General features: G+C 38.3%; 43 protein-coding genes, 1 tRNA gene, 1 pseudogene and 1 riboswitch (2 of these 46 cut by a window edge). Of the genes and pseudogenes, 6 read left to right on the plus strand and 39 right to left on the minus strand.

Going from position 1 to position 57,671, the window contains the following annotated elements; translation table 11 throughout:
• The 16 genes from M3175_RS04770 to M3175_RS04845 form a co-directional block, all read right to left on the minus strand.
• Positions 1–772: the start of a M14 family metallopeptidase gene (locus M3175_RS04770; protein WP_251515458.1), read on the minus strand. Its footprint begins 2,036 nt before the window's first position; 772 of the gene's 2,808 nt are visible here — the first part of the coding sequence; it begins with the start codon at positions 770–772; its stop codon lies off the left edge, out of view.
• Positions 773–1,030: 258 nt separating this feature from the next.
• Positions 1,031–1,738 carry a response regulator gene (locus tag M3175_RS04775; protein ID WP_251515459.1) on the minus strand — a complete coding sequence of 236 codons (708 nt, stop codon included), beginning with the start codon at positions 1,736–1,738 and terminating at the stop codon, positions 1,031–1,033.
• Positions 1,735–3,327: an ATP-binding protein gene (locus M3175_RS04780; RefSeq protein ID WP_251515461.1), complete on the minus strand. Its 1,593-nt coding sequence runs from the start codon at positions 3,325–3,327 to the stop codon at positions 1,735–1,737. Before M3175_RS04780 ends, M3175_RS04775 begins: the two co-directional genes overlap by 4 nt.
• Positions 3,328–3,398: 71 nt before the next feature.
• Positions 3,399–4,925 carry a tripartite tricarboxylate transporter permease gene (locus M3175_RS04785; protein ID WP_251515463.1) on the minus strand — a complete coding sequence of 509 codons (1,527 nt, stop codon included), beginning with the start codon at positions 4,923–4,925 and terminating at the stop codon, positions 3,399–3,401.
• A 32-nt stretch (positions 4,926–4,957) separates the two neighbouring features.
• Entirely contained in the window at positions 4,958–5,410 is a 453-nt protein-coding gene (locus M3175_RS04790; protein ID WP_251515465.1) for a tripartite tricarboxylate transporter TctB family protein, read from the minus strand.
• Positions 5,411–5,468: 58 nt separating this feature from the next.
• On the minus strand, positions 5,469–6,500 hold the full coding sequence (locus tag M3175_RS04795) for a Bug family tripartite tricarboxylate transporter substrate binding protein (RefSeq protein WP_251515469.1): 1,032 nt from the start codon (positions 6,498–6,500) through the stop codon (positions 5,469–5,471).
• Positions 6,501–6,669: 169 nt separating this feature from the next.
• Positions 6,670–6,924: a hypothetical protein gene (locus M3175_RS04800; RefSeq protein WP_251515471.1), complete on the minus strand. Its 255-nt coding sequence runs from the start codon at positions 6,922–6,924 to the stop codon at positions 6,670–6,672.
• Positions 6,925–6,951: 27 nt separating this feature from the next.
• Entirely contained in the window at positions 6,952–7,842 is an 891-nt protein-coding gene (locus M3175_RS04805; RefSeq protein ID WP_251515473.1) for an acyl-ACP desaturase, read from the minus strand.
• A gap of 128 nt (positions 7,843–7,970) precedes the next feature.
• Positions 7,971–8,984, minus strand: coding sequence for an SIS domain-containing protein (locus tag M3175_RS04810; protein ID WP_251515475.1), 1,014 nt, complete (start codon positions 8,982–8,984; stop codon positions 7,971–7,973).
• Positions 8,985–8,993: 9 nt separating this feature from the next.
• Positions 8,994–10,007, minus strand: a complete 1,014-nt coding sequence (locus M3175_RS04815) for an SIS domain-containing protein (protein ID WP_251515477.1) — start codon at positions 10,005–10,007, stop codon at positions 8,994–8,996.
• 157 nt (positions 10,008–10,164) lie between these two features.
• Positions 10,165–10,995 carry a carbohydrate ABC transporter permease gene (locus M3175_RS04820; protein ID WP_251515479.1) on the minus strand — a complete coding sequence of 277 codons (831 nt, stop codon included), beginning with the start codon at positions 10,993–10,995 and terminating at the stop codon, positions 10,165–10,167.
• 4 nt (positions 10,996–10,999) lie between these two features.
• Positions 11,000–11,890: a carbohydrate ABC transporter permease gene (locus M3175_RS04825; protein WP_251515481.1), complete on the minus strand. Its 891-nt coding sequence runs from the start codon at positions 11,888–11,890 to the stop codon at positions 11,000–11,002.
• A 57-nt stretch (positions 11,891–11,947) separates the two neighbouring features.
• A complete protein-coding gene (locus M3175_RS04830; protein WP_251515483.1) occupies positions 11,948–13,237 on the minus strand; it encodes an ABC transporter substrate-binding protein in 1,290 nt (429 codons plus the stop codon).
• A 116-nt stretch (positions 13,238–13,353) separates the two neighbouring features.
• Complete coding sequence (locus M3175_RS04835) at positions 13,354–14,190, minus strand: PfkB family carbohydrate kinase (protein WP_251515485.1); 837 nt, start codon at positions 14,188–14,190, stop codon at positions 13,354–13,356.
• A gap of 60 nt (positions 14,191–14,250) precedes the next feature.
• Positions 14,251–14,979, minus strand: coding sequence for a GntR family transcriptional regulator (locus tag M3175_RS04840; RefSeq protein WP_251515487.1), 729 nt, complete (start codon positions 14,977–14,979; stop codon positions 14,251–14,253).
• 392 nt (positions 14,980–15,371) lie between these two features.
• Positions 15,372–15,800 (minus strand): RrF2 family transcriptional regulator, encoded by a 429-nt coding sequence (locus M3175_RS04845; RefSeq protein ID WP_251516250.1) that lies wholly within the window; start codon positions 15,798–15,800, stop codon positions 15,372–15,374.
• A 192-nt stretch (positions 15,801–15,992) separates the two neighbouring features.
• Here M3175_RS04845 and hmpA point away from each other — a divergent pair, with 192 nt between their 5' ends.
• Positions 15,993–17,231 (plus strand): NO-inducible flavohemoprotein, encoded by a 1,239-nt coding sequence (gene hmpA / locus M3175_RS04850; protein WP_251515489.1) that lies wholly within the window; start codon positions 15,993–15,995, stop codon positions 17,229–17,231.
• Between the two features lie 57 nt (positions 17,232–17,288).
• Here the strand turns inward: hmpA and M3175_RS04855 are convergent, their stop codons facing one another.
• Positions 17,289–18,356: an NAD(P)H-dependent flavin oxidoreductase gene (locus M3175_RS04855; protein ID WP_251516252.1), complete on the minus strand. Its 1,068-nt coding sequence runs from the start codon at positions 18,354–18,356 to the stop codon at positions 17,289–17,291.
• A gap of 214 nt (positions 18,357–18,570) precedes the next feature.
• On the opposite strand from M3175_RS04855, the gene brnQ reads away from it, so the two are divergent.
• Positions 18,571–19,908, plus strand: a complete 1,338-nt coding sequence (gene brnQ, locus M3175_RS04860) for a branched-chain amino acid transport system II carrier protein (RefSeq protein WP_251515496.1) — start codon at positions 18,571–18,573, stop codon at positions 19,906–19,908.
• A gap of 96 nt (positions 19,909–20,004) precedes the next feature.
• On the opposite strand, the gene M3175_RS04865 is transcribed toward brnQ, so the two are convergent.
• The 13 genes and pseudogenes from M3175_RS04865 to M3175_RS04925 all read right to left on the minus strand — a co-directional run bounded on the left by M3175_RS04865 (position 20,005) and on the right by M3175_RS04925 (position 39,470).
• On the minus strand, positions 20,005–25,353 hold the full coding sequence (locus tag M3175_RS04865) for a GH32 C-terminal domain-containing protein (RefSeq protein WP_251515498.1): 5,349 nt from the start codon (positions 25,351–25,353) through the stop codon (positions 20,005–20,007).
• Between the two features lie 175 nt (positions 25,354–25,528).
• Entirely contained in the window at positions 25,529–27,022 is a 1,494-nt protein-coding gene (locus M3175_RS04870; RefSeq protein ID WP_251515500.1) for a glycoside hydrolase family 32 protein, read from the minus strand.
• Positions 27,023–27,114: 92 nt separating this feature from the next.
• The gene (locus M3175_RS04875) at positions 27,115–28,722 is read right to left on the minus strand and encodes an ABC transporter substrate-binding protein (protein ID WP_251516254.1); all 1,608 of its coding nucleotides are present in this window, start codon (positions 28,720–28,722) and stop codon (positions 27,115–27,117) included.
• Positions 28,723–28,781: 59 nt separating this feature from the next.
• Positions 28,782–29,696, minus strand: a complete 915-nt coding sequence (locus M3175_RS04880; RefSeq protein WP_251515501.1) for a carbohydrate ABC transporter permease — start codon at positions 29,694–29,696, stop codon at positions 28,782–28,784.
• A 12-nt stretch (positions 29,697–29,708) separates the two neighbouring features.
• Entirely contained in the window at positions 29,709–30,665 is a 957-nt protein-coding gene (locus M3175_RS04885; RefSeq protein ID WP_251515503.1) for an ABC transporter permease, read from the minus strand.
• A gap of 211 nt (positions 30,666–30,876) precedes the next feature.
• On the minus strand, positions 30,877–31,851 hold the full coding sequence (locus M3175_RS04890; RefSeq protein WP_251515505.1) for a LacI family DNA-binding transcriptional regulator: 975 nt from the start codon (positions 31,849–31,851) through the stop codon (positions 30,877–30,879).
• Positions 31,852–31,992: 141 nt separating this feature from the next.
• Entirely contained in the window at positions 31,993–33,849 is a 1,857-nt protein-coding gene (locus tag M3175_RS04895) for a sigma-54-dependent Fis family transcriptional regulator (RefSeq protein WP_251515507.1), read from the minus strand.
• Positions 33,850–34,015: 166 nt separating this feature from the next.
• Positions 34,016–34,123: pseudogene (locus M3175_RS04900) on the minus strand (butanediol dehydrogenase); the annotation flags it as partial.
• A gap of 45 nt (positions 34,124–34,168) precedes the next feature.
• On the minus strand, positions 34,169–35,548 hold the full coding sequence (lpdA, locus tag M3175_RS04905; RefSeq protein ID WP_251515509.1) for a dihydrolipoyl dehydrogenase: 1,380 nt from the start codon (positions 35,546–35,548) through the stop codon (positions 34,169–34,171).
• A 16-nt stretch (positions 35,549–35,564) separates the two neighbouring features.
• The gene (locus M3175_RS04910) at positions 35,565–36,800 is read right to left on the minus strand and encodes a dihydrolipoamide acetyltransferase family protein (RefSeq protein ID WP_251515511.1); all 1,236 of its coding nucleotides are present in this window, start codon (positions 36,798–36,800) and stop codon (positions 35,565–35,567) included.
• A 26-nt stretch (positions 36,801–36,826) separates the two neighbouring features.
• On the minus strand, positions 36,827–37,855 hold the full coding sequence (locus M3175_RS04915; protein ID WP_251515513.1) for an alpha-ketoacid dehydrogenase subunit beta: 1,029 nt from the start codon (positions 37,853–37,855) through the stop codon (positions 36,827–36,829).
• Positions 37,856–37,888: 33 nt separating this feature from the next.
• The gene (locus tag M3175_RS04920; protein WP_251515514.1) at positions 37,889–38,881 is read right to left on the minus strand and encodes a thiamine pyrophosphate-dependent dehydrogenase E1 component subunit alpha; all 993 of its coding nucleotides are present in this window, start codon (positions 38,879–38,881) and stop codon (positions 37,889–37,891) included.
• 247 nt (positions 38,882–39,128) lie between these two features.
• Positions 39,129–39,470, minus strand: coding sequence for a hypothetical protein (locus M3175_RS04925; protein ID WP_251515516.1), 342 nt, complete (start codon positions 39,468–39,470; stop codon positions 39,129–39,131).
• A 294-nt stretch (positions 39,471–39,764) separates the two neighbouring features.
• On the opposite strand from M3175_RS04925, the gene sstT reads away from it, so the two are divergent.
• Entirely contained in the window at positions 39,765–40,997 is a 1,233-nt protein-coding gene (gene sstT / locus M3175_RS04930) for a serine/threonine transporter SstT (protein ID WP_251515517.1), read from the plus strand.
• A gap of 498 nt (positions 40,998–41,495) precedes the next feature.
• On the opposite strand, the gene M3175_RS04935 is transcribed toward sstT, so the two are convergent.
• From M3175_RS04935 to M3175_RS04945, 3 genes are all read right to left on the minus strand, one after another.
• Positions 41,496–42,473 carry an ABC transporter permease gene (locus tag M3175_RS04935; protein WP_251515518.1) on the minus strand — a complete coding sequence of 326 codons (978 nt, stop codon included), beginning with the start codon at positions 42,471–42,473 and terminating at the stop codon, positions 41,496–41,498.
• Positions 42,473–44,029, minus strand: a complete 1,557-nt coding sequence (locus M3175_RS04940) for a sugar ABC transporter ATP-binding protein (RefSeq protein ID WP_251515519.1) — start codon at positions 44,027–44,029, stop codon at positions 42,473–42,475. The genes M3175_RS04935 and M3175_RS04940 overlap by 1 nt, the downstream gene beginning before the upstream one ends.
• Positions 44,030–44,117: 88 nt before the next feature.
• Positions 44,118–45,089 (minus strand): ABC transporter substrate-binding protein, encoded by a 972-nt coding sequence (locus M3175_RS04945; RefSeq protein WP_251515520.1) that lies wholly within the window; start codon positions 45,087–45,089, stop codon positions 44,118–44,120.
• A gap of 517 nt (positions 45,090–45,606) precedes the next feature.
• A riboswitch (glycine riboswitch) is annotated at positions 45,607–45,684 on the plus strand.
• Positions 45,685–45,775: 91 nt separating this feature from the next.
• Here M3175_RS04945 and M3175_RS04950 point away from each other — a divergent pair.
• Positions 45,776–46,051, plus strand: coding sequence for an ACT domain-containing protein (locus tag M3175_RS04950; protein ID WP_251515521.1), 276 nt, complete (start codon positions 45,776–45,778; stop codon positions 46,049–46,051).
• Between the two features lie 17 nt (positions 46,052–46,068).
• Positions 46,069–47,430 carry a PFL family protein gene (locus M3175_RS04955; protein ID WP_251515522.1) on the plus strand — a complete coding sequence of 454 codons (1,362 nt, stop codon included), beginning with the start codon at positions 46,069–46,071 and terminating at the stop codon, positions 47,428–47,430.
• Between the two features lie 104 nt (positions 47,431–47,534).
• Here the strand turns inward: M3175_RS04955 and M3175_RS04960 are convergent, their stop codons facing one another.
• From M3175_RS04960 to M3175_RS04985, 6 genes are all read right to left on the minus strand, one after another.
• The gene (locus M3175_RS04960) at positions 47,535–52,007 is read right to left on the minus strand and encodes a hypothetical protein (RefSeq protein ID WP_251515523.1); all 4,473 of its coding nucleotides are present in this window, start codon (positions 52,005–52,007) and stop codon (positions 47,535–47,537) included.
• Positions 51,985–52,731 (minus strand): DUF6063 family protein, encoded by a 747-nt coding sequence (locus M3175_RS04965; protein WP_251515525.1) that lies wholly within the window; start codon positions 52,729–52,731, stop codon positions 51,985–51,987. The genes M3175_RS04960 and M3175_RS04965 overlap by 23 nt, the downstream gene beginning before the upstream one ends.
• The gene (locus M3175_RS04970) at positions 52,728–54,242 is read right to left on the minus strand and encodes a hypothetical protein (protein WP_251516255.1); all 1,515 of its coding nucleotides are present in this window, start codon (positions 54,240–54,242) and stop codon (positions 52,728–52,730) included. The genes M3175_RS04965 and M3175_RS04970 overlap by 4 nt, the downstream gene beginning before the upstream one ends.
• Positions 54,233–55,306, minus strand: a complete 1,074-nt coding sequence (locus tag M3175_RS25045) for a Wadjet anti-phage system protein JetD domain-containing protein (protein WP_251515527.1) — start codon at positions 55,304–55,306, stop codon at positions 54,233–54,235. Before M3175_RS25045 ends, M3175_RS04970 begins: the two co-directional genes overlap by 10 nt.
• Positions 55,307–56,163: 857 nt before the next feature.
• Positions 56,164–56,260, minus strand: a tRNA-Sec gene (locus M3175_RS04980).
• A gap of 124 nt (positions 56,261–56,384) precedes the next feature.
• Positions 56,385–57,185 (minus strand): P-loop NTPase family protein, encoded by an 801-nt coding sequence (locus M3175_RS04985; protein WP_251515529.1) that lies wholly within the window; start codon positions 57,183–57,185, stop codon positions 56,385–56,387.
• 109 nt (positions 57,186–57,294) lie between these two features.
• Here M3175_RS04985 and M3175_RS04990 point away from each other — a divergent pair, with 109 nt between their 5' ends.
• A protein-coding gene (locus M3175_RS04990; protein ID WP_119707641.1) for a DUF2621 domain-containing protein crosses the window boundary here: on the plus strand, positions 57,295–57,671 show its 5' portion. Its footprint extends 49 nt past the window's final position; the window shows 377 of its 426 coding nt (coding positions 1–377); the start codon lies at positions 57,295–57,297; its stop codon lies beyond the right edge, outside the window.

Consider the following 57,671-nt stretch of genomic DNA (forward strand, 5'->3'; position numbering starts at 1 on the left):
GAATATTATTAATCCATACGGGAACTTGATAATCTCCCATTGTTCCATTATCAAGCTTTTCTAATAATGAATCAGGATTTTCTAATGCGGTAGGTAAAGTTTCGTTCAAATACTTATCAACTGCGTCTTGATCTCTTGCTAGAATAACAAAATGCAGGTCGCGACCTTGTACGGTTTTCCCAAGACTTTGGTACTCGAGATAACGGTCATTTGCCGCATTTGCTTCCTCGAAAACTTGATCGATGGTTGGCTTTAATTCCTCATAGAAATGAAATTGATCATATACATTAAGTTTGACCGTTTTTGCTGCCTTCGTTTGAATTTCAGGATTAATTAATGCTAGCTCATAGTCTCCAATAAATTGTTGATATTGCGTACGAATCGTACGGTTCGAGAGATTGTCTCTATTATAAAGAAGACCAAACTCTAATGTTGCCTTGATGGTTGTTGTTCCATCAACAAAATGCGGCTCTTCGATCACCTTAATAAAAGGGGCACCAGTATAATTTGTCCCACTTGTCCACTTTTTCCATTCAGAGAGGCTCTTCCCTCCAAATTGAAATTCTAGTTGACCTAATTCAACATTCTCTCCAAAATCCGCTTGAACTTCAACTGTCCTAACCTCTGTTAGTGAGAATAAAGACCTACTAGTCTCTAACTCTATCACATCGTAGGCTTCGACTGTTTCAGTAGCTAGAACAGGAAATGCAGCCTGTGTGAATAGGGCTAGAACTAATAAGAATCCTAGTAAAGCCGTAAATCGTTTCTTCAAAAAAATCATCCCTTCTATGTATATAATAGACTACCAAGTTAACGTAACAGAATATTCGGATAACAAACAGGGAATTTAGTTCGATATACGAAGGGATTTTATCGACAAATTCCGCCATTCACCTTGGATATATTGTTAATTATTAGTTCATAAGGCTCAAAGTACTATCGGATTTTTCGAATACTTTGCTTGTTCACTCTTTACAAAATTCGCCATAAAAAAAACCTCTTCTCATATTTGGAAGAGGTTTATATCAACTTATCTTTCTACAATATACACACGTTCAGGACGGCCAACTGTCCCATAGGCTAAATCAGCTTCAATTTTTTCTACGGATACTAGATGCTCTAAATAACGGCGGGCCGTTGTTCTACTAATGCCAATTTCTTTTGCCACGCTTTCTGCCGTTAGTCCTACTCCTACTTTCCCTAGTACTTCTAGTACTTTTTCAAGGGTTAATGGGTCAATTCCCTTTGGTAAATATGATCGATCATTGTTACTAGTTATTTCTACTTCTTTCCGTAAAAGACTGTCAACCTCTTGTTGTGTAATAAGTGTGTTTTCTTTTCCTAATAATTGTAATTTATTATGAAAATCTTGATATCGTTGCAATGCTTGCTTAAAACGATCGAAGACGACAGGTTTAATCATATAATCGAATACACCGATACTAATGGCTTCTTGAACTTTATCTAACTCTTTTGTAGCGGTGATCATGATCACATCTGTATGCTTTTCAAGCTGTTTTGTTTCTTTTAGCAAGTCCAATCCATTCATATCCGGAAAGTAAACATCTAACAGGAGCAAATCTGGCTTCAAGATATCAATCAATGTTCTCGCCTCTAGATAGCTTGCGGCAATCCCAACGACTTGAAACCCTTGTATTTGCTCTATATACCGCTTTTGTATCTCAGCAATTCTAAGATCATCTTCGACAATTAGCACTTCGATCTCCCGATTCCTCATTGCATACTCCCCCTATTTTTCGGTATCGCTACTGTGAATATGGTTCCCTCCCCTGAATGGGATGAAAAAGTAATTGATCCACCTAGAGTTTCAATTTCCCTATGAACGAGACTAAGACCAATACCCGCATTGCTCTTTTTGTTCTTGGTTGAATACCCTTCACGAAAAATCAAATCACCTCTGCTACTTTCAATACCCATACCGTTGTCTTCAACTTCGATAATTAGATCCTTCCCAAGATCGGTTAGAAACAGGGTTACATTTTTTTCTTCTTTCTGGTTGTCCCTTACTGCTTCAAAAGCATTGTTAATCAAGTTTCCAATTATCGTAACTAGCGAGTCTCGATTCATATCATGAGGAACCTCTTTAAAACTACTCTCTCTATCTACAAGGAAATTCACCTTCCATTCACTCGCCAAGCTTGTCTTACCTAGGATAAATCCAGCAATAATAGGATCTGGAATTTCTTTCATCAGAAATTGAACGAACCCTTGAGCAACATCTACCTCATGAGAAATTAAATCAATTGCTTCTCTATATGACCCTAATTGAATTAATCCTAATAAAGTATAAAGTCGATTGGAGTACTCATGTGTTTGTGCTCGTAATCCCTCTGCATAAGCCTTTACATGGGATAATTCCTGTAGTAAATGTGCTAACTCGGATTTATTCCTTAAACTGGCAACCGCTCCAATAACATTCCCTTTTTTATTATGAATAGGAATACGATTGGCCAAATAAACAGAACCAAAAATCATCATTTCTTGGTCATATTCCGCCATTCCTGTCCGAACCACACTTAGGAGCTTTGTGTTCTCTAACACCTCTTCAATTCTTTTCCCCCGGAGTAAGACCTCATTGGGTACTCGTAAAATTTTATGAGCTGTTTCATTAACAACTGTGATCTTGCCATCTGTATCTATTGCAATAATTCCCTCATGTATCGATTCTAAAATGGCATGTTTCTCCTGATACATCCAAGCAATTTCCTTTGGCTCTAATCCAAACATGGCTTTTTTAATATTTAAGGAGATTAATAGAGCCGCTAGTAGGCCCCCGATTAAAATCATAAAGGTTACCACGAATATCTTTTTTTGTATTTTTGCCACCTTCAACTCTATATCCGTCTGTAGATACCCAACAGATACCACACCAATGACTTCCCCATGGTGAAAAATTGGTGTTTTCCCCCTGAGTGAAGGTCCTAATGTCCCTGTTGACTCTGAGATAATTGATTCCCCTTTAAAAACTCGACTATTATCTCCCCCAACCATCTTCTGCCCCAAACGTATAGGATTCGGATGGGAATATCTGACCTCTTCTAAGTTCCCGATAACAATAAATTCCGCGCCAACTTGCTTTCGGATTTTTTCTGCAATGGGTTGAATAATGGCAGCCGGATCTTCTGTCTGAAAAGCTTCTTGTATTTCCGGTATATTTGCGACAGATTGGGCCACGGATAACGCTTTTGAACCCATTTCATTTTTTAGATTTGATTCCATAATTTCTTTAAAGGTGTACTCAAATAAACTCCCAATCACAACAATAACAATAAAAATTCCGAGCATTAACTTTGTATGTAAACGCATCCAAACACCTCTATTCCATTATAGTAAAAAAACTCCTTATTAAAAGGAGTTTTCGAACTATTTCAAATAATTTATCCTTCCACATTAATTATGACTTCTTTCCCTCTTCTTTTCATCAGGAAAGGAATAATTAGCCAAAGAAGTGTAATAAGTAGAAAAGCTAGAGAAATCGGTCTGGTCAAAAACACGCTGAAATCTCCATTCGAAATGGTTAGTGCTCTTCGCAGGTTATTTTCAACCATCGGTCCTAATACCAAGCCTAGTACGATTGGTGCGATTGGATAATCATGCTTGCTTAAAAAGTACCCTAGAATCCCACATCCTAACAAAAGCAATAGATCATATGTGGAAACTTGAACAGCGTACACACCAAAGATGGAGATAGCGATAATAATAGGAATCAAAAATTGCTTTGGTGTTTGAATAATTTTCGCAAACACTTTTACCAATGGAAGATTTAAAATTAATAGCATGATATTTCCGATAAACATACTAGCAATCAGTCCCCAGGCTACTTGTGGGTGGTCTTCAAATAACAACGGCCCTGGTTGGACATTATACATCATTAACGCCCCCATTAAAATGGCAGTGGTACCTGAACCTGGAATACCAAGTGTTAATAACGGGATCATTGCACCACCCGATGCTGCATTATTTGCAGACTCCGGCGCTGCAACCCCTGCAATGGATCCCGTACCAAACTTAGAAGGGTTCTTAGAAATCTTTTTTTCCAGAATATAAGAAAAGAAGGAAGCGAGTGTCGCACCAGCACCAGGTAATATTCCTACAAAAAAGCCTAGTATTGAACCTCTAGCAATTGGTCCAGCTGATTCCTTGAATTCATCCTTGGAAGGAAGTAAATTATTGATTTTTGCAACATGAACCTCTTCTTCTTCTTTTTCTAAAATGGTCTTGAAAACTTCACCTAGTGCAAATAATCCAACAGCTATCGTTAAAAATTCAATTCCCTGAAAGAGCCATGGAACATCAAATGTAAATCTAGCAATTCCTGAGACACTATCAATACCAATCGTCCCAAGAAGTAACCCACAAATGGTCATAATCAATGCCTTTGTAACCGATTTTCCTGCTAAACCACTAACAGCACCTAGACCTAATAACATAAGAGAAAAGTACTCTGCGGGTCCAAATTTGAGTGCCACTGCTGACAGTGGTTTGGCCAATGCAATAAGTGCAATAAGAGTCACGATCCCAGCCACAAATGAACCAATTGCTGCTATCGATAACGCACTTCCTGCTCTCCCTTTTTTCGCCATTTGATATCCATCCAACGTCGTAACAACCGATGAAGATTCCCCCGGTGTATTTAATAGAATGGATGTGGTCGAACCACCATACATTGCTCCATAATACACCCCAGCAAGTAGAATAATTGCACTCGTAGCTGCTTGCTCGGGAGGAAGTCCCCCCGTAATGGATGCCGTAACTGGAATCAGTAGGGCTACCCCACTCATCGGGCCAATACCAGGCAGCACACCTACAGCTGTACCTATTAACACTCCAACAAATGCAAATACAAGATTATACCAGATTAGTGCCGTACCGAAACCTTGAAATAAATAGTCAAGTGTGTCCATGCTTCCTTCTCCTCTCTACACCCCTGTCAAAGCTAAAACCAAATTGGCCAGCCAGCAAGAGTTCCTTTTAACAATTGTACATATAGAAAATACACAATTCCTGAAAAACAAGCAGATATGATGAGCGACTTTACCCAGTTTGTACGTTCCATTGTCTGAAAACAGACAAATAAAAAGATAAAAGTGGTAATGACGTACCCAACTGTTTCTAATGTCAAAATATAAAAAAGCGTAGCAAGAAAGATGATCAGAAATGGCTTACACTGCAACTTCTCTCTTTCACCTTGATGGCCTCTCGTTACAAAAGTTTCGTAAAACAAACGAATACTTAAAAGGACAAGTAAGGCACCGAGAATGGAAGGAAAAATATCAGGCCCTACAGAACTTCCATATGAAGTGCTAGCGAGATTTCGACTCCCGATAATAAACAGAACTCCTATTGCTAAAAACAGTACAGAAGCGATACGATCGAACTTAATATCCATTGGTACTCCCCTTTCAAAAAGGCATAAGGGGAGAAGGAAGCCTCCTCCCCCAAACTATCTATTTCTCCATGCCTAACGCTGTTAATAATTGCTGTACCTGTGTTTCCTGCTCCTCTAAGAACTTTGTGAAATCGGAGCTGTTTTTGTATTCCATTTCCCAACCTTGAGTTTCAACTTCCTTCTTCCATTCTGGAGAATTCACAAGCTTTTCTAAGGACGACTCCCAGTACTTTTTCGCTTCCTCTGACATTTTTTCAGGGCCAAAAACCCCACGCCAAATGGTAAACTCAGCTTCGACTCCTTGTTCAATCGCTGTTGGCACATCCTTGAAGTCACCACCAATACGCTCGGTGGAGGTTACCGCTAACACTCTTACATCACCTGATTTAATAAATTCCTTTACACTAGAAGCATCCGTTCCAATAACATCTGCATTTCCACCAAGTAATGCCGTGATCGCTTCACCTCCGCCATCATAGGACACGTACTTTACTTTTGTCGGATCCACACCATATTTATAAGCTGGTAGAATAGAAATTAAGTGATCCATTGATCCTGGTGCAGAACCTCCTGCAAATGTTAGTTTACTAGGATCCTTCTTTACTTCTTCCAAAACAGACTTTAAGTCTGTAAACTTTGAATCTGCTTTTACAACAATGGCTCCATAATCCTTTGTTAACTGTGCGAGAGGAGTTGTGTTTTTGTACCCAAATGGACTATTTCCTTCTTTTTTCAAATTATTAATGATAATCGGTGGGGAATTAACAAATAGCATGTCATTATTCTCTACTTGTTGGGTCGCATATTCAGCCATAAAAACAGCTCCGCCACCACCCGGTTTATTTTCTACCGTTAACGGTTGTTCCACAATCTTTGTCTCTGCTAATACCTTTGTCAACGAGCGGGCCGTTAAGTCCCAACCACCACCTGCTCCTGAGGGTGCTACTACTGAAATAGCTTTTGTTGGGTAACCTGTACTTTTTTCCTTCTTGTCAGATCCTGCTGTTTGCTCACCACTACTGCATGCACCTAGGCTGAGCGCCAATACTCCTGCACAAAAACAAGCTGAAATTTTTTTAATAGAAAACATTTTGAATCCCCCTTTGTAAGCGTTTTCTTAATTTTACAAAACTTTTGAACATTTTTTGAATTATACATTTAAACAACATTAAAAACTTATAAATCATTTTGTTCATTTTGTTCACGAAAAAAAACAACACAAAAAAACCAGTTTCATTATAGAAACTGGTTACGGCTAATTACACTTCTACAGTAAGAATTTCTTCTATTTCGTCTTGAATTTCTTTACTTACGGATAACAAACGTTTTTTCCTTAATTCAAGATCCGTTTCTTTGTCTATAAATTGATTGGTATGTTTGTCAAAGCAAGAGAAACAGATAGAATAGAAATTCTTTTTCTCCTTCTTTAAAAAATCAAACTCCCATGTTTCTAACTCTAAGTAACTTACTCTTTCTTTCGTTTCTTTTTTACATAACTCGCAATGTGTTGTCATGACAAAATCCTTCCTTGCTTCTTGCTATTATTTTTTAGCCAACTGACGTTCTTTGATTCGCTTTAAGCGTCCATGATATTTCATAATATTTGCTTGTGATTGTTTTGCTTCTTCAGTAGTAGGTTGAAGATTTTCAATATCCCAGTACGTTACTACTACGTCTAATACTTGATCAAAATACTGTAATGGACCATAATTCGCATCGATAGCTATCGTTTTCATTCTCTCATTAAAGTCAGGCATAACCGCGCCTGGCATAGAGAAATTGATAATCACGTCCTCAAAAAATACAAGGAAATTAGGATCAAGTTCCAAATGAGCTTTCACCGTATCTCGATAGAAAGCATAATGAAGTGCTTCGTCTTTTGCTAACCTTCTAAGTAAGGTTGCCAAATCTTTGTCATGTGGACTTGCAATTTTCGCGACATTATTATAAAAGACTAAAGTGGCTAATTCTTGTAAGGAAGTATATGCCATGGTTGCTAGTGGGTTCGTGAAATCAGGGAACCAGCCACTTTCAACCACTCGCTTTCTTAGTGCATGTAACCGCTTGGGATCTACGTTACGTGTTACCAATAAATAGGTTTCTAGTAAACTAGAGTGTTGATCTTCTTCTGCCGTCCATGTGCGAACAAAATCATTGATTACTTCCATAGAATTTTTAAAAGTATAATCCAAATGTGAGGTATACCAAGGCAAATTAACTTCAGTTAGCAGTGCTGTCTCAATCGCTACAATAACCCCTTCTGGAAGAGTCACTTGACTTTCATCCCAAGGAACTCTCTTAAAGGACATGGCTTTATCCCATGGAATAAATTCATGGTAACTCCAATCAATATTAGCCGACCGTTCCTTATGTAACTGATATAGTTCCTTAATTTTTGGTTCTAAGCGTGTATCCAAATCTGAATTTAACATTGATTAACCCCTTACATTTTTTACTTTCTAGCTTTAGTAGATGATTTTAACAGAATTTTTCGATAAGATAAAGAAATTTGAATAATAAAAAACCGTAGACACAAGGAAAGTCTACAGTTTTAGATAATTTAGAATGGAACTTTTTTATAGTATCTTCTTGTCGTGAGAGGATGGTTTCTAACTTCTTCCAAATGACAGCTTATTCTTTCTAATAGAGTCGCAAATACGATTGGAGATAAAAACGGTCTAAATGGCTCTGAAATTCCCTCGAGTGGATAATCTTTCGTATCAAACACGGTTAATTCTTTAGAAAAGTGGTATGCAAAGCGTTCTACTCTTTCCGTTAGAGAACGTAGCCTTCCTTCTCCTTTTAGCAATAAGATACTGGTATCTTCTTCAACCAACTCAAGTGTTCCATGGAAGAAATCGGAGGCATGAACGGGCCGAGTCTTAATCCACTGCATTTCTTCTAAAATACACATACCATAATAATAGGTTTGCCCCCAATCAATTCCCGCTCCCGAAAGGATATGATACGAAGTGTCTTTATGTTTTTGTGCAAACTCTTTTGCCCGATTTTCCGTAGCTTCCTTTACCTTCAGTAGTGCTTCTGGTAACATCTTCAGTTCTTCCATCAATTGATGGTACGCAGGAAACTCCTGTCTTTTATACATTAATCGAAAGGTGATAAGAAACGTTTGAAGATAGAATGATTCACAAGATGTGTCATCTTCTGCAAAATTAACAAAAGAATACTCTGTCGCTTCAGTAAGCGGTGTATTCGCATGACCAACTAACCCAATTGTAGTGGCACCCTTCTCTTTACAGTATTTCGCAGCTTCTACTGTTTCTTTTGTCGTTCCTGACAAAGATGGCAGAATAACTAGGGAATGCTCATCCAAATGCTGATGATCCATAAGCATTAGTTCAGAAGATATTTCTGTATAAACAGGTAAAGTTGAGTGAGTCTTCAAGATGTATTCTGCAGCATACATTAAGATGACTGCTCCACCTGTACCAACAAAGAAAACATTTTTTATTCCTTTTGTGGCTAACTCATCTATTACTTCGTCTAATTCGTCCTTTAAACTGATGGCACCATTTTGAATACGTAAAAATCTATCTCTGTCAAAGTTAAACATAGCTCCCCCTTAGTACTCCATTTTGCGATAATATCTTCTTAGCTCTAGTGGATGATTTCTTTCCCTTTCCAGATACACACTAATCTGACCAGTTAATGCCCAGTTTACATTTACAGCAAAGAACTTTCGAAACTTTTCACTAATACCTTCTAACGGATACTCCTTTGTATCAATAATAAATAACTCTTTAGTTATTTTTTCAGTAAATTTTTCTACTCGATCAACCATCGGTCTTGTTTCATCTTCCCCCTTAAACAAGATCACACTTGTATCATCCTCCACCAGCTCTAATGTTCCATGGAAAAATTCTGCCGCATGAATCGACTTTGATTTAATCCATTGCATTTCTTCTAAGATACACATGGCATAAGAGTAAGTATTGCCCCATAGATTCCCTGCTCCAACTACCATATGGTATCCTGTATCTTTATGTTTAATGGCAAATTGCTCGGCACGAGGGTCAAACGCCTCAACAGCGTGAACAATCCCTTGTGGTAGAAGAGCTAATTCTTTTGAAAATTGTTCATAGTCGGGGAATTCCCCATGATTATGCATGAACCGAGCAGTAAGTAGTTGCAGGTGAACAAAGAACGTGTCGAATGAATGCTTTTCCCTGCCTGTCGAAATGCAATAATCTACAGCATTAGCTAGAGGAGTATCCGGGATGGCTACTAAACCGATGGTAGTCGCACCTTTTTCTTTACAGAACTCTGCTGCCGCAACGGTTTCTTTCGTTGTGCCAGTTACAGAAGCAAATATGCAAACAGATTCCTTTGTTAAATGACGATTGTTCATGACAATTAGTTCGGCTGCAATTTCTGCATGAACATCCAAACTCGAGTTCGATTTAAATATATACTCATAAGGATACATCATCGCAACCGTTCCACCTGATCCAATCAAAAAGATGTTTTTAAAACCCTTATTAGAAATTTCATCTACTATTCTTTCGATTTCATCTTTCTTTGCCATTCCTTCTTCTCCAACTAACTGTAAAAATAAATCTGAATCAAATTTTAACATGACAATCCCTCCACATTTTTTATTGGCAATTTTATTAAAGGAACTAACGTTAGGAATCTTTCATTAGGGATACCTGGCGAGATCCCTTTATATTGGTATATACCATTTGTATTCGCCTATATTAGTAAAAAATACCAATATAGGCACTAATATCTTTTTATCCTTTCACACCACCTGCCGAAATCCCACGGACAAATTGTTTTTGAAAGATAATATAAGCAATAATCATCGGTAGTGCTGAAATAGCTAAACCCGCCAATTGAATTCCAAAATTGGTATTTAATTGACTTCTTAAATTCATCAATCCTACCGGAATGGTTCTAAGACTTGAATCCTCAATGAAAACCAATGCGAACATGAACTCATTCCAAACATTCATAGCAGTTAAAAGAGCACAAGAAGCAATAATTGGCCTTCCCATCGGAATAACGATATTCCAGTACACTTTCCATCGATTACACCCATCAATAATTGCTGCCTCTTCAAGCTCTCTGGGAATGGATAAAAAGTACGATCTCATTAAAAAAATAGCAAATGGCAGTTGGAAAGCAACATATGGAATGATTAACGCTCCATACGTATTATAAAGTCCAACTCCTTGAAGCAGCTTGTATAGAGGAATCAGGCTGACTTGGGGAGCAAGCATTAAGCCACTTAAAATAATGATTAATAAAATGTTCTGTCCTTTAAAGCGAAATCGACTTAAGCCATAAGCTGCCATTGACCCAAACAGTAATACCGTAACGACGGAAACCACGGTTATAAACACACTATTAAAAAAGTACTTTCCGATACCCGCATCCCATGCCGCTTTATAATTTTCCCATACCCATTCTTCTGGAAGTGACCAGGTATTTAAAAAGAAATCACTATTTGTTTTTAACCCGCTTAAGGCAAGCCAAATAATCGGATAAATAATTACTAAGGAAAACAAACTAAACCACAACAAGATGATCACTTGAAAGATTCTATTTTTTAGAATTGTCATCCGCTTATTCTACCTCCTGTCCCGATTTTCCCAACTTCATTTGGATGAGGGATAGGATCAGGGTGATGATAAAAATAATCGTCCCAATTGTGGATGCATAACCCATTTCATCGTTTCGAAAAGCTGAACGGTACAACATCGTTCCTAGTACCTCTGTTGATCTTCCCGGTCCACCAAACGTCATCACATATACCTCATCAAAAACCTTGAAAGCTCCAATTACGGTAATGACACTACCGACCAAAATCATTTCCTTAATTTGTGGTAGTGTGATATGAAAAAACGAGTTAATCTTTGAAGCACCATCAATCATTGCTGCCTCATAATATTCCATCGGGATTTTCTGCATGGCAATTAGAAAAAGCATGGTCATATATCCTGTATATTGCCACTGTGACACGGCAACCACTGCATATATAGCTGTTTTACTATCTCCTAGCCACGAATGAGCCCACTCTGATTGTCCAATGGCGTTCAACACACCATTCACCAATCCGATTTCCGGATTATAGATCAGCTGCCACATTAAGCCGACCACCGCAATGGATATAACAGAAGGAATAAAAAACACCGTTCTAAAAAAAGGTTGGAATCTTCTAATCAGCTTATCTTCTAAAATAGCAGCTATTATCATTCCCCCACCAACCTGACAAATCAATGAAATAATCGCGTAAAGGGAATTATTTTTCAATGCGGTAAAAAACACTGGATCTTTGAAAAGCCTTACATAATACTCGAAGCCGACAAACGTTTTTCCTGCCTCAAAGGAATTCCACCTAAAAAAACTATTGTATAAATTTAGGACAATCGGCAGAAACACAATAAACAGGATTAGAAGGAGTGCTGGCAAAATAAAAAGGAATGCCGTTCGGCCGTTTTGATATGTTTCTTTCATCCTTCTCCCTCCTATGAGGGGGCAAGTAATCAGAAGGGACTACCCACCCTGTTCTATTTATTCCACTTCATTCTGCACTTGTTTGGCCACAGCTTGAACTTCTTTAATAATTTCTTCAGGAGATTTGGAGCCATCGAGTAGTAGTTGAATATTTGATAGATACACGTCTGCCACTTTCGCATGAACATCCGTATCTAGCCACTCAGCCATTCCTTCTGCTTCCTTCATATAATCCACACCTTCTGCCACTTGCTTGAGAGCAGTGTCTGGATTCGTCGCTCCTTCAATTGGACTTGGCCAACCAATATCTTTCACGAGCTTCAATGAATTTTCTTTACTTGTTAAAAACTTTAAAAACTCCACAGCTTCTTTTGGATGTTTCGTTTTCGAAGATACAATAAATCCATCGGGAGCACCCGTAATATATTTTTGACTTCCATTTCCATCAGCTATGGACGGCATCGGGAAGAATCCCCAGTTCCCTTTCAAGGCGTTTTCAACATCTTGAAATTCTTCCAATTCCACGTAGAAAATAGCCCCTTTTCCTGCAAAGAACATCTGTTTTACCATATCGTGGGAGCTGGAGTTTACATTATCCATAAAATAGCCTTTTTCGTTTAATTCTGCTAGCATTTCCATTGCCTTTACGTATCCTGAATCTGTGAACTCTCCTGAACGAGGATTATAATCGTTCATTCGAACTTCTTGATTCACCATCTTTTGGTTCAGTCCCGTTAAGTAGTGAATCGCTGCCCATGGACTTTCATTCCCGAGCATGAGTGGTGTTTCGCCTTCTTCTTTTAAAGTGTCGAGAACAACTAAAAATTCATCCCATGTTTTAGGTGCTTGTAGACCATGCTTATCAAAAATCTCCTTATTATAGACAAAGAACTTTCCATTGAATCTCAAAGGAATTCCGTAATTTTTTCCATCAGAAGAAAATGGCTGAAGGGAAGCAGGAATAAAACTGTTCTTCCAGGCAGCGTCTTCTTCTAGATACGGAGTGAGATCTAAGGCTGCATCGGCACGAACAAATTTCCTTGCAAATTCACCTGACCAAGAGAACATAATGTCTGGAACCTCGCTTCCCCCAAGAATAACGCGAAGTTTATCTTTGATCGGTTCGTCAGCGATCGCTTCCATTTTGATTTTTATACCTGGATTTTGACTCTCAAATTCTTTTACAACTTCTTCAAAATATGGGGCGTATTGTGGTTGTGGCCATTTATGCAAAAATTTTAAGACAATCTTATCCGAATCATCTTGATTTGATGAGGTAGAACTGGAACAACCCGTAATGACTAATGCTAGCATAAGCAATAATACAACTAATATTTTTGTTCTCATTCATTGACCCTCCTTATAGTTTTGAGCATAAAAATCTTTAAGGTGTTAGCTTTCCAAACCCCCATCACCCCCGTAATCTTATCTATCTATGATTCTTAAATTCTTTTAAAAAGAATTTAGAATGTAATACCAAACCCAAATGCCCCATCTACTAAGCATGTTTGAGCAGCAAATTTCGCTCCTACTTCAAGGCTTTGTTTGATCAACTGATCCTCATCCATCTGTATCTTTTTTCCTTTTAAGTACTCTAGGATAAATGCCGTGAAAAAAGAATCTCCTGCGCCAAGAGTATCTACTGGTTTTACAAAATGTGGCTTTTGTTCAAAAAAGTTTAATCCGTTAAACACCATTGCTCCTCTAGATCCCATCGTCCCAATAGCCATAGAACTTCCTAACGAACACACGAAAGTTAACAGGTCTTTTACTTCATCTGTTTGTAATTGACCACACGATAGAAGGCTGATATCAACATCAGGACAGACCTTCTTTAAAACGCTTTCATTATAATCGGTTGAAAAATCGAAGGAAACGAGAATTCCAGTTTCCTTTAACTTGTGTAGTTCTCCTTCCATTCCGCTATAAATGCTGCTATGTGCTATTTCAAATGTTTGAATATAATCCAAATCTTCTGGTGTGAGAATGATAGGATGAGTATTTTGCACACCTCCATCATTCCCTCCGATAAATACTCTGTCACCATCCACAAGATCGACCGCTGCAAAGCCATTTTCACCAGGATTCTGTCGACAATGAGAAACATCAATCCTCAATTTATTTAGCGTTTCAATAATATGATTTGCGGCTTTATCATCTCCAAAAACACCTAAATAAGCTGCCTCAATTCCTAGTTGCTTAGCATACACACTAAAGTTAAGTGCATTTCCTCCTGGATACATGATTCTCTTGTACATATACTTATCCACCACATTATCTCCAACCCCAATGACTCTCATTATTTTCCCCCTCCCGGCATTCCCAATGGTATATACCATTTTACAAACCTGAAATGAACGTCATTTCAGATGTAACTCAGAATAAAATCTAACAATGTCACTTCTTGTAAGTGATGTTGAAAATTCTATTGATTGCCCCTGGTCATCGTAGGCAACCGCTTCACGCAATACACATGGACTCTCGGATCGAATTCTAAGTAATTTACTGTCACTTTCTTCTGCTAGTTTCACCTTCATATATTCTTTGGCCTTTACTAATGTAATTCCATATTCGCTTTCTAACATTTGATAAAGCGAATGATTGTTTGTAATTAGGTGATCAATGTCTGGACAGTATTTATAAGGAATAAAGGATTCCTCAATAGAAACTGGGATTCCATTTACATTTCGCAAACGCTTAATGATGACCAATTCTTCACCAACTGGGATATGTAGCTTATTAGCAATACTTGGTTTTGCTGGACTCTTTTTAATAGAAAGCACTTGTGTACTTGGTGTTAACCCCTTGCCCAACATCGTCCTTGTAAAGCTATTAAAGGTAATAAAATCCATTTCAATTTTATAATTAGAAATAAAGGTTCCTGCACCAACTCTTCTTTCTACTACTCCTTCTCTTTCTAATATGGAAAGAGTATGTCTTGCTGTCATCCGACTGATTCCATATTGTTCCGCTAATTCCCTCTCAGATGGGAGCTTATCTCCATGCTTTAGTTTCCCGCTTTCAATATCATCAATGATTTTGTCTTTTAACTGTTGATAAAAAGGTGTTTCTTCTTCCCCTTTATACATTTCCTCACCTGCTTCAAATGGTTAAATACTTTGCTAGTTCTATTTACATTATATAGTAAAATTCAATTTTCTGTCCTTTGCTTTTCGAAAGTTCATTTGGTATATACCATTTTAAACAGGTGGGAAATTCAGCTTTAGTGAAGGAATACGTATTATTGTTTTTATTTCAGATATTTATGAAAGCGATTACAACTTTATTTAATTTAGAATAGTTTAAATATTCAGTGTTGTCAACGAAACTATCGAATCTTTTTCAATTTTTCCATCAACAATTTCCTACATAATTTTTAAGCAAACAAAAAAATAGGAAGTATTTTAATTACTTAATACCAGAAAATGCCTTTTCTAGATTTTATTAATAAAAGGTTGCCATAGCAACCTTTTTACTATCATTAAAATAGTGTTTTTAATTCTTCTCTATTTTGAAGTAAATCTTCTAGTGTATATCCGTCTAAGACTTTCAAATAAGAGTTCAACGCCTCATTTAATACATGTTTTAATTTACAAGCGGGACTGATTCTACAAGTGTTGCTCGCTTGGTCAAAACATTCAACCATATTTATAGGACTTTCTGTCAGGCGAACAATTGATCCAATATTTATTTGAGCCGGCTCCTTCGCTAACCGTATTCCACCGTTTCGTCCTCTAACGGTTTCAATCAACCCAAGCTTCCCTAATTCATAGACTACTTTACTTAAATGGTTGTTCGATATGTTATAAAAGCTGGAAATTTCCTTAATATTCGATTTCCCACTGCTTGTCTGCATTCCCAAGTAGATAAGAACACGTAACGTATAGTCTGTATATGCGGTTAATTGCATCGTAATCACCTTAACTCCTATGTCATTCAATAATTCAACTATACCATAAACCAAACTTTTTCATCATAAATGTGAACATTCTGTTAAACATGTATTTAAAATATTGCTTTAAGTAATCATCAATGCCTAAAATAAACATGTATTTAAAATATATCTTTAACACTGTGAGAATATTATTAAGGGGAGATTAACATGACAACAGCCACAAGCCCATTAGATTCAAAAACAATTGAGATTATTAAGTCTACTGTTCCTGTCTTAGCACAACATGGGGAAGCCATTACCAAGAGATTCTACGAGATGATGTTTACAAATCATCCGGAGTTGTTAAATATCTTTAACCATGCTAATCAAAAACAAGGAAGACAGCCTAAAGCACTCGCGAATACTGTCTATGCTGCCGCTGCATATATTGATAATTTAGAAGCCATTCTACCAGTTGTTAGACAAATTGCCCATAAACATAGAAGTTTACAAGTTAAAGCTGAGCATTATCCTATCGTCGGAAAACATTTATTATTGGCAATAAAAGATGTACTTGGAGATGCTGCGACCGATGACATTATTAATGCTTGGGGGAAAGCGTATGGTGTCATTGCTGATGTATTTATTCAAGTAGAGAAAGAAATGTATGAGGAAACGGTTTCTCAATCTGGTGGTTGGAATGATTTCAGAGACTTCACTGTTGCTAAGAAAGTAAAAGAAAGTGAAGTAATCACCTCTTTCTACTTACAGCCAAAGGATGGTAAGGGAATTCCTACTTTCACTCCTGGACAGTATATTAGCATTCGTGTAAAAATTGCCGGAGAAGAGTACACTCATATTCGTCAGTATAGCTTATCTGACAGCCCTGAAAAAGAGTACTTCCGTATAAGTGTAAAAAAGGAAACCTCTTCTTCTGAACATATCCCAAACGGGAAAGTATCCACTTACTTACACGATACCATCCAAGAAGGAGACACACTAGAAGTGACAGCTCCTGCCGGTGACTTTGTTCTAGATGTAGAATCTAAAGAACCTGTTGTATTGCTTAGCGGTGGGGTTGGAATTACTCCAATGATTAGCATGCTAAATACCATTGCTACCAAACAGCCAAATCGTAAAGTTACTTTCGTTCATGCTTCCATTAACAGTACGACTCACGCTATGCATGAACATGTTAAAGAACTTTCAAGTCAATCGGAGAATATCAAGTATCATCTTTGCTATGAAAAACCGACTGAAATGGATGTATTAAACAAGGAATTCGATAAAGAAGGATTTATTGATCTTCCTTGGATTGATTCTATCGTTCAAAATAAAAACGCTTCTTTCTACTTCTGTGGTCCAATTCCATTCATGAAAACAGTTAATCATGCATTAAAAGAGTTAGGAATTTCTTCGGATAAGATTCATTTTGAATTCTTTGGTCCTGCTGATCAGTTAAATTAAGCTTTAAAATTAGCAAAGCCATTCTAGCTGTTATAGCTGAATGGCTTTTTTCCACAATCAAAATTCCTTTAACAACTGATTGACCTGAGAAACAATACCTGTGATGAGTTCATTCACAGATTGACGTTTACTTAGCCTTACTCCCTGCCCCGACCAAAGAGACATCATCTCAGGATTATTTTGTCTCGCAGCTTCGCTTCTAATATGACTAGTTAAATAATGTTGAATAGGATAAGCTGGAATCAAGTTTTCTCTGCTCTTCAGCTCTTTCATAAACTGGTTGTTAATTCCTCTAGCTGGTTTTCCAGAAAATACAGTAGTTAACATCGTCTCGTCTTCGGCTGCTTGTAGTATAGCTGTTTTGTGTTGATCATGTGCTCCACTCTCTATCGTAGTGAGGAAAGCTGTTCCCATTTGAACTGCTTCTGCTCCTAAAAACATAGAAGCAATTAAGCCTCTACCATCCATCACCCCGCCGGATGCAATGACAGGAATGGTAACATGATCCACAACCTGAGGTACCAAAGCCATTAGGCCTACTAGACTTTCTTGTGCGCCTTTTGCAAAAGTTCCCCGATGCCCCCCTGCCTCACTTCCTTGGACCACAACAGCATCCATCCCAATATTTTCATTGATAACAGCTTCATTTACTGTCGTGGCTGTTCCAATGACAATGACGTTATGTTTCTTTAATTCGTTTATTACTTCCTTTGATGGGATACCAAAAGTAAAAGAGCAAACAGGCACCTCTTCTTCAATGACAATTTTTATTTTTTCTTCAAATGTAGAGCTGTTTTCATATGTAGGCATTTCCCATTTAATCCCTAATCCATTTCTAATAGATTGTAAGAGTTCGTTAGCTTCATTAATCTCCTCTTCAGAAATCTTCGGTTGTTCGGGTATAAATAAGTTAACTCCAAATGTCCTCGTAGTTAAAGCTTTTATTTCCTTTATTTGTTGACGTAATTCATTGGGTTGCATATATCCAGCACCTATCATCCCTAAGACACCGGCATTGGACACCGAAGAGACAAACCTAGAAGTTGTTACACCGCCTGCCATAGGTGCTTGTATGATCGGATAATCCAATCCTATTAGTTCAGTTATTTTATTTTGGTACCACATCAATATCACCCTTCCATCAACTTTGACAATTTCATTTATTTTCTATTTAAATTCGCTTAAAATATCTCACTTTCCTTCTGGCTAGGATAGTATTATCGACTACCCGGATTGACAATATAACGATAAATCTATATATTCAAATTTATTGTGACTACTAAAATATGTTCCTAATATAGTAGTTTAATTAAAAAAATCATCTTGAAGGAGTAACAACATGCAACAGAAAATACCGTTTTCCACTTATGCATTGATCGGTACAATGCTATTCGGTCTTTATTTTGGGGCAGGAAATTTAATTTTTCCGATCCAATTAGGACAACTTGCAGGTACGAACTTTTGGCCAGCATTGATTGGCTTTTTAGTCACAGCCATTGGTCTTCCCTTTTTAGGCATCTTAGCAATTGGCCTATCTGGCAGTACAGGTCTTCGTGATTTAGCTAGTCGCGTGCATCCACTTTTTGGTGTCGTATTCGCGATGGCCCTTTACTTAACGATTGGACCATTTTTTGCGATTCCACGTACGGCAACTGTACCATTTGTTGTTGGCTTTGAACCGTATATCAATCCAGACTCAGCAAGCTTATGGCTCGGATTGTTTAGCCTTGTATTTTTTGCCATTGTTTATTATTTCTCTTTAAACCCAGCAAAGATTATGGACTACGTTGGAAAATATTTAACCCCTGCCTTTTTATTATTTTTATTTATTTTAATTGTTACTGCGATTTTGAAGCCGATGGGTAACTTTGGTGAACCAACTGGTGATTATAAAAACTTAGCCTTTATGACAGGCTTTAAAGAAGGCTATAACACGATGGATGCCCTTGCCTCCCTTGCTTTCGGAATTGTTGTCATCAACACGATTAAAAGCCAAGGCATCACTCAAACAAAAGCGATTGCCAAAGCTACTTGGCAATCTGGTGTGTTTGCGATGGGACTTATGACACTCATTTATGGTCTTATTACGTATATGGGTGCATCGAGTATAACCGCAGTTGGAACATTTACGAATGGCGGGGAGATCTTTGCTGCCGTTTCTCAGCATTACTTCGGATCATTCGGTAACATTTTATTAGCCATTATTATTGTTCTCGCTTGCTTAAAAACAAGTATTGGACTTATTACGGCATGTAGTGAATTTTTCCATAATGTTTTTCCTAAAGTGAGCTATCGTTGGTTTGTACTTATCCTTTGTATCGTTTCTTTTGCCATTGCGAATTTCGGTTTGAACAATATCATTTTGTTTGCGATTCCGGTATTAATGTTCTTATATCCATTAGCAATTGTTCTAATTTTATTGGCTTTATTTTCACCATTATTCAAAGGGAAACAAAGCGTATTCGCTGCATCGATGCTACTCACATTCTTTGTCAGTATCATTGATGGGTATAGCACATTAGCGGCTTATTTACCTGGAGCGACTGTAGGATTACTCGATTCGATTAAAACTTTTTATTTAGAATTTTTACCACTCTATGAAATTGGCCTTGGATGGATGCTGCCAGCTTTTATTGGCGTGATTATCGGCTTGTTATGGCCGAGTAAAATGAAATAAAGAACAATAGAAAAGGAGGAAGTCCAACGACTTCCTCCTTTTCTAACCTTAATCGTATTTTTCCGTATAAAAACGTTTCTAAAAGGTCATAAAAATTTACTTCTTTTCCTCCAGCTCCACTGGAATATTCACATCATCTAGATTAATATGCCCCCATCCTCCTGTATGTTTATCAACAACTTGAATAAACAGTTTTCTACCCATAAACTCTGAAGCGTCCCATCTAACTCTTCTGTAGGCTTCGCCGTTATGGCCAGTTGCTTTCCTTAAGATTTCTTTTGTTTCCGCATCGACCAGGGCTACGTATAGTAATTGCTCATCTGCTCCGCCTGAAGTTAAGAAGTCAATTTGACCATCTCCTCCGAGGACAAAGTCTGCAGATTTCAACACACCCGTTGCCGCATCTCCCCCATGATCAGGATGAAAACCCCATAAATGATATTTATTTGGGTCAGTGGAAGTAGTTGCCTGACCGAAAGGACCACCCCATCCCCAATCATTCTTATTGGTTACATGGTCATTTGTGAAAGTATTTCCTTCTACAATCGTCCATCCGGTTAAATCTCCTGTTTGAAAGTCATGATTTATTAATTCTTTATGTGGAATTTCCTCTTTAGGGGTATCATCCCCATAATACGCTGGTACGACTGTGTCACTATAGGCAGATCCCATCTCATATACTTTCATTGAGACAATATTTGCCTTTCCGTTCTTACTCCAAAGTTCAAGTCCTAATGCATCCGCTTTTGTTGGGTATGCTCTTGTGGTAATGCTTTTTTGCCCATTCGCATACGCTTCAATCATCGATCGGTCTAGGAAAATATGAAGCTTCACATTTTCTCCTTGTGTGGAAAGAGTTCCAGAATTGCTAGTTTTCGAGGCATCAGGGTCTACACTCATTTTCGTAGCGTCTACTCCAAATTGCTCGTTTGTCTCGTCAAAATAGAGGTTTACTTCTTCTGATGAATCTCCTGATTGACGAACTTTAATACCATATTTCTCATCCGATTTTGCTTTAATTTCAAGGATGATTTCTAACATATCTCCTTTTACTTTCTCAAGCTTCTTATTTGCCTTTGATAGACTCGAATTTCTAATATTAATCAGTTGTTTGCCTCGGAGAGTTTCTAACTCTTTAATCGGCTTAACACCAAGCTCTCCATTCTTTAATAGAGACAATTCTAATGGTAAACCAGCGTTATGTGCCCAACCCGCATCATAATGCTCCTGGTCCGTTCTTCGGTCTTGAGCAATACTAAATAGAATCGAACGTCCTTTATCATCAATCATTCCACTAGGTCCAGTAAAATGTACACCGTAATCAAATAGTTTCGGCTCCTCATGGTCTGGGATAAATTGATTCTTTTCTTTATCCCATGAGCCCACCCAATGGAACACGTATTTTACGTTATGTTCACTATAGCTCTTAAACCAAGGATTGATAAAAAATGCATACTTTTGTTCTCCGTTTGCATCCTTCCCAATAGGTAAAAACACTGGTAATTCCCAAACATCACCTGTTTTTGGATAGGCTTTGGAATTCCCTGTAAAGAATGGACCAACATACTCCCAATTTTCCAGGTCTTTTGAAGTGTATAGGAGTGCGGAACCTCCTACATTTTCTATACCCGAACCAACAATTTGATACCAAGTATCACCATCTTGCCAGACAAATGGATCACGGAACTGACCATACATTACCTTCCCTTCCTCTGCTGGAAGATCAGGTGCTTGAACCGTAACAGGATGTTCTAACATATCCCACATCTTCAGCATTGGATCTTTGACATCCATTGGTTTCGCCAAACCTGTCATTTGGTTCGGTGTCTTGCTGTCATCTCCCGCTGTAAAAAATAACACCGGCTCTCCATTTTGATCAAAGCTTGCAGAGCCAGACCATACTCCGTCTGGTGACACACCTGATGGAGCTAACGCAACCGGAGCATCTTCCCAATGAACCATATCGTCACTTACCGCGTGACCCCAATGGATTTGATGCCAGTAAGGTCCTTGTGGATTATGCTGATAGAAGAGATGATATTTTCCGTTATAATAAAACGGAGCATGCGGTTCATTCATCCAGTGACCTGGTGAGAGAAAATGATATTGTGGGCGATATCGATCCCCATCATATACACTGCGGTCAAAAGATAAATCTGGAAGAGGTAACTGTCCATTTTCATGACTTGTAATCACTTGTTGATAGTGGCTTTTAATCTCCTCTTCAGATAATGCTTTATTGTAGATTTTCAGATCATCAATCATCCCGTTAAACATATTTGCTGTAAACGAGCTTAATACGGCGGCTGAATTATGCTTTCCAATTAAAAGATTATTCTCGGTCGCTGTAATCGTGGCATTTCTAGGAGTATCTACTTCCCCAACCAGGTCACCATTTAAAAACAACCTCATCTTTTTTTCATCCTGGTCAAAAGTGGCTACAATATAGGACCACTGATCTTTTTCAAGCGGTTTGTCTTCTTTTGCCCACACTTCTTTCCATTCGCCATTCATCCCGGCTTGGAATGACCATTTTCCATGTCGACCCATTCCTAAAATATAGCCTTCGCCTCGAGCTTTATTGTGCTGATTAACAATCGCTGACAGCTGACCAAGATCTCCCCATTCATACGATCGTGGTGCTACCCATGCTTCTATTGTCAATGCAGCACTTGGCTGTGCTGCCTTTTTAATAGGTTGATTGATATAAGTTGAATAGCCATCAAATAGAAGTGCCTGACCCACGACCCCTTTTCTCCAAAGAGGATCGGTAGAAGGCTTATACTTTGCTTCATTAAATACATATTCTACCTTTAGCTGTTCGTTTTTGACTGATTCAAGAGCGGTATGGCCCTTTTGTTCATCAAAATTCCAATGACTTAACATCCCGCGACCTTTCACTTGAAAATCATCCACATTCAGATGTCCAAACCCTCCTGTATGTTGATCGACCACTCTGATATATACTTTTTCACCTACATATTCTGAAGCCTTCCAGGTAACACGTTTATATGCCTCTGATTCAGGTCCTGTTGCTTTGAACAACTCTTTTCCATCGGAAGCACGAACTAAGGCAACATATAAATCGTACTTTTTCTCCCCATCCATCTCATCTCCCCCTCCTACTAGGAAAGAGACGTCACCATTTCCTGATAGTTCAAAGGTATTAGAAGTGAGGCTTCCTGTTCTTTGATCCGCTTCATTGGGATCCGCGCCGTTAAAGCCCCATAGATGATACTTCCCTTGATGCTCAAACGGAATTTGGGTATCCCAATAAGTGGCTTGGTCAGTTACCGTACCATTGAATGCATTTCCTTCTGTTGTCCATCCAGTTAAATCTCCTGTTTCAAAGCCAGGATTAATGAGATCATCTTGCTTTCCTACGTCTTCGTTAAAAACATGAAAATCATCCACATTGATATGACCAAAACCACCAGAATGATAATCTACTACTTTTATAAAGAGTGCTTCTCCCAAGTACTCGGAAGCATCCCATGTGACTCGCCGGTATTTTTCTGTATTTGCTCCTGTCGCCTTCATCAGCTCTTTACCGGTTGAAGCATTTACTAGTGCTACATACAGAGTATTTAGGTCTTGGCCACCACCTACTAAAAAGTCGATAACCCCATTTCCTTCCAACACAAAATTGCTAGACTTCATTACACCGGTTCGTAAATCAGATTTATCATCACTCTTCGCTCCGAGGAATCCCCATGAATGATAGGTACCTTCATGCTCAAATGGCCCACCCCAAAAGCTTGTTGCATTGGAAACAGGAGCTCTAAATGAGGAACCAGTTGTCGTCCAACCAGTTAGATCACCAGTTTCAAAATTAGGATTTTCAATTGTATTCGGAAGGTTTTCAACATCCACATCTTCTAGGAATTTCGTAAATGTCGCTTCTTTTAAAGGAAAGAAAGATAAGGAACGTAATGTAACCTCTCCGTCTTTTGCATATAATTCAATTTTTTTGCTTGTTTCACTCGGGAAGATTTGATTCGTAAACACGGAAGTTCCTTCTTCTGCAAACACCTCAACTGAAGAACGATCAACCAATAGTTTTACATGTAAGATTCCATCATTTACTGTTAGGTTCGTATGCTGAATGGAAGGAAAATCCTTATGAAAATCGGTCTTTCCTGATTTTGTCCGGTCCACTGATAATTTTCCATCTGCCACTTGATAGGAAATGGTAGTCGCTTCATTTTCTCCTTTACGAATTTGAAATCCAAACTCAGATGCTGATGTTTCATTCAGGTTAAACTCAGCTTCAATCTCAAACATGTCAGCGGTTACATTTTCTAATACATTATTAGTTGAAAATTTTTGATTTGTGATTTTCACTTCATTTGCTGAATCTCGTAAACTAGTTAATTCCTTGACTGGTTGCTGCTTTAATCTAACACCCTCATTTGTTTCCACTAATGAAAGCTCACGTGGAACGGTGGTGGCACCTCTCCAGGTGGAAGTTGGGATTTGCCCTGCGTATTGAGCAGGATTATTCATCCAGCCTAACCAGATTCGTCGTCCGTCTTCTGGCTGGTTATCAGTGTTACTCCATGTAACTGCTGCGTAAAAATCGGCCCCGTAATCCGCCCAATTGAATGGTTTGGAGTTGTCATCGGGAGTAAATGTTGTTCCATTAAAATCCCCTACATAATAGTGCATCCCTGTTCCACCTGTTGGTGCTGGATTTATACTTACCGTTAGCACCCATTTCGAACCTGTTTGGTTTCCATTCGAATCATATAGGGGCAACTCAAACAAATCTGGACATTCCCAAAGACCAAGTGCTGCTGCTTTAGGATCAGAAAATTCGCTTACCTTTTTCCAGTCTAATAGATTAGTTGATGAGTAAAAATCGATGCGCTTTCCACTAGTGATGACAAACATCCATTGCTTCGTTTGTTCATGCCAAAATACCTTTGGATCTCGGAACACACCTGATCCTCCATTACTTGCTTTTAACTCATTCGGCATAGAAATAATTGGATTCTGTTCAAGAGTGGACCATGTTCTTCCGCTATCTACACTATAAGTAACACTCACATGTTGATTATCTCCGCCAAGTTCACTCGTATATAGAGCAACCATGGGTGGATTTTCTTTTGTTCCTAAACCAGATGTATTTTCATAATCAACCACCGCACTTCCCGACCATGCAAACCCATTTTCATCCGGATACACCGATATCGGATAGTGCTCCCAGTTTACGAGATCTTTACTAATTGCATGACCCCAATACATCGGCCCCCATACTTTATCAGTAGGATTATGTTGATAAAACAAATGATACTCCCCGTTGTAATACACCATACCATTAGGGTCGTTCATCCAATTTTTCTCTGGAGTAAAATGATACCCCGGCCTGTAGATTTCATCGTTCGCTATTGGAAGAGAAACAGCGCGAACAAGTACGGAAAATGGGTTAAACGATTGAAACATAAGGACTAAAATTAAAAGCAACGAGAAAACCTTTTTCCTCTTTAGTATTCGATTCATGACATCACCTTTTTAGAAAAGTATTTTCATTTTCTGTCCATCCGTGGTGTCCTCAACTGGTTGCAAGAAAAAGGGGAGAGAAGCAGCATTGCTTGCTTTAATCCCCCGATTTCTTAAACTATCGCCAAGTAGATTTTAATGTATAAAACTCTAGCGATTGTAAAGTTACGTCTCCCTCTTTTACATACAGTTCTATTTCCTTATGCTCTTCGCTTGGAAAAATTAAATCGGTAATAACCACTTGTCCTTGATTCCCAAACACCTCTACTGACGACTGATCTACAAAAATGTGTAATGTAATTTTGTTGTTTTCAGGTATAAGCTCACTTTCATGTTTTCCAGCGAAAGATTGATGAAAAGTGACCTCTCCTGAAAGGCTTCGATCCACAAAAACCCTTTGATTTTTCACATCGTATCCGACAATCGTTTCTTCATTTGCTCCCTTACATACCTTGAATCCAAATTCTGTTGCCGTTGTCAGTTCAAAATCTGCAATAATTTCAAATGTATTGCTTTTTACATTTTCTAAGAGATTTGCCCCTGGCTTTACCTCTTCCCTTTGAAAAGATTGATGTTCCACCCGTAAACATTTCAATTCCTGAACAGGTTTCTGAACCAGTCGAATTCCTTCATCTGTTGACTGTAATTCTACTACTCTTGGAAGTGTCATCGCGCTGCGCCATTCCTTAGTTGGAGTGACATTTGCATAACGCCAATTGCTCATCCAGCCAATATATATTCTTCTACCATCTTTGTTGGGAACATCTGACCAGCTAACACCCGCATAGTTATCACGGCCATGGTCAATCCACAAGACCGTTTCTGGGGAGTTACCATTCACAAAGGTCTTTCCATCAAACTCCCCTGTAAAATATTGTGTTCGAGAACCTTCTGGTAAGCTGGGATCATCACCAATACTAACGAATAACACCCACTTTTTCTGATGTGGATCTTTATCAACAGGCAATTCAAAAAGATCAGGACACTCCCAAACTCCCTGGTGAGAGCCCTCTGCTTCTCCAAATTCACTAGCAAACTCCCAAGATGTTAAATTTCTAGAAGTATATATTCGAATCGATTGTCCAGATGCAACGACCATAACCCATCGGTTCGTTTCATGATGCCAGAATACCTTCGGATCTCGGAAATCGGTAATATGTTCTTCCTGAAGGACAGGATTGCCCACATACATTTTCCATGTTCGACCATGATCCTTACTATAGGCAAGACTCTGCCTTTGTCTCGCACGGTTCGTTTCTGGGTATGTGTCCGCGTGAGTAAATATCGCGACTAATCCTGATTTCCCCTCAAAAAATCCAGTAGAATCATTCCAGTCAACAATTGCACTACCCGAAAAAATCATCCCATGCTCATCCGGAACCAGACCAATCGGCAGATGTTCCCAATACACGAGATCTTTACTTACTGCATGCCCCCAATGCATTGGTCCCCATGTCGTTCCGTGTGGATGGTATTGATAAAACAAATGATACTCTCCTTCATAAAACACCATGCCATTCGGATCGTTCATCCAATTCTTCTCGGGTGAGAAGTGATATTGTGGACGATATTTCTCTTTATAATACTGTTGCTTTTCTAAGACGTTATTCATAGTATTGACCTGCCTCTCATTCGAAATCTTTCCGTTCAATCTTTTGGTATGAATTGAAAAGCCAGACGAAAACACTGTCTGGCTTTATGGGCTTATTGCTTGTTATAACGATCCAGACCCTTCTGGTACACTTCCATTAATTGATCAAGTCCCATATCTTTTAATTGCTGTACATAGTCATCCCATTCTTTCTCAATGCCACCATCAACTAACCACTGAGCCTCTTTTTGTTTTACAAATGTTTTAATTTCTGGCTCAATAGTGTTTATGACTTCAAGCTCCTCTGGACTAAAGAAGATAGACGGGTAATTCTCTGATACCATATGTGGTCTATAATACTCATCAAGAATTTCTAATCTTTCCTTCGCTCTTGGCTCCATATCTACCACACTACCGAAGTGTTCCTTTAAAACGACAAATGGACCACCTGGTGCCACTTTCTGACGCAGCTCACCCATCGCTACTCCCTCTGGAAGCTCTTTATTGACTAACATTCCATTTGCATCTTCTTCATATATCTCGCCAATCGGACCCCAGTTGATTTGTGCAGACATTTTCGGTTCATACAATTCATCAACCCAACGCATCGTCACTTCAGGATTCTTATTGGCAGATGTAATAACAAATGCATCCCTTCCATACTCAGAATAGTTGGATCGGCCAATTACAATATTCCCGTCTTTCCCTTTTAGTGGTGGTAACACAACATAATCATCTACTCGATCCGTTCCCACTACTTCCGTACTCTCCCACCAAATGAATGACCCTAGAGTTGGATCTTCTGTTTTTCCTTTAGCAAATATTTGTTCAGTCTTTTGCGTCACTACCTCAGAATCAATTAATCCTTCTTTGACCCACCCATTATAGTAATTGATCGCCTCTTTAAATTCCGGCTGAACAGCAGCATATATCACTTTTCCATTTCTTACGACACGATGGTCCGCTTCAAAAGGTGAATCTGGTAATCCAAATAAACCAATCAAGTCTCCTTCATTCCCACACCAGCCGTTATACCAGAAAGTTAAACCAATTTCGTCTTGCTTTCCGTTTCCATTTGGATCCTTTTCCTTAAAAGCTTTTAACACATCATGGTATTCTTCAAGAGTAGTAGGCATTTCGAGGCCTAATTTATCTAGCCATACTTTATTTATAAACATTATATTTGGCATACCAATTAAATCCATTTCTTCTGCACGAGGCAATGAATAAATATGACCATCGGGTGCAGTAACCACTTTCTTCAAATCTGGTCTTTGTTCAAACAGCTTCTTTAAATTTGGTGCATATTTATCTATTAAATCCTCTAATGGGATAATCGTACCGTTCTGACCATATTGTACAAGGTCATGATCACTAAATCCTGATGAATAGAACGCATCTGGCAGATCACCACTTGCCAGCATTAAATTTTTCTTTTCCTGATATCCATCCCCAGGAATATTATTCCATTTAATTTTTACGTTTGTTGCTTCTTGAAGTCGATCAAAAATGACCATTTCGGAATAGTCAGGTGCTAATGCTGCCTTTGATGAAACGATGTTTAGCGTTACTTGTTTGTCAACAATAGGTAAACCTGTTTTGTTAAAGGCAACTTTTTCTGCACTTTCAGAGCTAGCTGAATCATTGTTTGTGCAGCCCGTCAACGCAAGTGTCGCTGTTAGTCCTAATACTAAAATTGTTGACGCTTTACTCTTCTTCATTCTTTTTCTCATTGATTTAAGCATTTCTTTTCCCCCTCATTTTTGATCATTTTTTTGTATTAACCTTTAATTCCGCCAATCATTACACCCTTTACAAAATACTTTTGAACAAAAGGATAAACGATTAGTAACGGAACAGAAGCAACAATTATGACACCATACTTGATTAACTCAGAAACTCTTTGCTTCGCAGCTAATGACTCTAGGTCGCTTATCATCATGGTAGAAGCCTCATTTTGAATTAATATATTTCGTAAAATGAGCTGCAGTGGATATAAGTTTTCATTATTCAAGTAGATGAGTGCATCAAAGTATGAGTTCCAGTGTCCGACCGCGTAAAATAACACCATGACAGCAACAATCGGTTTGGACAATGGTAAGACTATTTTCCAAAAAAACTTCGCGTCGGAACATCCATCCATTTTGGCAGCCTCTAAAAGTTCATTGGGTATGGAACTCTCGAAATATGTTTTTGCTACAATCACATTCCACACAGCTACTGCCTTTGGTAAAATAAGTGCCCACATGGTGTTCAACAGTCCTAAATTTTTTACAACTAAATACGTTGGAATTAATCCACCTGAGAAAAACATCGTCATTAGGAACAAAAACATGATCACATTTCTTCCATATAAATCCTTTCTTGATAAAGCGTAAGCAGCCATTAATGTGAACGATACATTTACAATCGTTCCAACCACTGTATAGATGAGAGAGTTTTTATACCCCAACCAAATCTTGCTATCTCTGAAAATTCGTTCGTATCCTTCAAAAGTGATTTCCTTTGGCAGCAACCACACCTTACCTTCGTAAATCATATTAGGGTCACTAAAGGAAGCAATAACGATAAAGTACAAAGGATACATAACCAATATCACAATGAGCGCAACTAGGAACACGTTAATGGTATCAAACACTCGATCTTCCTTCGATCTTCTAGTAAACTTTTTATTCTTTAATGTTAGTAAACTCATCTTTGGCACCCCCTACCATAATCCTGTACCTGATAATCTCTTTGCGAACTTGTTTACAGCCACTAGTAAAATCAAATTAATCACTGCATTAAATAAACCAACCGCGGCAGCAAAGCTATATTGAGCTTGCTGTAAACCCATTTTGTATACATAGGTAGGAATGATCTCTGCGGACGGCTGATTCATCGGTGTCTGTAATAAGTAAGCCTTTTCAAAACCGATGTTCATAATGCTTCCCACTGACAAGATTAATAAAATAACTGCAGTAGGCATGATAGCTGGTATATCCACATGGAAGATTCGCTGCCACTTATTTGCACCATCCATAATCGCTGCTTCATGTAACTCAGGACTTACCCCTGCTAGAGCTGCTAGATAGATAATGGCAGCCCAGCCTGTCTCCTGCCATACTCCCGATGCAATATATAATGGTTTAAACCATTCAGGTTTTGCCATGAATGAAATAGGATCTCCACCAAACATAAGGATCAAATTATTGATCAATCCGTTGTTGGAAAAGAACACATAAATCATACCGGCTAAAACAACAACAGAAATAAAATGCGGTGCATAAACGACTGTTTGGACAAACCGTTTCGATTTCTCACTTCTCATTTGGTTTAGCATAAGAGCGAGAAAAATCGGAAGTGGAAAACCAACGACTAGTTGCGTAACACTCAGTCCAAGAGTATTTTTTATCAACGACCAAAATTGATAGGAATCAAAAAACCTCTCAAAATGTTTAAATCCAACCCAAGGACTTCCCATAATCCCTTTTGTAGCAACAAAATCTTTAAATGCAATCAACACTCCATACATTGGTACATAATGGAAAACAATAAAATAGATTAATGCGGGTAGTAGAAATAAATAAAGCTGATAATTTGTTAAGATTTTTTTGAGCTTTAATCCTTTTTTCACTGTGGTAGTTGAGTTGATTACTGGATCTGCCTTTCTAGCTATTTCCATGCTATCCCCCACTTACATGTGTATTTTTGAAATGAATCTTTTCGTTGAAACGTTTCCAATCTATTTTAAATTTTTTTATGCGTCTCATAATTATTTTTGAAACGTTTCATTTAGTGGTAAAAGTAATCCCCAACCCCTCAGCTTCATAGGGGGTTGAGCACAACTATTACTCTACTTTTTTGAAACGTTTCATTCTAAAGGCTAAAAAAACTTACGTTGTTTCTCCTTTTCTATACATAACCGGAACTCGATAAATATCTTGGTCTAACGTTTCTCCTTCAATTTTTCTTAACAGGAGCTCAACAGACATCCTTGCCATTTCTTCGACTGGTTGCCGTATGGTTGATAAAAATGGACGGAACAGCTTATTATCTTGAATGCCGTCATAACCGATCACTTTTACATCCTTAGGAGTAATAATTCCCTTTTGTTTTGCTTTATCAATATACTTAGCTGCAAGCAGATCGGTATTTGCAAAAATACCATTTACATCTTGGTGTTCTTTTTTGCTAAAGAAATCATCAAAGAAGGTATCATCATCATAAACAGCATCGTGCTCTTCGTAAGTCACGAATTCAATTCCTTGTGCCTCCGCTTCGTCCATAAATCCTTTCTTGCGAAGCAAAACCTCACTATATACAGAACTAGTAATTCCAAGATAGGCAACCTTGGTTACTCCCGCCTTTACAAGCTCCTTTACAGCCATTTGACCACCGGTATAGTTATCTGAAGTGACACATGTAATCTTTTTCCCGAAATGTCGGTCCAAGCTGATAATAGGAATATCCGTACTCACACTATCTTCAATCTCATTGTAGGTAATCCCGATAATGCCAGCTACTTTATTTTGATTCAGCATATCAAGATAGTAGATTTCTTTATCCGGTCTCCCCCCGCTATTACAAAGCATTAACTTATATCCCTCTTTATCAAGTGCATCTTCAATGTAATAAGCAAACTCTGAAAAAAACGGATGCCATATACTTGGGAGCAATAACGCCACCATCGTTGATTTTTGCATCTTGAAATTTCGTGCTACTTCATTTGGTATGTAATTTAATTTTTTAATAGCTGCATTCACTTTTTCCCTTGTTTCAGGCTTTACAGTGGGATTCTTATTAATGACACGTGAAACCGTGCCAACCCCAACTCCTGCTAAGTCTGCAACATCTTTTATACTTGGCACTAATAATACCCCCAAAACAATTAAAGCGTTTTCATGAATTCATCATAACATCATAATTGAAACGTTTCAATTGTTTTTTTAAAAGAATTTTCAAAATAAAAAAGAGAGAGGATACCTTCACTAAAGGTATCCTCTCCAAACTCACAAACTAAACCTCTGCAATCTCTTATAAAATGTACTTCTTGGAATATCAAGCAATTTAGCTGCTGCTGTAACATTGCCCTTTGTTTTTTTCAATGCATCAAGCATAAGATCTCGTTGAATTTTTTCACGTGGTTTTAAAGGTTTAACGAGTTCATTTTCTTCCGTTGGCAGAATGTCCAATGACTTTGTTGGCAATACCTCATTGATCAGACCAACAAGCGAACCATGCCATTGTGGAAGCATAATTGATACTCTCTCTAACACATTGGTAAGCTCTCTAATATTCCCTGGCCATTCATACTCTATTAATCTGTCTACTACATCCTCCAAATTATCAATGTTCCAGTTGCTTTGTTGGCAAATATACCTTGCAAGATGTGGAATATCCTCTTTCCTATCTCTTAAAGCAGGTGCTTCAATAGGGTATACATGCAAACGATAAAAAAGGTCTTCCCTAAAATCCCCTTCACCGACTAATTGTCTTAAATCCCTATGGGTCGCTGTTATCACACGTACATCTAACGGTACTTCCTTCGTGCTACCAATTGGAGTTACTTTTCTCTCTTGGAGCACTCGTAATAGAGCGACTTGCATCGTTTGTGGAATCTCACCAATTTCATCGAGGAAGATTGTCCCTTTATTTGCTTGTTCAAACTTTCCTTTATATCCCTGTTTTCTGGCACCTGTAAAAGCACCTTCTACGTAGCCAAAAAGCTCGCTTTCCATTAAATCTTTTGGAATTGCCCCACAATTTAAGGAAATAAACGGACCATTCTTACGAGGACTATTATCATGGATTGCCCTTGCAATTAGCTCTTTTCCTGTACCTGTTTCTCCTGTAATAAAAACGGATGTATCGGATGGAGCAACAAGTTTTACCTTCTGTAACGTATTTTGAAAAACCTGACTCACTCCCGCTTCCCCTTGAAATGAAAAGGAATTAGTTGAATGAGGCACAAAAATACGACTCTGTTCTGTAGCTATTTTTGATAGAAAAAAGCAGGTCCCATGTCTGCTATTGTCTTCCTTTAAGAAAAATGGCATTTCTAAATCAATGTTGTACTTGTTATGAAGGAATTCAAATACGTTCATACCGATCACTCGGGGATTTTTTTCTAGGATGGATTTACTGGCAGATAGAATCATGTTGTTATAATTACAGACGATAAAGAGGTGATTTTTATATGTTTCTGCAAGAACAGTTGCATGTTGGATCAGTTTCAGTTCTCTTTTATAAGACCTACTAGCGATTTCCTTTTCTATAGCATAAGAAATAGAGGTTACCATTCCAATCATAAAGGGGTGCGACGACTCCACTGGGCAAGAAACATCAATGACTCCTAGTAAGCTTCCATCCTCATGAATGATAGGAGTAGCTGAACAGCTCCATTGATGGGAGGCAACCGAATAGTGTTCAGGCCCATGAATAATTACTGGTTCTTTCGCTTGTAACGCTGTTCCAATTGCGTTCGTGCCGACTTCCGTTTCTGTCCACTGTACTCCTTCAACAAAATTTATTCTTCGCGCATTCATTAACGTTCTATCGTTCCCTGATAAAGAAAGGACGTATCCATCAGGGTCAACCAATAAGCCCATCATTCCTGACTCTTTTATCGGTTGATCCATTTTCTTTAAAAAAGGTGTAGCTAATTCGATTAGAAGGGCATTTTCGGCCTTTTTTCCATCTAATTCTTGTTGTGTGAGTACATGGTGGGCTTTATTTAGATAAGGATTCACTTTTTCTGTTTTGCATCGGTACCACGACTCTAAAATTCTTTGATTTAACCTTGCTGAATCGAGTACACCTTCCTTTACAAAACGCTTCCAAGTATCAAAATAAAAGGTAGTATCCATGAAACCTCCTCTATCCATGATAAATATTTCCACGTTTTTACCTATGAAGGGATAACTGTCCAATTATCATTATAGTAAAGGTTGTATCCGCTTTCAATAAGTAATCAGTCGTATCTAGAATATCCAAAAAATAAAGCCTTTGCGATTTAACGCAAAGGCTTAGTAATTACTTAAAAGGATCTACTAAAATCTTTATTTGATTTTTGCTACTCGTTAAAGCTTCAAACCCTTCAGCGACAATTTGATTTAGGGGTATCTTTTTAGAGATCTCTTTTCTGTTATACCAGAGAGCAGTTCTCATTACCATTCCTCCTATTATTTAAACATGTACCGCATGACCAATGGCATTTAACACGGCTTCATGGACCGCCTCTGAAAGCGTGGGATGGGGAGCAATAAAGTTTTCTAATAAATCCGTTGTCATTTCGGCGTGAAGCATAACCGCCGCCTGACCAATGAGTTCTGTCGCATGCACTCCTACAATAGATACTCCAATGATTTCACCGAACTCTGGTTCGATTAATATTTTTACTTTTCCAAGCTGCTTACCTGAAATGAGTGCCTTTCCATTCGCAGCAAATGGAAACACACCTACTCGGATATCCCCGTATTGTTCTCTTGCTTGCTTTTCCGTTAACCCTACACTAGCGATTTCAGGTGAAGTATAAATACAGCGAGGCACAGCGCGATAATTGACTTTGGCCTCCTCTCCGCAAGCTTGTAATGCTGCCACAGTTCCTTCGTGGAAAGCTACATGTGCCAATTGAATCCCACCAATGACATCCCCACAGGCATAGATGTTTGAAATATTCGTTTCCATGCACTCATTCACGAATATTCCTTTATTGGCAAAATCAAGCCCGATATGTTCCAGGCCTAAATTTTGTACTCTCGGTTTTCGACCAATTGAAACAAGAACAAGGTCTGCATATAACTCTTTAGACCCTTTTTCGTTTTCAAAGATCACTTTCTTATTTTCTTTTTGTAATTCCTTAACGGCTGTTGATGTATGAACAGTGACCCCATCATCTTCAAGCTGCTTATGTAAGATGGCCGCCACCTCTTCATCCTCACCCGGCAATAGCTGGCAAGACATCTCAATTATAGTCACCTTCGTACCCAATCTACTGTACACACTAGCAAACTCACAGCCTATCACCCCTCCACCAATAATCACCATCGATTCAGGAGCCTCCTGTATCAACATGGCGTGACCACTGTGAAGGATCCACTTACCATCAAAAGGAGCAAAAGGCAAAGCAACTGGTTCCGAGCCTGTTGCAACGATGATTTTGTCGGCAGAAACTTCTTGTTGTATCCCTTCCGATTCTACCCGAACCACTTGGCTGGTAAGAAAGGTAGCTTTTCCATTGATCACTTTCACTTTGTTTTTTCGCATTAAATAATGAATCCCCTGAACAAGAGTGGAAACAATTTGGTTTTTCCGTTGCTGAATACTTTGCCAATCAACCTCTATTTTACCTACCGGGAGCCTTATGCCAAACTCACCTGCATGCTTAACCTGACTAAATACCTCTGCGCTTTCGAGAAGAGACTTCGTTGGCATGCATCCTTCATTTAAACAAGTTCCCCCTAAGGGACCTTGGTCAATAAGAGTTACTTCATTTCCCTGCTGGGCAGCCGTAATCGCAGCTACATAACCAGCAGGTCCTCCTCCAATAATCATAATCCTTGTCAAAAGAACCCCCTTCTTTCTAAAACAGCATAGTAATAGGATTTTCTAAAAGCTTTTTCACCGTTTGTAAAAAGGCAGCAGCCGGAGCTCCATCGAGTACACGGTGATCAAACGTTAAGCTAAGTGGTAAGATACTTCTTTTCTCGATAGTTTCGCCAACAAATACAGGGGTATCATACACAGCACCAACACCAAGGATCCCTGCTTCCGGTGGATTCAATACAGGAGTAAAATGGTCGACTCCATAAGCACCTAGATTACTAATCGTAAACGTGGAACCCTGCATTTCATCTTGACTAAGCTGCCCTTCCCTAGCCTTCTTCGCTAGTGCTTTAATACTTTTAGATAGGTCAATAAGAGTTGATTGATCAGCATTTCGGATTACAGGAACGACTAATCCTCTTTCAAGGGCCACAGCCATACCAAGATGTACCTGCTTATATAAATGGATCTTGTTTTCAATATAAGCACTATTCATTTGCTCATGCTGTTTTAACGAAAGAACTACAGCTCTTGCGATAAAATCGGTAACGGTAAGCTTATTGTCATATTGAGATTGAACCGTTTCCATTGTTTGCTTTTGCAAGGCAATTAATTTTGATACATCCACTTTCATGTTAATGGTCAGCTGAGCAGATTTTTGGAGACTTTCATACATTCTTTCTGCAATCACTTTTCGAATACCGGTAACAGGAATTTGTTGACTTTCTTCTACCTTTTCAACTGAAATCTGTTCAGGTTTAGTTACCTTGTTAACTTGTGTTGACCGTGCCTGTTTTAATGCTTCTTGTACATCTTCCTTCGTAATTCTGCCTCCTGGCCCTGTTCCTTGCATACTTTCAATGTCCAATCCCCCAGCCTCAGCCATTTTTCTAGCAACTGGAGATATTTTTATACGATCGCGAGCTGTTCGCGCTAATTTTTTAGGCTCCGTTTGTTCCAGTTGCACAGAAGAAGAAGAAGCTACATTTTCACCTTCTGTTTCTTGTAATTTCGTGTTAGATGCTATATTTTCTCCTGGACTTCCGATATAACAGATAACTGTACCAGGAGGAACTCCTTCGCCTTCAGGAACCGCAATTTGTAAAACGGTTCCTTCTGCTGGAGACTCAACATCAATCTCGATTTTTTCGGAGCTTACACTAGCAATCGGTTCACCTTTTCCGACCGTATCACCAACTGTTTTGTTCCATACGGAAACAGTTCCTTCTTTCATTGCCATCCCCAGTTTGGGCATTACGACTTCTACCGCCATGTTTTTCTCTCCTTCCAGCTCTCTATCTATACTTCGATTGGTGTACCTAATAATTCAGACACCACTTTGACCACACGTTCTGGCTTCGGTAAATAAATGTCCTCTAATGGAGGCGAGAATGGTACTGGAGTATGCGGTGCAGTGATCCGTTTAATTGGTGCATCAAGAGTATCAAAACCTTTATCTGCAACAAGCGCTGCGATATCTGTCGCAATACTACATCTTGGATTTGCTTCATCAATCACAATAAGTCGATTCGTTTTTGCTACCGATGAAAGAATCGTTTCTTCGTCCAACGGTGATAAGCTACGAGGGTCTACGACTTCTACTTCAATTCCTTTTGCTGCAAGTGTGAATGCAGCTTCTAATGCAGTATGCACCTGCTTACCGATTGCAACGATCGTCACGTCTGAACCTTCGCGCTTGATATCTGCTTTTCCTAATGGAATCGTATAATATCCTTCTGGAACATCACCTGTCATGTTATAAAGTGTTTTATCCTCAAAAAAGATGACCGGGTCATTATCTTCAATGGAAGCGAGTAATAATCCCTTCGCTTCGTATGGTGTGGATGGAACAACGACTTTTACTCCAGGAATTGCAGTAAATAGAGCATATAAGCTTTGCGAGTGTTGGGCTGCTGCTCTAAAACCAGCTCCATGCATTGTCCGAATCGTTACAGGAACTTGTGCTTTTCCACCGAACATGTAGCGGAATTTGGCACCCTGATTTAACACTTCGTCCAAGCAGCTACCGATGAAGTCATTAAACATGAGCTCCGCGATTGGCCTGAGTCCTGTAGAAGCGGCAGCCATAGCAGCACCCATATATCCTGCTTCAGAAATAGGTGTATCTAAAATTCGATCACGACCAAATTCCTGTACAAGTCCTTTTGTTACTCCTAGTACACCGCCCCATGCATCTTCATCTTGTAGGTGATCAACTTGCGCGCCTCCAGCGACGTCCTCCCCCATTAAAATGACATTTTCGTCCTTTCTCATCGCTAGTTTCATAGCCTCATTGATTGCGGCTGACATACTCAATTTTCTTGTCATGAAAAATTCCTCCTTTTATGTGGATCAAATTAATTAATAAGAAACATACACATCGGTTAATAACTCAGACGCGTTCGGATATGGACTTTCTTCACTAAATTTCACTGCTTGTTTAACTGCTTCCTCAACCGATTCTTCTAACTCAACTAATTCCTTTTCCGCTAAAATCTGTTTGCTAGCAATATGATTTCTAAAGAGTAAGATTGCGTCTTTTTCAGTCTTATGCTCTAGCTTTTCTTGTTCTGTCTTGTATTTTTGAGCATCCCCTTCGAAGTGCCCGTAATTCCGATACGTGACGCACTCAATAAGAGTAGGACCTTCTCCACGTCTTGCTCTTTGAACTGCTTCTTCAGCCGCTTGGTAAACAGCAAGAACATCCTTCCCATCCACTTTAATACCAGGAATGTTATATGCACTCGCACGATCAACAATCGACTTACAGCTGGACGCGTAGGTAAAAGGAGTCGCTTCTGCATAACCATTATTTTCAGCAACAAACACAACAGGAAGTTTCCATATTGCTGCTAGATTAATACCTTCATGGAAAGTCCCATGATTTTGAGCACCATCTCCAAAGAAGCAAACGCTTACATTTTGAGTCTTTTTATACTTAGCCGTGAGAGCTGACCCACAAGCGAGCGGAAATCCTCCACCAACAATTCCATTGGCACCAAGCATCCCTTTATCAAGGTCCGCAATATGCATAGAACCGCCCTTACCTCTACATAATCCTGTCACCTTTCCATAGATTTCAGCCATCATACTATTTAAATCGCAACCTTTAGCAATACAATGTCCATGCCCACGATGAGTACTTGTAATGCTATCTTTATCATTTAAATGGGCACATACCCCAACAGCTACTGCTTCTTCTCCTGCATATAAGTGAACAAAACCTGGCAAGATCCCTTGTGCAAATAACTCATGAACCCTGTCCTCAAAATTACGAATCTCTAACATCTTTTGATACATCCACTTTGCCTTTTCCTTAGTTAAAGCCACATCTTTGGTTTCTAATGCTCTCATTTATTTCAACCTCCTAAGAAAAATTCATTACATCCATTTTTAATGCAAAAACTGTGCCAACATGAAAAGCTAATACTTTAGGGGTTTCAAAATGAAACTAGTGATAAAAAAAGAGACAAAATGAGACAGATGTCTCAATTTGTCTCTTTAATTCTTTTTCAAAACAAAAAAATCGCACGATGAGGCGTACGATTCTCAACTTATTTTTCTAAAAGAACACAGGTTACTCATTATTCTTAGGTCTAGACTAATGAATTTGAAAAGAATGACTAAGATTTTTAAGTGTATACAGTCTGGCAGTCAATACAAACAAATCATGGTAGTTATGTTGGACATATTCATCAATAGTGATGAGCCCTTTTTGAAAACTATCAACTAAATAGTAGGTGTACTTTCCATCCCACTCAAACTGGTTGATTCTTTGAAGTTCATCCGCAATAATTTTAAATTTATATTCGTTAATAAATAGTTTTACCTGATATAATTTATCTGATTCGACCATGAAGCTGTCTTTATGTTTTTCAACATACCCCATAAAACCCTTTATATTTTCAGCGAGTAGAAGTGCTTTTTGCATCTCATGGATCATACCCTTCATCTCCTTAATAATACTATTAAGAAAAGTGTATGACTCAAGATGTTCCTGTATCACTAATAATGCAGATTATTATTCTATCAGGAATACTTATATAATTTTCTGAACATTTAATCATTTATTATTAACACTATACAGATAAATTAAACAAAAATTCGAATATTTCAATATAATAATTTGTTTCACAATTTATAATATTCATGTTAAACTAACAGGTATTAACGCAGCAAAGCAAACTAGCTTTGTTCTTTGTCTTCATCATAATATTATAAAAAATCGGAGGGTCAAATGAAAAATCTATTTCTTAAGTGGAACGAAGTGAGCCTTGTCAAACGTATCCTCGTAGGCATGATTATCGGAATCATCTTTGCTTTAGCCATTCCAGATGCGACAAAATGGGTCTCTATTTTCGGTTCATTATTCGTAGGTGCACTAAAGGCTGTTGCCCCAGTGTTAGTTCTATTCCTAGTTATGCATGCCATCTCTAAGCACAGAAGTGGTCAACAAACCAATATGAAATCTATTATTGGGTTATATGCTGCAAGTACATTTTTAGCAGGACTTGTTGCGGTTGTGGCAAGCTTTATCTTCCCGGTTAGCTTAACTCTTTCATCAGGAGTAGAAGATATCGCTCCTCCTAGTGGCATTGTAGAAGTACTTCAAACTTTGCTATTTAAAATTGTCGACAATCCAGTAAATGCTTTAATTAGTGCCAACTATATTGGTATTCTTACATGGGCTATCCTTCTTGGTATTGCCCTACGCAGTGCCAATGACTCAACAAAAAGCTTGTTAGAAAGCTTTTCAAATGCGATTTCTCAACTTGTAAAATGGGTGATCAATTTAGCTCCGATTGGTATTATGGGACTTGTGTATGATGCCATTGTAGCAAACGGATTATCTGCTTTACTAGACTATGGAAAATTACTTCTTGTTCTTGTTGGTTGTATGTTCTTTGTGGCTCTAGTGGTAAATCCAATCATCGTTTTTGTAAATATACGTACAAATCCTTATCCATTAGTATTTAAATGCTTAAAAGAAAGTGGAATTACTGCCTTCTTTACTCGTAGCTCAGCGGCAAATATTCCAGTTAACATGACATTATGTGAAAAACTAAATTTAGATAAGGACACGTATTCTGTCTCTATCCCTCTAGGGGCAACCATCAATATGGCTGGTGCAGCAATTACGATTTCTGTCCTTACTCTTGCAGCAGTTCACACACTAGGTATCCAAGTAGACATGGGTACTGCCCTTATCCTTAGTGTCTTAGCAGCTGTTTCTGCTGCAGGTGCCTCAGGTGTTGCTGGTGGTTCACTCCTGCTTATTCCTTTAGCTTGTAGTTTATTTGGAATTTCTAATGATGTGGCCATGCAAGTAGTTGCAGTTGGTTTCATTATCGGTGTGGTACAGGACTCATGTGAAACGGCTCTTAACTCATCATCTGATGTTCTTTATACAGCAGCTGCTGAATACGCAAAGAAGCGTAAAGAAGGTAAAGTTGTTAAGATTACTGCGTAATTAAATGATACTAACCCCCATTCAACTGAGTGAATGGGGGTTGTTTTTTAACTGATTTGCCTTAGCTTTATGATATTCCCATTTTATTATTAGCTCTCTTTTCAGCTCATCATCCAAACAACTTTCCACTAACAAAAAATGATAGTTCATTCGAAAATTGTGCCAACTATACAGTATCTTAGATATTAACGTCATATGTACCGCTCCTATCCTAGATTAACGTGTTGGACTTTACCCACATCTTAGGAATATTAAACACGACAAGCATTACTTTGAAATAAATTTAATAATCCCAAAAATCCCTATCCATATTGGAAGACTAATCACTAAAGCCCACGTAAATCCTTTAGCAAAATTCCCTTCATGTTCTTCCATTGTAATCACATCCACTTTTTATTCTTTATGACCAAAATAGTGGAGAATTAAACAAAATAAAGCTACGTTCCTAATTAGAAACGTAGCATGTACCCTTTTCTACAACCATTATTTCATCCATTCTTAATTTTTACTACGTAGTCGATCAAGAAGAACAGCGATGACGATGACTATCCCTTTTACGACTTGTTGCCAGTAATAATCTACGTTAAGTAAGGTCATTCCATTTGTAAGTACAGCCACAATTAGCACTCCAATAATGGTACCTTGTATTCTTCCGCGTCCTCCTACAAAACTAGTCCCACCTAGAACGACTGCTGCTATCGCATCCAGTTCAAACGCGATACCTACCATTGGCTGTCCTGAAAATAAGCGCCCTGCCATAACAACTCCACTAATACCTGCTAGTAATCCACTAATTGAATAGACATTAATTAATGTTCGATTCACTTTAATTCCTGTTAGATGTGCAGCCTCTTCATTGCCCCCAATTGCATAGACATGACGTCCAAACATGGTATATTTCAAGATAACAAACATGATGAAATAAACAATGGCCATGATATAAATCGGAGTAGGTATACCAAATATTTCACCTGCTCCAATAAACTTGAACTTTTCTGATGCTAAAACTACTGGATAACCACCTGTTATGACATAAGCCAATCCTCTTAAGTATGTCATGCTACCAAGTGTGACAATAAAAGCAGGTAGTTTCGGTACCGCTGTTAAATAACCGTTAATCGCCCCAGCCACATAACCAACACCAGCTCCAGCTAACATTGCTAAACCAACAGGAGCTCCTGCGTTTGATAGTAAAACAGATATAACACCACTTAAAGCAAGAGTTGATCCAACAGATAAATCTATCCCACCTGTTAAAATAACTACCGTCATTCCAGCAGCCAGGATTGCGGTAATCGAGCTTTGCTTCAATACGTTTAATATATTACTTGAATCTGTGAAATTTGGTGCAATCACACTCATAACTGCGATTAATAAAGCAAGAATGATTAACATGCCCAGTTGATTAAATACTTGTTTGGAACGATCCTTGAATGTAACTACTGTTGGATTAGTAGATTGTACATTTATATTCATCATTTAACCTCTCCTGTAGCATAGTACATGATTTTTTCCTGTGTGGCTTCCGCATGAGTCAGTTCGGCTCTTAGTCTGCCTTCGTGCATCACTATGATCCGATCACTTACTCCAAGTATTTCGGGTAATTCAGAAGAAATCATCAATACAGCAAGTCCTTTTTCAGCTAGTTGATTAATAATCTTATGAATTTCAGTTTTCGCACCTATATCTACCCCACGTGTAGGCTCGTCGAGCAGAAGTACCTTTGGACCAATGGAAAGCCATTTTGCTATAACGACTTTCTGTTGATTTCCACCGCTAAGGCCCATTACATTTTGTTCTTTTGATGAAGTTCTGACTCCAAGTTCCTGGATATAGCGATCTGCTTCACGGTTGATTTTCTTGTATTGCAAAATCCTAAATTTACGGTACTGGAAGTATTGTGCCATCATGATATTTTCTTTGACTGATAGATTTGGTAATAAACCCTGTTCCTTCCTGCTTTCCGGTACGTGGGCGATTCCTAGCTTTATTGCATCAATAGGATTCTTTATTTGAACCAAGTTGCCTTCTATGATTATTTCGCCCTCAGACAATTCTGATAATCCAAAGATGGTTCTCACCAGTTCGGTTCGACCAGCTCCAACAAGTCCAGCTAGACCAACAATTTCCCCAGGATAAATTTTCAACGAGACATTTTTCACGATCTTTTTGTCTGAGACACCTTTCAACTCGAGTACTGGTTGTTGATTTTTCTTTTCTGTATCATTTTCGCTTCTCTTTCTCACAAACAGCTCATTTAATTCTCGTCCTACCATAAGTTTTACTAGATGAGTAGGATTTGTTTCCGAGATTGGACCGCTTGTGACCATGCGACCGTCTCGAAGTACGGTAAAACGATTGGAAATTTTAAAAATTTCGTCCATTCGGTGGGAAATGTAAACAATCGCCACACCTTTTCTTTTTAATTCATCTATGATGGTAAAAAGCTTCTCTATTTCTTTATCTGTAAGAGAGGCGGTTGGTTCGTCCATGATTAATATTTCTGAGTTAAGTGATAATGCACGAGCAATCTCAACCATTTGTTGTTGAGCCACACTTAATGAACTTACATCGGCTCGAGGATCCAATGAAGAACCAATGGAAGTTAAGATTTTTTCAGCTTTTTCATAAATATCATTCCATTTGATTAAACCCATTCTATTTTTCTTTAACGAGGTACCCATCAATATATTTTCTCCAATTGATAGGTTGGGCGATAAGCTTATCTCTTGATGAATCACACTTATGCCTTTACTTCTAGCATCCATGGGATGATTCCACCGCACATCTTCCCCTTTGTAGATGATCGATCCACCATCAGGCTGGTACACACCTGCCATTATTTTCATTAAGGTAGATTTCCCTGCACCATTCTCACCCATTAATGCATGAACTTCCCCTTTAAATAGTTCAATATCAACGTTTTGTAACACCTTCACGCCAGAAAACTGCTTTGCCACGCCCTTCATACTCATAATAGGTTGTTCATTTTTAGACGGATGCTGCATTTGTTGCTTTTTCGTTTCGTTCATTGCTGCCCCTCCCTACATTACATTTAGTGTAAACATAGTGCTCAATATTAGAGCACTATGTTTATCATTTCATTCCGAGGGGTATGGATTACCACCCACTATATGAATCAACATTTTCTTGAGTAATGAATTCAGTAGGGATAAGAACTTCTGAGTCGACTTTTTCACCATCTATTATTTTTAATGCTAACGCTACACCATCAATCACCATTTGATTAGGGAACTGTGCTGATGTACCTGCAAAGCTACCACCTTTTTTTAGTGCATCCACTGCAGCAGGAGCACCATCAACACTTACCAGAAAGAACTCATCTTCTCTTCCAGCTTGTTCTTGGGCAATTTGTACTCCGACAGCTTCTTCGTCATTAATGGTAAAAACGGCATCAATTTTCTTATTGGCAGATAATATTCCTTCCATTACAGTAAGCGCCTTCTCACGGTTACCTTCACCGTTTTGGTTAGCAACCACTTTAATGTCAGGATATTTGCTTATCACTTCATTAAAGCCCTTAATTCGATCTGTTACAGCAGACACAGGTGGTCCATCAATAATGACAATATTCCCCTTGCCATCGAGTTGCTCAATAAGGTACTCGGCAGCTAATCTCCCCGCTTGAACATTATCTGACATCACAACTGTATCGATTCCACCTTCTGCAAAACCGTCAAGAGCAACAACCGGAATTCCAGCTGCTTTTGCTTGACTTACTGCACCTGCAATCCCAGCCGAATCAAATGGACTTAACAAAATGAGATCGACTTTCTTTGTAATAAAGTCTTCAATTTGAGCCGTTTGCTTTGCCAGATCATGATCTGCACTCACTGTTATGACTTCTGCATCATACTTAGCAGCAACTTCTTCAGCCCCTTTGGACATTGCTACGAAGAAGGGATTCCCTAGAGTTGGTACGGTCAACCCGATCTTCAATTGTTTTTCTTTATCATCAGTATTATTTTTATCCGTAGCATTCGTAGAAGTGCTTTCTCCATTACTACAAGCATTTAATAAAGTTAAGAGTAATACGAATAAAATAATGTGAACTCTCTTCAAGATTTTCATGGTATCAAAACCTCCATATAATAATTTTCTAGAATAATAGTCGTTTATTAAAATACAATCCTTGAAAAAAAGTCTGTTTTGCCATACCATAAAAATGAGTTCTAAAATTCTAAAGAATTTTAGACATACTCAAATAGAGGTATGATTTAGGGGTTTTTTCCATTTGGTCGTGGGTCCCCCTGAATCGTACTTTTTTTTGCTTTTTTTTGTAAAGTAGAATAGAAATTCATTATCTAGTAGATTTTCCTTTGTTATGTATAAGCCTCACCTCCAAAAATAGAGCGCTTTCATAAATCATTTACATTCATTCATAAACGTGGATGTTTTTGATTGTTTATGCTCATTTTTGATTATATGCCCTTTTTTACCATTTTTCAATATTAATTTTCAGAAAAGTCAAAATCAGTATTGTCTTTTTTATTTTTCTCAAATTTTAATTGACTGAATTATTATTTATTGATAATATCTAACTTAATTCAATACAGCCGCCATGATGGTAGTGGATCAAACTATTACCGGAGCAGCTTCTGGAGAGACCGTATGTATACGGCGCCGAAGGATTCACAATCTCAGGCAAAAGGACAGAAGAGAATGTTTGCATAATAATATTTTTGCACACTCTTCTTACCCGAGATTGGAGATACTCCAATCTTTTTTTATTTCAAAAAAATAATGAGGTGGAACAAATGGAAAGAAGACGTGCAGTGGTAAGTGTGATTGGAAAGGATAAGGTTGGCATTATATCAAAAGTGACAACTATCCTCGCTGAAAATAATATGAATATTTTGGATATCAGCCAAACTATTTTACAAGACTTTTTTACCATGATGATGATTATTGACGTGACTGGAAATGAAAATCTGTCAAAACTCCGTGACCAACTGGATTTAGTTGGGCAGGAGATGGATTTAAAAATAAACATTCAGCTTGAAGAGATTTTTCAAGCGATGCACAGAATTTAGTTAGGTGGTGACTGAATATGACAATTGCAATGGATGAAATCCTTCAGACCATACGAATGGTTCAAATGGAAAACCTTGATATCCGAACCGTAACAATGGGAATCAGTCTCCGTGATTGTGCGGATTCCCATTTTGATAAAATGCAGCAAAATGTATTCCATAAAATTACTACTCTCGCTAAAGATTTAACGAAAGTTGCAGAGGAAACAGAAAAAGAATTTGGCGTTCCTATTATTAATAAGCGTATTTCTATTACCCCGATTGCTGAAATCCTAGGAAGTGCAACCGTGGAACAAACGGTGGAACTTGCAAAAACTCTTGATCTTGCAGCAAAGCAATTGGGTGTAGATTTTATCGGAGGATTCTCTGCCCTGGTTCACAAAGGATTTTCTAAAGGTGATGAGACCCTACTTAAAGCTTTGCCAGAAGCTCTTAGTGTTACAGAGCGTGTTTGCTCCTCAGTTTCAGTGGCCACTACTCGCACCGGTATCAATATGGATGCGGTTAGACAGTTAGGATATGTTATCAAAGAAGCGGCCGAGCGGACAAAGGATCAAAATGGAATCGCTTGTGCTAAGCTGGTCGTATTTTGTAATCCGGTAGAAGATAACCCTTTTATGGCAGGAGCTTTTCATGGAGCTGGAGAAGGCGAAGCGGTTATTAACGTTGGCGTTAGCGGTCCTGGTGTCGTATTGAACGCATTAAAAAAACACCCACAAGCTGATCTTGGAGAAGTGTCTGATATTATTAAAAAAACAGCGTTTAAAATTACACGAGCAGGTGAGCTTATTGGTAGAGTGGTAGCCAAGCGTCTCGATATTCCGTTTGGAATTATGGACCTCTCTTTGGCTCCTACCAACGCCATTAATGATAGTGTAGCAGAAATCTTAGAGGAAATAGGTCTTGAGCGCGTGGGTACTCATGGAACGATCGCAGCCTTGGCCCTCATGAATGATGCAGTAAAAAAAGGTGGAGCGATGGCCAGTTCTTATGTTGGTGGATTAAGCGGAGCTTTTATCCCCGTCAGTGAAGATAATGGAATGATTCGAGGAATTATCGACGGTGCTTTAAGTTTATCAAAGCTTGAAGCAATGACATGCGTCTGTTCAGTTGGACTTGATATGATTGCCATTACAGGAGATGTTACCCCTGCTACTCTATCCGCAATGATTGCAGATGAAGCGGCCATCGGAATGATTAATAAAAAAACAACCGCAGTAAGGGTCATCCCTGTACCTGGAAAACAAGAAGGAGAAATGGTTGAATTTGGAGGACTTCTTGGGAGAGCACCGGTTATGGGGGTAAATCCATTCAGCTCACAAAATATGATTAATCGAGGCGGAAGAATTCCCGCACCGTTACAAGCACTGATTAATTAATTTTTAGAATTAGGAAAATAACAGTTTTTTCAAATTTTCCATACGTCGAGATTCTCTAGTAGAAAAAAAATCCCACCTTCATATATTGAAGGTGGATTTTTTCATTATGTTCCTATTGAACCGACTTCTTCTCCTTGGAATATCCGATACGCAGGAACGATGGTATCGGAGACTATTTCTTTTCCTTTTTCACGAATGAAGTCCAATTTATAGTAGGCGTCAAATCGTTGGCTGATTTCTGTTTTCACCAGTTCGGGCGGTGTGACGACGATGAATTGAAACTTTAACTTATCGGCAACAGCAAAGATCGGGTCAAGGACATGAGTGGATGCAGCTTGTCCAAACGGATTATCACAAACTAAAGGAACCCAGCTTTGATCGGTTTCGCTTTTAACTGATAATAGCATCATCATCATTACCATACGGGCTGAAAGCTTTTGTCCACCGCTGCCATCCGATTTTGTCTTAGAACCTTGGTTAATCGTCTGCCAAGTGGAGTAATGCTCTCTTTGCGGTTTCCCATACATAAAGGCATTATCCGTTCTCATATTATAGACAAGTAGTTCAGGATATCGATTTCTCAATGATACAAACAAAATTTGCTCGTCACTAATAAGCTGTTTAATTTCCTGATCTAATAATCGATTATGATCATCAATCATATCAAATTGCTTTGTAATTTTATTTATGGCAGATACAAAGTGTTGCTTTAGTAACGGTTCAATATCTTCCGCCTTTTTAGGCAAGATGTCTTCTTTTAATTGGACAAGAGGGAAAGATCCTCGTTCATTTTTCAACTTCATTTTCGCAATCATGGAACGAATGGCTTCTGAAATACTCATCACTTTCATACTAGCTCGGCTAGCCCAGAAGTTTTGAGCCTTTTCTGCCCTTTCTTTGTCTCTTTCTAATTGTTCCAAGCCACTTTCTGAGAAACGCTTCATATTTTTCACAATGCTTTGAATATGCGAGTAATGCCTTGTATCCATATGCTCTAATGTCGTAAGCACTTCATTCTTAAAACGAATCTCCCAATCTTTTCCTTCTATTGCAAGCTTTAAATTACGCAAGGATTGCTCGATTTTTGCATGCTTTTCCTGTCCTTCTTCAAGAATCTCTTGATGTTCTTCACACCAAGATAAGATGCACGCTTTCCCTTGAGTTTTTACTTTTTCTAGGTCATGATCGGTAAATGCTGCTGCATCTTCCTTTAAAACCACTGATAGAGTTAACAAGTCCCCTTCATAACTCGCAATATTGGTTTCTGTTTCTTTCTGACGTTTTTCCGTCTTCTTTACTTCATCCTTCGTTATCTTCGTTTGGTCTTTTATTTCTACTTCCTTCACTTCCAAGTCAAGGTCTTCCCATTCTTCAGGCTGCCTTTCATGCTTAGCTATCTTTTTTCCAGTCTTTTCACGTTGTTCAGTCGCATGCTGCAAGGATGTTTCAGCCACTGTTACAGCCGTTCCTTGTTCACGTTCTTCCTTTTCCGCAGCCTTCGCTTCTTTCTGTGCTGTTTGCAGTATGTTTTCTAATATACTTATCGGTTCATTAGGTTCAGAGGCTTTTTCCCACTCCTCATTGGCTGCTTTGAGTTTTTTCTCTAATTTTGTCTGCTGCTTTTGTTCAGTATCTTTCTTTGCTTGAATAACTAGTAATTCTCTAGCTTGTTCTTCTTTTGATTTTTGAAGCTGTTTCAACTCTTCCATTCTTCCATTTATCTCTTCTAATAAATGAGTGGATAGGCTCGGAACTTCTTCACTTTGGTCTACTTTTTCATCAGGAGGAAAAGCCGCGCCTTCCATAAAGAAGCTAATCTCCTTAATATTTTGTTCGGTTGTCAGCTTCCATTCAACGTACGTATGATTCCACTTGGTTTGCAGCTCTACAATCTGTTGGTGCTCTTTGCTTAATTCTTGCTGCTGAACGACTAAGGATTCTTTTAGTTTCTGTTTTTCCTCTTTCACCCGTTTATTTTCTTGATGAAGGATTTTTTCTTTTTCAAACTCCGCTAATGTTTCCACATCTTTTGTAAGCTTTTCTATTTTTCGCTTTGTATGTTCCAATTGCTCTTTTAACTGAAGCTGTAATTCCTTTTCCTTTTCTTGCTGTATGGTGATTTCCTGTAAATTCGTTTTCTTTGTAAGAAGAGCGTTTTGTTCCTGATTTAGAGCCTTTTCGATATCAGTAGATAACTGACCCGATAGGAACCGATCGATTTCTTTTAACATACGGCGCAAGGAGTTTTCTGTTTTTTCAACCTCAATAAGCGTATCTTTCTTTTCTTCTATTTGTTTAGCCATACTTATTTTCCAGTGGGTAAATTGATTTTTATCAGATAACAGCTCTTTCTCAGTTCCGTTAATGATGACAAAAGATGATTGTTGATTATCACTGTTCATTTCCTCACGCATAAAAATCGGAACCGGACTTTTAAACATTCTTCCTGATAGAACCTGCTGATTAATTTTTTTCCACTGATGCTGACTTACAACTAAACCGTATGGAAGGAGCGGATACGTTAAGCAATAGTTCGCCATCTCTTCTGCACGCAATGATTGAAGAAACTGAGTACCGTAAAACACATCAATACCTGTTTTCTCGTCGATCCATTCTTTTAATTCTTTTACATCTTTATTTGCAATCCAGAAGCCCTCATCATTTAAGGAATGATCGAGCTGCGTTTCCCAAAGTTCTTTTTTAATTTGCTCCCCTTGCTGTTTGTTACCCACCAGAAGTTCTTCTATCTGTAACGAATACTTTGATAAAAGAGAGTGAGTAAACGGTGCAGTCACATCATCCAATAAACCATGAAGCTTATCTAATAGCTTTGATTCTCTTTGCTCTTGTTCAACATTTGCTACCTTTAATTCCGTACACTTTTCTTCTGAAAACTGAATGGATTGGACGAGCGTACCATGTGAAGAGGCTAGTGAATTTTGCTTTGCACTAGATTCTTTATCTATTGCTTGTATCTCTTCTAAGGTAGTGTTTTTGTCCTCAATTTGTTTAGTGAAAGACTCGATCATGCCCTTTAAGTCATACGTTATGCGATCACCAAACTCTTTGATGAGTGCCGCATCTTTTGATTCAAACGCATGTATTTGTGTATAAAGAAAATCCATTTCCGTACTAATTTGAGCTATTTCTTTCGTCTTCTGCTTATCCTGTTGCATGAGCTCCGTTTCTTTTTTCTTTAAGAACTTCTGATATCCTAAGTATTGCCTAACACCTTCTTGTATGGCTAGATAGGAATGCTCCCATTGTTGTGCTACTTCTTTTTTGATTTCATCCATTCTTTGATTTACTTGCTCTAAGCCACTGTTTTGTTCTAATATGGCAATCTGCTGCGACAGAGAGCGAATCGTTTGTTCGTTCTCACTCCACTCTTTCAATAATAACTGAAAGACGAGCTGTTCTTTTCGTTCCTGTTTCTCTTTCACTATTTCTTGAGAGGAAGCGTGTTTTTTTCTTTCTTCTACTAATTTCTTATCCCACGCCATTACCTCACGATGAGCTTTTGCATACTCCAAATTATCTTTTTGATAGCGTAGATCTTCTTGTTTGAGTGCTAATTTCTCTCTATCTTTTTCTAAAGTAAGCAACATTTCCGTTTCTGATTGCTTCAGATGTTCTAATGCACCGAGAAGTTGTCTTCCTACCTTGATACTTTCCTGAACAATTTCTTTATGTTCGACCCCTTTAGCTAAATGCTCTTCAAAGGGAACAATATCTTCTAAAAATTCTTTATGGGCTTGTTCTCTTTTTAAAAGTACAGGCAGATCTTTTGCAATACTGGCCTGACTCTTAAAAATTTCAACCAGATCATTCTTTTGGTGTTCCGTTCGATGTAAGACCTGACTAACGGTAGGAATAATTCGTTTTTGGAAAAGAGAATGATCATCTTCGGCTCCCTCAAAGTATTTTCCTACTCCACCTTCATCCTTGTTGATATCCTTCATAATGTCCCAATCTTTACGGTTAATTCCGTATGTATCAAGGATACGATAGTGCTTCTTCATATCTTTATAAACGTCATATCCATTCCATTTCAGATAATCCTTTAAGCTTTCACTGTCAGCAACCTCATCATTTTCATACAGTGGAATATGCTCAACGGCTGCCTCTTCTTTCCGTTCAAATTCTCTCGTGTAAAATGTAATATTAGGGAGAATCTTCGCTTCCTGTTCTAAAGATTTACTTTCATTTCCACCTTCTTCACTCATCGAGATCCTCTGTTCTGCAGAGAACATTCCTCCAGTGATTAGATGTCTGCGATCAGCACCGTCTAATTCCCATTGAATGAGAACATGAAAGGTATAAGGAACAAACTGTTCTTTATTATTAAAGAAAAATTGCTGATAATAACGATTGTTTTGTTTTCCCCAAGCCGTTCCAGGTTTGAGAATTTGGAAGACCGTTTGCAAAAACACACCTTTTCCGCCCCCATTCATCATAGCGATCAGCCCATTGGTTGACGTTTCTTCATTATGGAAGTTAAAGGTTGTATCTTTATATTGCTTTTGCATGCCATCATACTTCAGGCCAACAATTCTAATTCGATGGATTTTCGGCATGCTCATTCTCCTCAGTTGTCATTAATTTTTTTAATACTTCGTATCGATCATAATCGTGATACAAGTATTCAATACGCTCAAAAAGCTCTTGTTTTGGAATTACTTTTGGAATATCATCTCGATCAAGAATGACGATTAACCCTTCTGTCTCTAATAACCGCATAGCGCTGGCAATTAATCCGATTCTCGTTCTTTTATTTCCTTTTTTCAACCCATAATCCTCGGTATCGACCTCCATGTATTTCCATGTGGTCACCATTTCCTTCATATCCAGTCGTTCTTCTTCTCCGAAATTCGGTTTCGCTTTAAGAATCTTCTCCCAATTCATCATCAAGTCATTCACGTACCGTTCCAAGGCATAGTAGCTAATGCCCTCCCGTTTCGTTCGGATTTTTGCCGCCTGGTTGCGGTCTATGGATGCTAAGAAAGACATGATGATTACGCTGATCAGGTGAAAATGTTTTTTCGTTTCGATTTGGCGATGCTTTTCTTTCATATGCGTGAAATTCGTTGCAAACACCGAGCCAGTTGGCTGAACGACTAAATGGATGCGTTTGGGTGATTCAATGATATACGTACCTGATTCGTCTGCTAATAATAAAACCGTCTGTCTGACTTCGGGATCGAAAAAGGTTTGAAAGTGTTCACTATTTTCGTCGATGACTTTATCTTTTAATAATGTAAAATAGACCGCTGACGCCTTTTTGATCGTTTCTGCATTCATCGTTTCTCCTCCTCAATACAAATTTTAAAAGGGGTGATTTTCGTTTGATACCACACAAAAGGCTCCGCTCGAGGATCAAACATAGTAAAAATCTTCAACCCTTCAAACACTTGAAATTGTGGATATTCAATCATTAATTTGTGCAGAAGAATTTCTCGCTCATCGCTCAGAGTTTCTTCCTTCCGGTGCAAAACTTGAACTTTTAAAGGCTTTTTATCAAACATCATCCATAAATCAATCGTTTCACCTTCCTCAAACCACAAATCCTGCACTTCTAATGGGAAGGTTGCGAGATCGGATAATGAAAACTCTCTGTTTGTTTGTAAAAGTTGAAAAACATAACTCCAAGCTTTAATCACCGAATCCCAGTTCGTCACTCGTGGACGAGTTTCGTTTTCTTCTGCTTCTTCTACTACTTCAACATCTGATAATTGTTGCTCATCGAATTCTTGTTCTCCCCAAATCCAATCAAGAGGCAATATAAACTCATTCCTCGGTGAAAAAATGGAAGAAATTACATTTTCAATAGCCTTAAAATCCTGAACGCCTTCTTTAAATAACCAATTTTCATACACATGTTCGCGAAAGGAAACCATGCTTTTTTCCCAGAACAATGAAGGATTTTCTGCTTTTAATTTCAGTTCATACGATATATTTTGAATAACGAGCTTCGCAAAACGATCATGCAATTGCCTTGTATGACCTATTTTCTCTTGAAGAAGAATTAATTCTTTCTGAATATAATCATCTTCTTCATTTCTACGTTTCGTTTTTTCTATCATACTAGTAATCGTACGGAAGTGATTTTTTTCCTCTTCAAATTGCTTTTCTATTTCCACACGATTGTCTGCTCTTTGTCTTTCCTCTTCAACCAATAAAATTTTGGGATTGTTGATCATTTCCTTTTGGAAGGTGAATTCATTTGCCATTAAGCGGTTTACTCGTGAAATGAGGTGATCGAGGTTTCGAGTAGCTTTTCTAAAATTACCGTTTTTAATCAACTGCATACTATAGAGCTGTTCAATCGTTATCGAGAATTCCTCAGCCATTTCTCGGCTCATAAAAATCATTTCCTGAGCGACATCTGTTAATTTATAAACAATCGAGCCGCCAATTTCGAGATTCGTATATAATTCATCCATCGTGACATATCGGAAAGTTTGCGTTTCCCAGGCTTGCCTTATTTCATCGTAATACAACGCTTCAAAAGGTCTACTATACTCTTCTTTCCCCTGATATAAAAGCCCACTCGTGATTCGTTCAATCTGCTTGTCGTCTGCTAAAAGTCTCATTTGTTTAATCGAATCTTCAACCATATACTTGATATCTGATTTGCTTCTATGGTCATCATCATTTAGTTCTCTATAAAAAATGGTGAGGAGCACTTGCATGAGGATGGTTTGGATATGAGGTTTCAACTCCCCCACTTCCATTCCTCTTCCAAGCTCAAATAGAGGATTTAATCGCTGCATTCGCTGGGCAAAGCCTTCCCATGATTCGTTCACATCCATCTCCTCCATGTTTCAATTGTTAACACTTCTTGTGGAATCCGCTTATTTTCCTGCCATAATTCTAACAATGATGCTTGTTCTTCCTCAGTAAACCATTGGAAAAACGAATCGCGATACTTCGCATTTTGCATTTGACCAGATTTCTGGTCATTTCTTTGGCCAATACATTCAAGCATTTTCCGATAAATCTTTAAGGCAGGCTGAATACAACATTCCGGATACTTTTCAATAAGCCGAACCAAGATTCCATAACCTGAGGCATCTAGATCTCCTGCATAATAGAAAAGATAAGATTTTAGGGGAAACATGCGAAAGAAAAAGGAAAAACTACGTTCAATTTTTGTTCCTTCCCCATAGATAATTAGTTCCGGTTCATAATCTAGTACATTGGCCTCCAATAATTTAATAGATGTATGAAAAAAAGATAGATTCTCAACAATAAGTACCCTTTGAATATCTTTTATTTCTTTTCCTTGTTTCATCCAAAAGACAAAAGGCTCCCCGTAGCTCACCATCTTCAGTTCCTCTTCTGAAACTCCAATTCTAGTTAAAAAGCCTTTTCCCTCAGGGAAACTATCACCATCTAGTAAAAATTTTTCATGACCAAACAGCTCCAAGCTTCTTTCTTCAACTGAAACAATGTCCCGTTCCTGATGGCTTTGGAAAAAGTTATAAACATTCTGAATTCGATTCCATTCCTCTACCGTTTGCCATTCAGGATGACGTTCATAATAAGAAAAATCAAATTGATCACTTAATTTCATCATCCCCAAACGATCCCACTTGGTAGAATGAACTTTCATATTTACCCAGTAAGATAAGGGTAGTGCCGGTGTTCTTCCATTGTATTGATTATTTTGTATAGGAATCAATTGTCCTTCCGCTTGCAAAAGTTCAATGGACCGATAGAACAACGAATAGCCATCCATATCAAAATAATCATCCATCAGCTTACGCAATTGAAGCTCCAAATCGTTAATATTAATCTTCTTTTTCTGTTTAGGGTGTTGAATATCTCCTATAAATCCTCTCACCCGTGTTTCAATGATATCTATTGTGTTCACCTACTTACTCTACTTCGTGTCAAACCCCTACTTCTATCCTATTTGGACATCCTTTTATTATAAACTAGTTGGTCTGTTGTTTGTAAGTGAATTGTTTGGGTAAAAAATAAGGAACCTTTATAAATTTTATTTCTTATCGAAAAAAACGCACGAGTGGAACACACTGTGCGGTCGAATAAATCTTCCTATAAATCTTTTTACGCTACTTATTTTTACTATACTAGTTATGCTCTGATGAGGTATGAGTTGGAGGTATGACATTGTTTATCCAAACTTGGAAGACAACGCCCCAATTACAGTTGGACAATCACCTAAAAATATCCAGACAAATATAATATCGGGAAAACTAAGATTGAAATAGGGAGTGATTGTTTTTGTATTATCGTCAACCATCTGAGGAATGTGTATGGAACTGCATTTTAATGGGCGGGCAGAGATTTGAATGTGAAGAAATATGTCGTATGAATCCTTCGAGTGGTAATTATTACTCGTACAATACTTACTTAACGCCAACAACATACGCACCTGCATCATTTTATAATACACAGCCATATCATTATGGGAGTTATCCATATTCTTTTTCCTATGGTTTTTTACCTGAGGATGATCCATGTGTTCAAGAATGCAGAAGATTAAACATCCCTACTTTAAACTGTTGCTATCGGTGTGGATATTGCTAACAAAAGAAGCCGATTTCTTATATCAAGACATCGGCTTCATTATGATACACTAGTACAACCAGATGGTCACACTTTGACTATGAAATTGGCAAAAAAAATACTAGTTAGATCTTAAACTTATCCGGATACAATTCACAATCAAAAAACTGTTCAAACCGTTGATAACACTAAAATAATTGGCGGGACTGCCTGGGAATCGAACCCAGCTATCCTGGCACGCAGGACACAAGCGGTTTTGAAGACCGTGGAGGACACCAGTACCCCAATCAGCCCCATAAAAAGAACCGTGCTCGAATCCTTGTCCAAGAAGTTCAAGTTTTCGACACGGATTCTATTATGGCGTACTTAGCGAAGTTTTTCAAGTAGGAAATCCTTGCTAAGTTTCTATAAAACTACTTTCATTTTAATTTTAACTCAGCAGCAATGTGGTGGTGGATTCTCTCCCAGTCAGCATTTGTATTGTTTATCATGATTGACCTTGCCGAAGCCTCATGAAGAAACTCCTTCTCCAACTCTTTTCTCTCTTCCAAGAAATAAAGCACTCCACTTACCCCTGACAGTCCCCTTTCTTTCCCATACTCCTGACCTGTGTAATACCAGGTGATAAAATCAAACCATTCCACAGGACGTTCCTGCCTGATTTTCTCCAAGTTCTCTGCTATATTATCCTGTTCAAAATATACGATGACTGGATCGAGCTCCATAATGACTTGGGTTACCATATTTAAGTAATTGAAAATAACTTCTTTTGAACAATTATGTTTTGCTAGTAAAAACGTAAAAGGATTTTGTAGATAGCAACACTCTAGTATATACTCATGGGTTCCTGATTTTGCTTGTTGAACAAACTCCTTCCACTTTTCCAAAGCAACCTCTATGTACTCTTCTACTGGAAGCTCATACACATCAAAAGGTTTCAGTCGCTCAAATAACTCTGGATCTTTTTCATACAAACTACCATATGAAATATAATATCTCTCGCCTTTTTGAATGGCCATCCCCCGAACCCTAGGACATTCTTGTTCAACCTCATCAAATTGCTTTTCCGTTAGACAAGCGATAGACTCATAATCAGCCGGATGCTGGGGATCTCCCTCTAAATATAATTTTGCATTTTCTCCTAATCTAGTTGCTAACCATTTGGCACTGGTTGTTTTTCCTGAGCCTGGGACTCCTTCAAATATAAATAATTTCGCCATACTGTTCTCCTTCTCCCACTTTTTAAATCGCTTTCAAAACGTTCGTCTTGTCTCCCTGCTAAAAGTTTGGCTATAATAATAGTATTAATAATGTTTTGTAGGTGAGCTTATGTTAAGTGGATGGTTTTCAATATTTATTATTTTTTGGGTGTTAATACTAGTCGGTTCGTTTGCAATCGGTGGATTTTTTATGTTTCGTAAATTTTTAAAAAGAATGCCTCTTGAAGACGGCAAGTCTGTCCTCGATTGGGAGGAGCACTTTGTGAATGAGACTCGTGATCTTTGGCAACAGCCTGAGAAGGATCTTCTTGAAGACCTTGTGAGCCCTGTGCCAGAACTTTTTCGCGATGTGGCTCGGCAAAAAATCGCTGGAAAAATCGGTGAGCTAGCCGTGGAAGAAAAACGTCCTTCGATTACTGAAGAGCTCGTGATTCGAGGATATATTTTAGCAACACCAAAACGCGACCATAAATTTTTGAAAAAGAA

Source organism: Robertmurraya korlensis (assembly GCF_023715225.1).
GTDB lineage: Bacteria > Bacillota > Bacilli > Bacillales > Cytobacillaceae > Robertmurraya_A.

Coding starts and splice junctions, on each gene's coding strand:
- M3175_RS04775 (WP_251515459.1), bottom strand. CDS start 1,738: ATGAGGAATCGGGAGATCGAAGTGCTAATTGTCGAAGATGATCTTAGA.
- M3175_RS04780 (WP_251515461.1), bottom strand. CDS start 3,327: ATGCGTTTACATACAAAGTTAATGCTCGGAATTTTTATTGTTATTGTT.
- M3175_RS04785 (WP_251515463.1), bottom strand. CDS start 4,925: ATGGACACACTTGACTATTTATTTCAAGGTTTCGGTACGGCACTAATC.
- M3175_RS04790 (WP_251515465.1), bottom strand. CDS start 5,410: ATGGATATTAAGTTCGATCGTATCGCTTCTGTACTGTTTTTAGCAATA.
- M3175_RS04795 (WP_251515469.1), bottom strand. CDS start 6,500: ATGTTTTCTATTAAAAAAATTTCAGCTTGTTTTTGTGCAGGAGTATTG.
- M3175_RS04800 (WP_251515471.1), bottom strand. CDS start 6,924: ATGACAACACATTGCGAGTTATGTAAAAAAGAAACGAAAGAAAGAGTA.
- M3175_RS04805 (WP_251515473.1), bottom strand. CDS start 7,842: ATGTTAAATTCAGATTTGGATACACGCTTAGAACCAAAAATTAAGGAA.
- M3175_RS04810 (WP_251515475.1), bottom strand. CDS start 8,984: ATGTTTAACTTTGACAGAGATAGATTTTTACGTATTCAAAATGGTGCC.
- M3175_RS04815 (WP_251515477.1), bottom strand. CDS start 10,007: ATGTTAAAATTTGATTCAGATTTATTTTTACAGTTAGTTGGAGAAGAA.
- M3175_RS04820 (WP_251515479.1), bottom strand. CDS start 10,995: ATGACAATTCTAAAAAATAGAATCTTTCAAGTGATCATCTTGTTGTGG.
- M3175_RS04825 (WP_251515481.1), bottom strand. CDS start 11,890: ATGAAAGAAACATATCAAAACGGCCGAACGGCATTCCTTTTTATTTTG.
- M3175_RS04830 (WP_251515483.1), bottom strand. CDS start 13,237: ATGAGAACAAAAATATTAGTTGTATTATTGCTTATGCTAGCATTAGTC.
- M3175_RS04835 (WP_251515485.1), bottom strand. CDS start 14,190: ATGAGAGTCATTGGGGTTGGAGATAATGTGGTGGATAAGTATATGTAC.
- M3175_RS04840 (WP_251515487.1), bottom strand. CDS start 14,979: ATGTATAAAGGGGAAGAAGAAACACCTTTTTATCAACAGTTAAAAGAC.
- M3175_RS04845 (WP_251516250.1), bottom strand. CDS start 15,800: ATGCAATTAACCGCATATACAGACTATACGTTACGTGTTCTTATCTAC.
- hmpA (WP_251515489.1), top strand. CDS start 15,993: ATGACAACAGCCACAAGCCCATTAGATTCAAAAACAATTGAGATTATT.
- M3175_RS04855 (WP_251516252.1), bottom strand. CDS start 18,356: ATGTGGTACCAAAATAAAATAACTGAACTAATAGGATTGGATTATCCG.
- brnQ (WP_251515496.1), top strand. CDS start 18,571: ATGCAACAGAAAATACCGTTTTCCACTTATGCATTGATCGGTACAATG.
- M3175_RS04865 (WP_251515498.1), bottom strand. CDS start 25,353: ATGTTTCAATCGTTTAACCCATTTTCCGTACTTGTTCGCGCTGTTTCT.
- M3175_RS04870 (WP_251515500.1), bottom strand. CDS start 27,022: ATGAATAACGTCTTAGAAAAGCAACAGTATTATAAAGAGAAATATCGT.
- M3175_RS04875 (WP_251516254.1), bottom strand. CDS start 28,722: ATGAAGAAGAGTAAAGCGTCAACAATTTTAGTATTAGGACTAACAGCG.
- M3175_RS04880 (WP_251515501.1), bottom strand. CDS start 29,696: ATGAGTTTACTAACATTAAAGAATAAAAAGTTTACTAGAAGATCGAAG.
- M3175_RS04885 (WP_251515503.1), bottom strand. CDS start 30,665: ATGGAAATAGCTAGAAAGGCAGATCCAGTAATCAACTCAACTACCACA.
- M3175_RS04895 (WP_251515507.1), bottom strand. CDS start 33,849: ATGGATACTACCTTTTATTTTGATACTTGGAAGCGTTTTGTAAAGGAA.
- M3175_RS04910 (WP_251515511.1), bottom strand. CDS start 36,800: ATGGCGGTAGAAGTCGTAATGCCCAAACTGGGGATGGCAATGAAAGAA.
- M3175_RS04915 (WP_251515513.1), bottom strand. CDS start 37,855: ATGACAAGAAAATTGAGTATGTCAGCCGCAATCAATGAGGCTATGAAA.
- M3175_RS04920 (WP_251515514.1), bottom strand. CDS start 38,881: ATGAGAGCATTAGAAACCAAAGATGTGGCTTTAACTAAGGAAAAGGCA.
- M3175_RS04925 (WP_251515516.1), bottom strand. CDS start 39,470: ATGATCCATGAGATGCAAAAAGCACTTCTACTCGCTGAAAATATAAAG.
- sstT (WP_251515517.1), top strand. CDS start 39,765: ATGAAAAATCTATTTCTTAAGTGGAACGAAGTGAGCCTTGTCAAACGT.
- M3175_RS04935 (WP_251515518.1), bottom strand. CDS start 42,473: ATGAATATAAATGTACAATCTACTAATCCAACAGTAGTTACATTCAAG.
- M3175_RS04940 (WP_251515519.1), bottom strand. CDS start 44,029: ATGAACGAAACGAAAAAGCAACAAATGCAGCATCCGTCTAAAAATGAA.
- M3175_RS04945 (WP_251515520.1), bottom strand. CDS start 45,089: ATGAAAATCTTGAAGAGAGTTCACATTATTTTATTCGTATTACTCTTA.
- M3175_RS04950 (WP_251515521.1), top strand. CDS start 45,776: ATGGAAAGAAGACGTGCAGTGGTAAGTGTGATTGGAAAGGATAAGGTT.
- M3175_RS04955 (WP_251515522.1), top strand. CDS start 46,069: ATGACAATTGCAATGGATGAAATCCTTCAGACCATACGAATGGTTCAA.
- M3175_RS04960 (WP_251515523.1), bottom strand. CDS start 52,007: ATGCCGAAAATCCATCGAATTAGAATTGTTGGCCTGAAGTATGATGGC.
- M3175_RS04965 (WP_251515525.1), bottom strand. CDS start 52,731: ATGAATGCAGAAACGATCAAAAAGGCGTCAGCGGTCTATTTTACATTA.
- M3175_RS04970 (WP_251516255.1), bottom strand. CDS start 54,242: ATGGATGTGAACGAATCATGGGAAGGCTTTGCCCAGCGAATGCAGCGA.
- M3175_RS04985 (WP_251515529.1), bottom strand. CDS start 57,185: ATGGCGAAATTATTTATATTTGAAGGAGTCCCAGGCTCAGGAAAAACA.